The 55445-nt window shown below is 66.1% G+C and carries 56 protein-coding genes, 1 pseudogene and 1 riboswitch (1 of these 58 cut by a window edge); of the genes and pseudogenes, 22 read left to right on the forward strand and 35 right to left on the reverse strand.

The window, feature by feature from the left end; genetic code table 11:
- From R5H30_RS11700 to R5H30_RS11740, 9 genes are all read right to left on the reverse strand, one after another.
- Nucleotides 1-471, reverse strand: the start of a protein-coding gene (locus R5H30_RS11700) for an AAA family ATPase (protein ID WP_412105135.1). The gene continues 495 nt to the left of window position 1, outside the view; the window shows 471 of its 966 coding nt (coding positions 1-471); it begins with the start codon at nt 469-471; the stop codon falls past the left edge of the window.
- Between the two features lie 80 nt (nt 472-551).
- The gene (locus R5H30_RS11705; protein ID WP_318328558.1) at nt 552-1535 is read right to left on the reverse strand and encodes a hypothetical protein; all 984 of its coding nucleotides are present in this window, start codon (nt 1533-1535) and stop codon (nt 552-554) included.
- A gap of 86 nt (nt 1536-1621) precedes the next feature.
- A complete protein-coding gene (gene pqqE, locus R5H30_RS11710; protein ID WP_318328559.1) occupies nt 1622-2755 on the reverse strand; it encodes a pyrroloquinoline quinone biosynthesis protein PqqE in 1134 nt (377 codons plus the stop codon).
- Nucleotides 2755-3036 carry a pyrroloquinoline quinone biosynthesis peptide chaperone PqqD gene (gene pqqD, locus R5H30_RS11715; RefSeq protein WP_318328560.1) on the reverse strand — a complete coding sequence of 94 codons (282 nt, stop codon included), beginning with the start codon at nt 3034-3036 and terminating at the stop codon, nt 2755-2757. The genes pqqE and pqqD overlap by 1 nt, the downstream gene beginning before the upstream one ends.
- Nucleotides 3033-3791: a pyrroloquinoline-quinone synthase PqqC gene (pqqC, locus tag R5H30_RS11720; RefSeq protein WP_318328561.1), complete on the reverse strand. Its 759-nt coding sequence runs from the start codon at nt 3789-3791 to the stop codon at nt 3033-3035. The genes pqqD and pqqC overlap by 4 nt, the downstream gene beginning before the upstream one ends.
- A complete protein-coding gene (pqqB, locus tag R5H30_RS11725; RefSeq protein ID WP_318328562.1) occupies nt 3788-4681 on the reverse strand; it encodes a pyrroloquinoline quinone biosynthesis protein PqqB in 894 nt (297 codons plus the stop codon). The genes pqqC and pqqB overlap by 4 nt, the downstream gene beginning before the upstream one ends.
- Nucleotides 4682-4707: 26 nt before the next feature.
- On the reverse strand, nt 4708-4809 hold the full coding sequence (pqqA, locus tag R5H30_RS11730) for a pyrroloquinoline quinone precursor peptide PqqA (RefSeq protein WP_318328563.1): 102 nt from the start codon (nt 4807-4809) through the stop codon (nt 4708-4710).
- 126 nt (nt 4810-4935) lie between these two features.
- Complete coding sequence (ychF, locus tag R5H30_RS11735) at nt 4936-6033, reverse strand: redox-regulated ATPase YchF (RefSeq protein ID WP_318328564.1); 1098 nt, start codon at nt 6031-6033, stop codon at nt 4936-4938.
- Between the two features lie 282 nt (nt 6034-6315).
- Complete coding sequence (locus tag R5H30_RS11740) at nt 6316-6642, reverse strand: hypothetical protein (protein ID WP_318328565.1); 327 nt, start codon at nt 6640-6642, stop codon at nt 6316-6318.
- Between the two features lie 237 nt (nt 6643-6879).
- Between R5H30_RS11740 and trpA the strand changes: the two genes are divergently transcribed.
- From trpA to R5H30_RS11755, 3 genes are all read left to right on the forward strand, one after another.
- The gene (trpA, locus tag R5H30_RS11745; protein ID WP_318328566.1) at nt 6880-7671 is read left to right on the forward strand and encodes a tryptophan synthase subunit alpha; all 792 of its coding nucleotides are present in this window, start codon (nt 6880-6882) and stop codon (nt 7669-7671) included.
- Between the two features lie 94 nt (nt 7672-7765).
- A complete protein-coding gene (locus tag R5H30_RS11750; RefSeq protein ID WP_318328567.1) occupies nt 7766-8932 on the forward strand; it encodes an alpha-hydroxy acid oxidase in 1167 nt (388 codons plus the stop codon).
- 13 nt (nt 8933-8945) lie between these two features.
- Nucleotides 8946-9557, forward strand: coding sequence for a hypothetical protein (locus R5H30_RS11755; RefSeq protein WP_318328568.1), 612 nt, complete (start codon nt 8946-8948; stop codon nt 9555-9557).
- A 3-nt stretch (nt 9558-9560) separates the two neighbouring features.
- Here the strand turns inward: R5H30_RS11755 and R5H30_RS11760 are convergent, their stop codons facing one another.
- On the reverse strand, nt 9561-10730 hold the full coding sequence (locus tag R5H30_RS11760) for an MFS transporter (RefSeq protein WP_318328569.1): 1170 nt from the start codon (nt 10728-10730) through the stop codon (nt 9561-9563).
- Between the two features lie 147 nt (nt 10731-10877).
- Here R5H30_RS11760 and R5H30_RS11765 point away from each other — a divergent pair, with 147 nt between their 5' ends.
- The 5 genes from R5H30_RS11765 to R5H30_RS11785 all read left to right on the forward strand — a co-directional run bounded on the left by R5H30_RS11765 (nt 10878) and on the right by R5H30_RS11785 (nt 14925).
- On the forward strand, nt 10878-11528 hold the full coding sequence (locus R5H30_RS11765; RefSeq protein WP_318328570.1) for a 50S ribosomal protein L25/general stress protein Ctc: 651 nt from the start codon (nt 10878-10880) through the stop codon (nt 11526-11528).
- Nucleotides 11529-11630: 102 nt separating this feature from the next.
- Nucleotides 11631-12320, forward strand: a complete 690-nt coding sequence (pth, locus tag R5H30_RS11770) for an aminoacyl-tRNA hydrolase (RefSeq protein WP_318328572.1) — start codon at nt 11631-11633, stop codon at nt 12318-12320.
- Nucleotides 12317-13357 (forward strand): DUF2332 domain-containing protein, encoded by a 1041-nt coding sequence (locus R5H30_RS11775; RefSeq protein ID WP_318328573.1) that lies wholly within the window; start codon nt 12317-12319, stop codon nt 13355-13357. Before pth ends, R5H30_RS11775 begins: the two co-directional genes overlap by 4 nt.
- Before the next feature lie 28 nt (nt 13358-13385).
- Nucleotides 13386-14549 carry a serine hydrolase domain-containing protein gene (locus tag R5H30_RS11780; RefSeq protein WP_318328574.1) on the forward strand — a complete coding sequence of 388 codons (1164 nt, stop codon included), beginning with the start codon at nt 13386-13388 and terminating at the stop codon, nt 14547-14549.
- Between the two features lie 10 nt (nt 14550-14559).
- The gene (locus R5H30_RS11785) at nt 14560-14925 is read left to right on the forward strand and encodes a DUF2237 family protein (RefSeq protein ID WP_318328575.1); all 366 of its coding nucleotides are present in this window, start codon (nt 14560-14562) and stop codon (nt 14923-14925) included.
- Here the strand turns inward: R5H30_RS11785 and R5H30_RS11790 are convergent.
- The 10 genes from R5H30_RS11790 to trmB form a co-directional block, all read right to left on the reverse strand.
- A complete protein-coding gene (locus R5H30_RS11790; protein WP_318328576.1) occupies nt 14916-15416 on the reverse strand; it encodes a helix-turn-helix transcriptional regulator in 501 nt (166 codons plus the stop codon). The two genes, R5H30_RS11785 and R5H30_RS11790, sit on opposite strands and share 10 nt — an antisense overlap.
- 1222 nt (nt 15417-16638) lie before the next feature.
- Complete coding sequence (gene trpB, locus R5H30_RS11795; protein ID WP_318328577.1) at nt 16639-17871, reverse strand: tryptophan synthase subunit beta; 1233 nt, start codon at nt 17869-17871, stop codon at nt 16639-16641.
- Nucleotides 17872-17888: 17 nt separating this feature from the next.
- The gene (locus R5H30_RS11800) at nt 17889-18338 is read right to left on the reverse strand and encodes a GNAT family N-acetyltransferase (protein WP_318328578.1); all 450 of its coding nucleotides are present in this window, start codon (nt 18336-18338) and stop codon (nt 17889-17891) included.
- On the reverse strand, nt 18335-18973 hold the full coding sequence (locus R5H30_RS11805; protein WP_318328579.1) for a phosphoribosylanthranilate isomerase: 639 nt from the start codon (nt 18971-18973) through the stop codon (nt 18335-18337). The genes R5H30_RS11800 and R5H30_RS11805 overlap by 4 nt, the downstream gene beginning before the upstream one ends.
- Nucleotides 18974-19019: 46 nt before the next feature.
- Nucleotides 19020-19370 (reverse strand): LapA family protein, encoded by a 351-nt coding sequence (locus R5H30_RS11810; RefSeq protein WP_318328580.1) that lies wholly within the window; start codon nt 19368-19370, stop codon nt 19020-19022.
- Nucleotides 19370-19654 carry an integration host factor subunit beta gene (gene ihfB, locus R5H30_RS11815; RefSeq protein WP_318328581.1) on the reverse strand — a complete coding sequence of 95 codons (285 nt, stop codon included), beginning with the start codon at nt 19652-19654 and terminating at the stop codon, nt 19370-19372. Before ihfB ends, R5H30_RS11810 begins: the two co-directional genes overlap by 1 nt.
- A 281-nt stretch (nt 19655-19935) precedes the next feature.
- Nucleotides 19936-21627 (reverse strand): 30S ribosomal protein S1, encoded by a 1692-nt coding sequence (gene rpsA, locus R5H30_RS11820; protein WP_318328786.1) that lies wholly within the window; start codon nt 21625-21627, stop codon nt 19936-19938.
- A 247-nt stretch (nt 21628-21874) separates the two neighbouring features.
- Nucleotides 21875-22489: a (d)CMP kinase gene (locus R5H30_RS11825; protein WP_318328583.1), complete on the reverse strand. Its 615-nt coding sequence runs from the start codon at nt 22487-22489 to the stop codon at nt 21875-21877.
- Nucleotides 22486-23844: a 3-phosphoshikimate 1-carboxyvinyltransferase gene (gene aroA, locus R5H30_RS11830; protein ID WP_318328584.1), complete on the reverse strand. Its 1359-nt coding sequence runs from the start codon at nt 23842-23844 to the stop codon at nt 22486-22488. The genes R5H30_RS11825 and aroA overlap by 4 nt, the downstream gene beginning before the upstream one ends.
- A gap of 63 nt (nt 23845-23907) precedes the next feature.
- Nucleotides 23908-24609, reverse strand: a complete 702-nt coding sequence (trmB, locus tag R5H30_RS11835) for a tRNA (guanine(46)-N(7))-methyltransferase TrmB (protein WP_318328585.1) — start codon at nt 24607-24609, stop codon at nt 23908-23910.
- A 173-nt stretch (nt 24610-24782) separates the two neighbouring features.
- On the opposite strand from trmB, the gene R5H30_RS11840 reads away from it, so the two are divergent.
- Complete coding sequence (locus tag R5H30_RS11840) at nt 24783-25412, forward strand: glutathione S-transferase family protein (RefSeq protein WP_318328587.1); 630 nt, start codon at nt 24783-24785, stop codon at nt 25410-25412.
- Here R5H30_RS11840 and metK read toward each other — a convergent pair.
- From metK to miaB, 6 genes are all read right to left on the reverse strand, one after another.
- Nucleotides 25409-26590 (reverse strand): methionine adenosyltransferase, encoded by a 1182-nt coding sequence (metK, locus tag R5H30_RS11845; RefSeq protein ID WP_318328588.1) that lies wholly within the window; start codon nt 26588-26590, stop codon nt 25409-25411. The two genes, R5H30_RS11840 and metK, sit on opposite strands and share 4 nt — an antisense overlap.
- 6 nt (nt 26591-26596) lie before the next feature.
- Nucleotides 26597-26646, reverse strand: a riboswitch (SAM-SAH riboswitch).
- Between the two features lie 31 nt (nt 26647-26677).
- A complete protein-coding gene (gene lnt, locus R5H30_RS11850) occupies nt 26678-28207 on the reverse strand; it encodes an apolipoprotein N-acyltransferase (RefSeq protein ID WP_318328589.1) in 1530 nt (509 codons plus the stop codon).
- A gap of 23 nt (nt 28208-28230) precedes the next feature.
- Nucleotides 28231-29121 carry a hemolysin family protein gene (locus tag R5H30_RS11855; protein WP_318328590.1) on the reverse strand — a complete coding sequence of 297 codons (891 nt, stop codon included), beginning with the start codon at nt 29119-29121 and terminating at the stop codon, nt 28231-28233.
- Between the two features lie 36 nt (nt 29122-29157).
- A complete protein-coding gene (gene ybeY, locus R5H30_RS11860) occupies nt 29158-29661 on the reverse strand; it encodes an rRNA maturation RNase YbeY (protein WP_318328591.1) in 504 nt (167 codons plus the stop codon).
- A gap of 9 nt (nt 29662-29670) precedes the next feature.
- Nucleotides 29671-30678 (reverse strand): PhoH family protein, encoded by a 1008-nt coding sequence (locus tag R5H30_RS11865; protein ID WP_318328592.1) that lies wholly within the window; start codon nt 30676-30678, stop codon nt 29671-29673.
- Between the two features lie 212 nt (nt 30679-30890).
- Entirely contained in the window at nt 30891-32210 is a 1320-nt protein-coding gene (miaB, locus tag R5H30_RS11870) for a tRNA (N6-isopentenyl adenosine(37)-C2)-methylthiotransferase MiaB (RefSeq protein ID WP_318328593.1), read from the reverse strand.
- 112 nt (nt 32211-32322) lie between these two features.
- On the opposite strand from miaB, the gene R5H30_RS11875 reads away from it, so the two are divergent.
- A complete protein-coding gene (locus R5H30_RS11875) occupies nt 32323-33186 on the forward strand; it encodes a hypothetical protein (protein WP_318328594.1) in 864 nt (287 codons plus the stop codon).
- A gap of 4 nt (nt 33187-33190) precedes the next feature.
- Here the strand turns inward: R5H30_RS11875 and R5H30_RS11880 are convergent, their stop codons facing one another.
- Together R5H30_RS11880 and irrA are read right to left on the reverse strand one after the other, a co-directional pair.
- Nucleotides 33191-33988 carry a phytanoyl-CoA dioxygenase family protein gene (locus tag R5H30_RS11880; protein ID WP_318328595.1) on the reverse strand — a complete coding sequence of 266 codons (798 nt, stop codon included), beginning with the start codon at nt 33986-33988 and terminating at the stop codon, nt 33191-33193.
- Nucleotides 33989-34042: 54 nt separating this feature from the next.
- On the reverse strand, nt 34043-34465 hold the full coding sequence (irrA, locus tag R5H30_RS11885) for an iron response transcriptional regulator IrrA (protein WP_318328596.1): 423 nt from the start codon (nt 34463-34465) through the stop codon (nt 34043-34045).
- 231 nt (nt 34466-34696) lie between these two features.
- Between irrA and fabA the strand changes: the two genes are divergently transcribed.
- A complete protein-coding gene (gene fabA, locus R5H30_RS11890; protein WP_318328597.1) occupies nt 34697-35206 on the forward strand; it encodes a bifunctional 3-hydroxydecanoyl-ACP dehydratase/trans-2-decenoyl-ACP isomerase in 510 nt (169 codons plus the stop codon).
- A 14-nt stretch (nt 35207-35220) separates the two neighbouring features.
- On the opposite strand, the gene R5H30_RS11895 is transcribed toward fabA, so the two are convergent.
- Entirely contained in the window at nt 35221-35682 is a 462-nt protein-coding gene (locus tag R5H30_RS11895; RefSeq protein ID WP_318328598.1) for a hypothetical protein, read from the reverse strand.
- Between the two features lie 299 nt (nt 35683-35981).
- On the opposite strand from R5H30_RS11895, the gene fabB reads away from it, so the two are divergent.
- Nucleotides 35982-37226: a beta-ketoacyl-ACP synthase I gene (gene fabB / locus R5H30_RS11900; RefSeq protein WP_318328599.1), complete on the forward strand. Its 1245-nt coding sequence runs from the start codon at nt 35982-35984 to the stop codon at nt 37224-37226.
- A gap of 5 nt (nt 37227-37231) precedes the next feature.
- Nucleotides 37232-38023: an enoyl-ACP reductase FabI gene (locus R5H30_RS11905; RefSeq protein WP_318328600.1), complete on the forward strand. Its 792-nt coding sequence runs from the start codon at nt 37232-37234 to the stop codon at nt 38021-38023.
- 72 nt (nt 38024-38095) lie between these two features.
- Here R5H30_RS11905 and R5H30_RS11910 read toward each other — a convergent pair whose 3' ends face one another.
- A complete protein-coding gene (locus tag R5H30_RS11910) occupies nt 38096-38524 on the reverse strand; it encodes an FKBP-type peptidyl-prolyl cis-trans isomerase (protein WP_318328601.1) in 429 nt (142 codons plus the stop codon).
- 184 nt (nt 38525-38708) lie between these two features.
- Here R5H30_RS11910 and R5H30_RS11915 point away from each other — a divergent pair, with 184 nt between their 5' ends.
- From R5H30_RS11915 to R5H30_RS11925, 3 genes are read left to right on the forward strand one after another with little or no spacing between them, the layout of a single operon-like run.
- On the forward strand, nt 38709-39395 hold the full coding sequence (locus tag R5H30_RS11915) for a haloacid dehalogenase type II (protein WP_318328602.1): 687 nt from the start codon (nt 38709-38711) through the stop codon (nt 39393-39395).
- Nucleotides 39395-40219 carry an alpha/beta fold hydrolase gene (locus R5H30_RS11920; RefSeq protein WP_318328603.1) on the forward strand — a complete coding sequence of 275 codons (825 nt, stop codon included), beginning with the start codon at nt 39395-39397 and terminating at the stop codon, nt 40217-40219. Before R5H30_RS11915 ends, R5H30_RS11920 begins: the two co-directional genes overlap by 1 nt.
- The gene (locus R5H30_RS11925; protein ID WP_318328604.1) at nt 40216-41190 is read left to right on the forward strand and encodes a threonine ammonia-lyase; all 975 of its coding nucleotides are present in this window, start codon (nt 40216-40218) and stop codon (nt 41188-41190) included. Before R5H30_RS11920 ends, R5H30_RS11925 begins: the two co-directional genes overlap by 4 nt.
- Nucleotides 41191-41431: 241 nt before the next feature.
- Here the strand turns inward: R5H30_RS11925 and R5H30_RS11930 are convergent, their stop codons facing one another.
- Nucleotides 41432-43927: an ATP-binding protein gene (locus tag R5H30_RS11930; RefSeq protein ID WP_318328605.1), complete on the reverse strand. Its 2496-nt coding sequence runs from the start codon at nt 43925-43927 to the stop codon at nt 41432-41434.
- A gap of 867 nt (nt 43928-44794) precedes the next feature.
- Here R5H30_RS11930 and pcaD point away from each other — a divergent pair.
- The 4 genes from pcaD (at nt 44795) to R5H30_RS11950 (ending at nt 49562) form a co-directional block, all read left to right on the forward strand.
- The gene (gene pcaD, locus R5H30_RS11935; protein WP_318328606.1) at nt 44795-45583 is read left to right on the forward strand and encodes a 3-oxoadipate enol-lactonase; all 789 of its coding nucleotides are present in this window, start codon (nt 44795-44797) and stop codon (nt 45581-45583) included.
- Nucleotides 45584-45736: 153 nt separating this feature from the next.
- Nucleotides 45737-47083 (forward strand): lyase family protein, encoded by a 1347-nt coding sequence (locus R5H30_RS11940; protein ID WP_318328607.1) that lies wholly within the window; start codon nt 45737-45739, stop codon nt 47081-47083.
- Nucleotides 47084-47227: 144 nt separating this feature from the next.
- A complete protein-coding gene (locus R5H30_RS11945; protein WP_318328608.1) occupies nt 47228-48328 on the forward strand; it encodes a Zn-dependent alcohol dehydrogenase in 1101 nt (366 codons plus the stop codon).
- 1 nt (nt 48329) lies between these two features.
- Entirely contained in the window at nt 48330-49562 is a 1233-nt protein-coding gene (locus R5H30_RS11950; RefSeq protein WP_318328609.1) for a mandelate racemase/muconate lactonizing enzyme family protein, read from the forward strand.
- 18 nt (nt 49563-49580) lie between these two features.
- On the opposite strand, the gene R5H30_RS11955 is transcribed toward R5H30_RS11950, so the two are convergent.
- A complete protein-coding gene (locus tag R5H30_RS11955) occupies nt 49581-50804 on the reverse strand; it encodes an acyl-CoA dehydrogenase (protein WP_318328610.1) in 1224 nt (407 codons plus the stop codon).
- Between the two features lie 114 nt (nt 50805-50918).
- Between R5H30_RS11955 and R5H30_RS11960 the strand changes: the two genes are divergently transcribed.
- Both R5H30_RS11960 and R5H30_RS11965 read left to right on the forward strand, forming a co-directional pair.
- Nucleotides 50919-51809 (forward strand): LysR substrate-binding domain-containing protein, encoded by an 891-nt coding sequence (locus R5H30_RS11960; RefSeq protein WP_318328612.1) that lies wholly within the window; start codon nt 50919-50921, stop codon nt 51807-51809.
- Between the two features lie 122 nt (nt 51810-51931).
- Nucleotides 51932-52282 (forward strand): cupredoxin domain-containing protein, encoded by a 351-nt coding sequence (locus R5H30_RS11965; RefSeq protein ID WP_318328613.1) that lies wholly within the window; start codon nt 51932-51934, stop codon nt 52280-52282.
- Nucleotides 52283-52287: 5 nt separating this feature from the next.
- Here R5H30_RS11965 and R5H30_RS11970 read toward each other — a convergent pair whose 3' ends face one another.
- The 3 genes and pseudogenes from R5H30_RS11970 to R5H30_RS11980 all read right to left on the reverse strand — a co-directional run bounded on the left by R5H30_RS11970 (nt 52288) and on the right by R5H30_RS11980 (nt 55408).
- On the reverse strand, nt 52288-52962 hold the full coding sequence (locus tag R5H30_RS11970; protein ID WP_318328787.1) for an SOS response-associated peptidase: 675 nt from the start codon (nt 52960-52962) through the stop codon (nt 52288-52290).
- Nucleotides 52963-53184: 222 nt separating this feature from the next.
- A pseudogene (locus R5H30_RS11975) lies at nt 53185-54708 on the reverse strand (bifunctional metallophosphatase/5'-nucleotidase); the annotation flags it as partial.
- Nucleotides 54709-54874: 166 nt separating this feature from the next.
- Entirely contained in the window at nt 54875-55408 is a 534-nt protein-coding gene (locus tag R5H30_RS11980) for a VPLPA-CTERM sorting domain-containing protein (RefSeq protein WP_318328614.1), read from the reverse strand.
- Nucleotides 55409-55445 lie beyond the last annotated feature (37 nt).

Here is a 55445-nt window from a genome sequence, read left to right on the forward strand (position 1 = left end):
GATCGAGTTCTGCGTGGCGATCACCAGAAAGGGGCGTGGCAGGGCGTGGGTCACGCCGCCGCTCGTCACCTGCGTTTCGGCCATCGCCTCGAGCAGAGCCGACTGCACCTTGGGCGGCGCGCGGTTGATCTCGTCGACCAGAACGAAATTGCGGAACACCGGCCCCGGTGCGAAGGCGAAGCGCCCGGTTTCGGGATTGAAGACATCGGTTCCGGTCAGGTCGGTGGGCAGCAGATCCGGTGTGCATTGCACCCGCGCGAAACTGCCCCCAAGCGCGCTGGCCAACAGCTTGGCGGCGCGGGTCTTCGCCAGGCCCGGCGCGCCTTCCACGAGCAGGTGGCCGCCCGACAGCAGGCCGATCAGCATACGTTCGACCAGCCGTTCGCTGCCGATCAGCCCGGCCTCCAGCCAATCCCGAAGCGCAGCGATCTGCCCGTGCCGGTCGCGCCTGTCTGCGTCGAGCACTTTCAGTCTCCTCCCGTCCTGCCCGGCCAGAGTGTGCGCCGTGCCGCGCACGAATGCCATACCGCCCAAGGTCGGAAGCCGACGCGTCAGTCCGGCAGCGGCGCGCAGCTGCTGTCGATCATCGGCGCATAGGCGGCATGGCGGAGCGTCCGTTCGGTCCGGGCGCGCAGATCGTCGAAATGGGTCTCGATGAAGTCGAGCAGTTCCGCCGAATTGGCGCTTTCGAGATCGGCGGCGGCGAGCGCGTGCAGCATGAACACGTCGAAACCGCAGAGCCCCTTGGGGTTGCTGCGCAAAAGGCCCGTCATGTAGCGCTCGGAATTCCACGGCACGTAGCGCAGGTTCACCGGCGCCTCCTGCAGCTTGGACAGGAACGGGCTTTCACGGTCCGCCTTGAGGATATCAGCCCCGAAGCTCACGACCTGGAACAGCTCCTCGACCAGGATCGAGGTGTAGTAGTCGCGCTGGAGGTCACTCATCTCGTCTGTCGGCGGCTGGCTGATCAGAAGGTGCGCGGAGGCGCCCCTGCGCCCGAAAAAGCCGTTGGCTTGCGCCGGAGATCGTACCGGCTCGTTCCAGTTCGGCGGAAACCGGATGTCGAATTCGCGGTCGAGCAGCCGCAGGTCGGCGTTGAGCCGCGCATAGGGCGGCGCGCCCGAATAGAGCCGGATATAGACGCGCTGGTGCGGCGGGCAATTCTCGATCTCGCGGCCTGCGAAGGTCACGGCAAGCCGGCGCTCGTAGACCTCGCGCAGCAATTCTGTGAAGCTATGGATGATCTGGCGTGACAGCGCTTTCGGCGGGTCACCGAAGAGGCAGATCTCGCCCGTCGCCACCTCGGCGCTATCGAACCGGATCGGCGGCAGGTCGGCGGGCCGGCGCATGCGCCGGGTGTTGAACTCGAAAACCCAGCCGCTGCGGGCGAGGTTCAGATAGTCGCTGCGGTCCGGCCGAACCAGATCAGAGCGCGCACCGGCCGTTACGGGATTTGCCAGAAACACTGCCAGAAGGGCGCCGGCGAGCCATGCGGCGCACCCCCTGATGAAGCTGTTTGCGCTGAAACCCGTCACCCTTTTCGGCACATCCTTTCCGACCTGTGCCGGACCTTCGGCGCCGGCGCTTTCCGGGAAGGATACGGCGCGCGCCAAGCCGCGGATCAGGTGGCAGGCTGACCGCGATGGGTCAACTCGGCCTTGTCGTTTGCGGCAAAGGCCGCGGCGCGGGCCTGCAATTCGGCGTGCAGGGGCGACTTGACGCAGACCGGGTCCGTGGCCGCGGCGTCACCCGCCAGCGCCATCGCCTGGCAGCGGCAGCCGCCGAAGTCGATCTTCTTGCGTGGGCAGGACCGGCAGGGTTCCTGCATCCAATCCTCGCCGCGATAGGCGTTGAAGGCAGTGCCGAGATACCAGATCTCGGAGAGCGCGCGGTCGCGCACGTTGTCGAACTTCAGGTGCGGAATCGTCTGGGCGGCATGGCAGGGCAGCACCTCGCCATCGGGTGCGACGTTGAGGCCTGAGTTGCCCCAGCCGCCCATGCAGCGCTTGGGATAGTCCTCGTGGTAATCCGCGGGCACGAAATCGATGACCAGCCGGCCTTTCAGGGTTTCGCGGGCCTCGGCGACGATACGCGCCGCCTCCCCGGCCTGCGCCTTCGTCGGCATCATCGCGTCGCGGTTGACCATTGCCCAGCCATGGAACTGCACGATCGCGACCTCGATACGGCGGGCGTTCATTTCCAGCGCCATCTCGATGGCGCGCGGCAGCTGGTGCAGGTTCATGCGATGCACCACCGCGTTCAGGGTGAGTGGAAAGCCGATGTCGCGAATCCACTCGGCGACCATCATCTTGCGCTTGAAACCTCCGTCGTAGCCGCCGATCCGGTCGGCCATGGCCGCATCCGTTCCCTGCAGCGACAGCTGCACGTGATCGAGCCCGGCCGCGTCGAGATCCCGCAGTCGGCGCTCGGTCAGGCCGATCCCGGACGTGATGAGGTTGGTGTAGAGCCCGGCGTCGCGGCCGGCGGAGACCAACTCGACGAGGTCGCGGCGCGAGGCCGGCTCGCCGCCCGACAGGTGCAATTGCAATACCCCCAGGTCCGCGGCCTCGCGGAACACGCGCACCCAGTCCCCGGTCTCGAGCTCGCGGCTCTTGCGCGCGAGCTCCATCGGATTCGAACAGTAGGGGCAGGACAGCGGGCAGCGATGGGTCAGTTCCGCCAGCATCGCGATCGGGGCCGGAATGCCGCGACGGCGGCCTTCGCTGCGCAGGTCCTCGAGCGTTGCGCCGTCCATCACGCCACCTCCAGAATGCGCCGATCCATCAGGCTGCGCAGGAACCCGCCCGCATCGGCGGCGATCTGGTCAACCGGTGCGTCGTATTTCGCGGCGAGGCTTTCGGTGATCGCGCCGAAGCTGCGGGAGCCGTCGATTTCGGCCAGGATCGCATGCCCGACCGGGTCGAGCGCCACAGCGCGTTCCGGCGCCAGCAGAACCCACTGGTCGCGGACCCGGTCGTGATGCAGGCGCACGCCGCGCGGAATCACGGGGACCTCTTCCGGCGCGACTGCGCTCATGAGGCCTGGGCCTGTGGCGTTTCCGCAAGATAGGTGCCGGGCTGCCAGGCGCCGGGCGGAACCCGGCCCGGCTCGACATAGGCCGAATGCAGCGCGTCGAGCTGCGACCAGAGCACATCGGTCTTGAAGATCAGCGCCCGCGCCGCCGCGTCCTGCCTTTCCTGCGTGTCCGCGTGGTCGAGCACCCATTGCAGCCCGAAGGCCACGTCCTTCGGTGCCTCCTGCAGCCGGTTGCGGAAGTAGGACAGGCTGGAGTCGTCGGCGAATTCGTAGTTCGCCAGCAGCCCCTCGATCCGGGCGGCATGTATCTTGGGTGCGAAAAGCTCGGTCAGCGATGCGGCGACGGCTTCCAGCAGCGTCTCGTCCCGCACGAAGCGCACGTAGGCGTCGACGGCGAACCGCGTCGCCGGCAGCACACCCTCGGTGCTGGCCACGTAGTCGCGGTCAAGCCCGACCGCATCCGCCAGGCGCAGCCAGCGCCGGATGCCGCCCTCGTTCTCGGCGGTGCCGTCATGATCCTCGATCCGCGAGCGCCAGGCCCGGCGCAGGTCGGGATCGTGCACGCGGCTCATGAAGGCCGCGTCCTTCATCGGGATGCGCGCCTGGTAATAGAAACGGTTTATCACCCACGCCCGCACCTGGTCGGGCGTGCAACCGCCCGAATGCAGCAGGTGGTGGAACGGGTGCTTGTCGTGATACCGCTCCGCCCCGATCTGGCGCAGGCGGGCCTCGAAGCTCTGGGCGTCCGGCGTCATATCTCGATCTCCATGCCGTCGCGGGCAATCGTCCAGCCCTGCCGCTCGGCCTCGGCGCGTTCGTCCGAGCCGGGGCGCAGGACAGGATTGGTGTTGTTCATGTGTACGTAGACCTTACGCTTGATGTCGAGATCGCGAAAGGCCGCCATCGACCCGTCCGGCCCGGACATCGACATATGCCCCATGCGCTGGCCGGTCTTGTGGCTCAGCCCGGCCTCGACCATCTCGTCGTCGTGCCAGAGCGTGCCGTCGAACATCACCAGATCGGCGCCCGACAGACGCGCGCCAAGATCGGCGCGCATTGTGGCACAGCCGGGGATATAGAAGGCCGTCTTGTCTTCTGCACGCAGTCTCACGCCCACGGTCTGTTCGCCTTCGAGGTCGGTCACGACGGTCTCGCCCTCGAGATAAAGCGGCACCTTGCCGGGCACGGCGAACAGTTCCGCCTCGACGCCCTCAACCAGTTCAAAGCTTTCGCCGAGCCGGATCGTCCGCCGGTTCACGATCTCCGGCCTGAGGGCCGCGAAGATCGGGTTGTCGGCCAGAACGTCATGGATTTCGCGCGTGGCGAAAAGGCGGAACGGTTGCTGCTCGCGAAGCGTCAGCAGGCCAGCAACGTGGTCGATGTCGCCATTGGTCAGCAGGACCGACTTCAGCGGGCTGACCCGCAGGTCGGTCGGATGTAGCGCCGGCGTCCGGGCGAGTTGGTCACGGATGTCCGGCGAGGCATTGAGGATGGCCCAGTCCGATCCGTTTGCGGTTATCGCAATCGACGACTGGGATTGGGCGGGAATGTCACCGCTGCGCGCAAGATTGCAATTCTCGCAACCGCAATTCCATTGGGGCAGCCCGCCGCCGGCGGCCGCCCCCAAAACAAATGCGCGGAACACCTCTCAGCCTCCCGCGCACTCAGATATCAGAACAGGTCTTCTTGGGTGCGATCTTCGCCCTCGGGACCGTACATGTTGATTTCCATTCCGCATTCGATTTCGCGGAGAACGGGTTTCGTCCAGGCCATTGGTATCCTCCTTGTGACTGCACTGAATGTGGGTCCGAAAACCGATTCAGTCAAAGAATATGTTCTAAGAGCAAAATAAGAGGACAGAACCGGGACCTTGGTCGGGGTCTCGCGCGGCCTTTAGGATCAGGTATTGAACAGAAAATGCAAAACGTCGCCGTCCTTGACGACGTAGCTCTTTCCCTCGGCCCGCATCTTGCCCGCTTCCTTGGCGGCCTGCTCACCGCCCAGGGCCACGAAATCGTCGTAAGAGATCGTCTCGGCCCGGATGAAGCCCTTTTCGAAATCGCCGTGGATCACTCCGGCGGCGCGCGGCGCGGTGGTGCCCTGCCGGATCGTCCAGGCCCGGGCCTCCTTGGGGCCGACGGTGAAGTACGTCTCGAGATGCAGAAGGTCGTAGCCGGCGCGGATGAGCCGGTCGAGCCCCGGTTCGCTCAGACCCATCTCGTCGAGGAACATCGACTGCTCCTCGGGATCGAGCTGGCTGATCTCTTCCTCGATCCGCGCCGAGATGACGACATGGGCATTGCCCTGTTCGGCCGCCATGGCCGCAACCGCCTCGGAATGCGCATTGCCGGTAGCGGACTCTTCCTCGCTCACGTTGCAGACGTAGAGCACGGGCTTGCTGGTCAGAAGCTGCAGCATTTTCCACGCGCGCCGGTCCTCGTCGTCGACCGCGACGACGCGCGCCGGTTTGCCCGCCTCGAGCACCTCGAGCGCGGATTTCAGCAGCCGTTCCTGTTGAACCGCCTCCTTGTCGCCGCCGCGCACCTTGCGGACGATGTTCTGCATCCGCTTCTCGATGCTTTCGATGTCGGCGAGCATCAGCTCGGTCTCGATGGTTTCGGCATCGGCCACCGGGTCGACGCGGCCTTCGACATGGGTCACGTCGCCGCCTTCGAAGCAGCGCAACACATGGGCGATGGCGTCGACCTCGCGGATGTTGGCGAGAAACTGGTTGCCGAGCCCCTCGCCCTTCGAGGCACCTTTCACCAGACCGGCGATGTCCACGAAGGTCATACGGGTGGGAATGATCTGCTTCGACTTGCCGATTTCTGCCAGCCGGTCGAGACGGGCATCCGGCACCGCGACCTCGCCGACGTTGGGCTCGATGGTGCAGAACGGGAAGTTTGCGGCCTGCGCCGCCGCAGTGCGCGTGAGCGCGTTGAAGAGCGTGGACTTGCCGACGTTCGGCAGCCCGACGATACCCATCCTGAAACCCATCTCGCGCACTCCTATCTCGAAAATCGCGCCCGTATCTATGCCGCGCGCGGGTTTGCCGCAAGCCGATAGCTGCGAAGCTCGGGCCCGCGAGAATTTGCGCGCATGACGGCTCCATCCCGCGTTGGTGGCGGAAGGCGCTGAGGGAAGGCGGCGAGATCCGGATGCCGCTGAAACCGAAGGTCTTCGGCGCGCTGACCGACCGTTTCGGCGTGCTTTGGATGATCCTGTAGAAGGCCGCGAAAGCCTACCTGCGTCGGCTTTTGGGTACCGCTCGATGCGAGCTCAGGACGGTGCGCCCAGCGCGGGCGGAAGCGGGTAATCGGTCCAGTGCTCGCCCGCTGCCAGAATGCAGGTCCGGCCATCCGGCGTGGTCAGCAGGATCGTCCAAGTGGCACCGCCTTTCGAGGACCAGAGTTCGATCAGCCGGGTGTCGGTCTGCAGTCCCGCACCCTTCGCGTGTTCCTCGTAACGGCTTTCCAGCCGCTCGACGATCAGGTCACGCGGAGCGCATCTGATGGCGGCGAATTGCGCGGGATCGAGAGTTTCGGCCGGCGGCGCGGTAGCAGCCGCTCCGAAGACAAGTGCAAGGGCGAATAGACGCTTGAACATGGATGCTCTCCTTTCCGTCCGTAGCGTGACGTCGACGGGCGAAGAGCCGGGTTGGGCACTGAGCCCGCAGCGTTGATATGGGGTCGCGCCGCCCCTTCGCCAATGCTCGATACTCGCAAAGTGATGGGGTTTGTGCGCGTCACCGCACAACCAAGTGCCCGGCACCCGCCGGGACAACCCGACTTGATTTTCCATGCCGCAATCTCCAAGAGGGACCGGACCAACTGCGAGGATGCGATGACCCGGATCGACGACACGTTTGCGCGCCTGAAGGCCGAGGAGAAGAAGGCCTTCGTCGCCTATGTCATGGCAGGCGATCCGGATTACGACACCTCGCTCGAGATCGTGCGCGGATTGCCGGACGCCGGCGTCGACATCATCGAGCTGGGCCTGCCTTTCACCGACCCGATGGCCGACGGGCCGACGATCCAGCTGGCCGGTCAGCGCGCGCTGGAAGCCGGGCAGACGCTGGCGAAGACGCTCGACCTCGCCCGGGCCTTCCGCGCGCAGGACAGCACCACGCCGATCGTGCTGATGGGTTATTACAACCCGATCTACAGCCGCGGCGTCGAACGCTTCCTGAAAGACGCGGTGGAGGCTGGCATCGACGGGCTGATCGTCGTCGACCTGCCGCCCGAGGAAGATGCCGAGCTTTGCATCCCGGCACAGGCCGCCGGGCTGAACTTCATCCGTCTCGCAACCCCCACAACCGACGACAAGCGCCTGCCGCGCGTGCTGCAGAACACTTCCGGTTTCGTTTACTACGTCTCGATCACCGGTATTACCGGGGCCGCCGAGGCCGAGGCCGGCGATGTGGCCCCGGACGTGGCGCGGATCCGCGAGGCTGCCGGACTGCCTGTCGTCGTGGGCTTTGGCATCACCACGCCGGAAAAGTCGCAGGCGATCGCAAGTGTCGCCGACGGCGTCGTCGTGGGCTCGGCCATCGTCAAGAAGATCGGCGCCGGAGAACCCGCGGCGGACGTGCTGGCCTTCGTGAAGGGGCTGGCCGACGGGGCGCATTCCGCCTGACCCGGCCCTGCCCCGGGACCGGCTGATCCCCGGGGCAATTGCGCTTGCGGCGAGGCCTCGCTAATCAGGTGCGACCACACCAGCGAGACCTGCCATGCCTGCCATCACGAACATCCTCGATCTGAAGAAGCTGCACGAGCGCCGGGTGCCGCGGATGTTCTACGACTATGCCGAATCCGGCAGCTGGACCGAGCAGACATTCCGCGACAACACCACCGATTTCGAGAAGATCCGGCTGCGCCAGCGCGTCGCCGTGGACATGAGCGGACGCAGCACCGCCGCGACGATGATCGGCGAGGAGGTATCGATGCCGGTCGGTCTTGCACCTGTCGGGCTGACCGGGATGCAATGCGCCGACGGCGAGATCAAATCGGCGCGGGCGGCCGAGGCTTTCGGTGTCCCGTTCACGCTCTCGACCATGTCGATCAATTCGATCGAGGACGTGGCCGAGGCGACCACCCGACCGTTCTGGTTCCAGCTTTATACCATGCGCGATGAGGACTACGTCGGACGTCTGATCGAACGGGCGCGCGCGGCGAAATGCTCGGCATTGGTGATCACGCTCGATCTGCAGATCCTCGGGCAGCGTCACAAGGACATCCGCAACGGCCTTTCCGCGCCGCCGAAGCTGACTGCGAAGACCATTGCGAACCTCGCGACGAAATGGGGCTGGGGCATCGAGATGCTCGGCGCCAAGCGGCGCGAGTTCGGCAATATCGTCGGCCATGTGCAGGGCGTGTCCGACACCTCCGAACTCAGCGCCTGGACGGCCGAACAGTTCGATCCCTCGCTCGACTGGGACAAAGTCGCCAAGATCAAGGAGCGATGGGGCGGCAAGGTGATCCTCAAGGGCATCCTCGACGCCGAAGATGCCCGGATGGCCGCGAAGGTCGGCGCGGATGCGATCATCGTGTCGAACCACGGCGGGCGCCAGCTTGACGGGGCGCTGTCCTCGATCCGGATGCTGCGTCCGATCGTCGACGCGGTCGGCGAAACGGTCGAGGTGCATCTCGACAGCGGCATCCGATCGGGCCAGGACGTGCTCAAGGCGCTGGCAATGGGGGCAAAAGGCACCTACGTCGGGCGCGCCTATATCTACGGGCTGGGCGCGATGGGCCAGAAGGGCGTCGCTACAGCGCTCGAGGTGATCCACAAGGAGCTCGACACCACGATGGCGCTGTGCGGCGAGACCCGCGTCGAAAATCTCGGGCGGCACAACCTGCTGATCCCGGAAGACTTCGAAGGCCGCTGGCAGGACTGACCGGGGCGGCGCGATGCTGATCTTTCTCGAGCAGCGCCTCGCCTACCTCGCGACACCCAAGACCGGCACGACCGCCGTCGAGAGCGCGCTGTCGGGTCGTGCCGACATCGTGTTCGCGCGGGATCGCAAGCACATGCCGGCGCGCCGTTTCCAGCGCCGGGTCGCGCCATTCGTGGCCGAAACCTTTCGCACCCGGCTGGAAACCGTTGCGGTGATGCGCGATCCCGTCGCGCAATTGGCCAGTTGGTACCGCTACCGCACGGCCCCGCGCCTGCACGGCACCGACCGGTCGACCGCGGGGATGAGCTTCGATGACTTCGTCTCGGACGCCATCTCGGACACTCCGCCACCCCGTGCCGACGTCGGGAGCCAGTTCCGCTTTCTCACCTCGGACACCGGCGACGTGCTGGTCGATCACCTCTTTGCCTACGAAACGCCGCAGGCCTTCCTCGACTTCCTCGAAGCCCGCTTCGGCGCGCCGGTGTCGGTCGATCAGCGCAACGTGTCGCCGCAGGCCGAGGCACGGCTTTCGGACCCGGTGGTCGCCAGGCTGCGCGAGGTCCGCGCCGCGGATTTCGACCTCCATGACCGCCTGATCGCGGCGGGCGGATACCTGAAACGCTGACGGTCAGGCGCGCTCGGGCATCGTCCCGACGGTGATGCGCCTGGCGAGCAGAGGCACGAGCGCGACCGCGGCGAGGGCGAGCAGCGCCGCGACGAGGCAGAAGGCCATGCGCAAACCAAAAAGCTCGGAGGTGAAGCCCATCAGCGGCGGCCCGGCGAAGAACGCGCCGTATCCGATCACCGATACACGGCTGATCGCCGCCAGCCGCACCGAGGGCGGAACGATCCTGCCGACCAGCGCCAGGGCCACCGGGGCCACGACCGAGATCCCCAGACCGCCCAGCGCGAAACCAAGGTAGGCCACGGCGATCGTCGGGGCGAGCCCGGCCACCGCCAGTCCCGCGCCCGAGATCAGGAACGCCAAAGCGATCAGCGTCGTGTCCGCGAACCGGCGCGAGACCGCGTGCCCCAGAAGCCGACCGATCCCCATCGTCAGGCCGAGGATCGCGGGGCCCATCGCCCCTTCCGCGGCGCGGCCGCCCAGCGTGCGCTCGAGATGCAGTGCCGACCAGGCCTCGGCGGCCGACTCGGACAGGAACGCGACCAGCACGACCGCGCCGGCAAGATAGACCAGCGGCCCCGGCAACAGGCCCGGCGCGGCCTGCTCGACGTCGCGGGTGTCTTCGGGGGCCGCGTCACGCATGAAGATGCCGAGCCCGAGAACCAGCACGGCGAGCAGCGAAAAGATCTCGACCGGGCTCCAGTGCAACTCGCGCAGCAGGCCGGCCGTGACGGCGCCGCCGAAATAGGTGAACGAGTAGAGCGCGTGGTTGAGGTTCATCAACGAGCGCCCGCTGCGTGCCTCGAGTTCCGAGAAGCGGGCGTTTGCCAGCACGTCGAGCACGCCGGAACCGACGGCCACCATCGTCATAGACGCGCCGAACAACGCGAGGCCGGTCGAAAGCCCCGCGCCGATCGTGCCGAGCGCGACGCAGAGCGCCGCCAGCGGCATTGCCATCGCGCCCGCGACGCGATGCGCCAGCGGCGCCACCCACATCGCGGACAGCGCCCCCAGCGAGGCGACCAGAACGACGCTGCCGTAGACCGCGTCAGAGGCACCGATCGCGGCCTTGATCACCGGCATCTGGGCAAAGAAGACCGACCAGGCGAGGCCGATCACGACAAAGCCCGCGAGCGGCTTACGCGTCAGCCGGATATCCCCCATCAGTCCCATGGCGCAGCCGTGCCAGATGCGCGCGACGGCCACAAGCAGGGACCGCAGAAAAACCCCTTTCCAAGCGTGGGAAACCGTTCTATACGCGCGGCTTCACGCGGGCATACAGCCTTGGAGGATGCCCGCCTCAACTTATTGGAGTTCAAAATGGCTGGAGAGATTCCGGATCTTGAAGCCCGGGAACGGACGGGGACAGGCAAGGGCGCCGCTCGTCAGGCACGCCGCGATGGCATGGTTCCCGGTATTGTGTTCGGTGGCGACGTGGATCCGCTGCCGATCAACATCCCGTTCAACGTGCTGATCAAAAAGCTGCGCGCGGGCCGATTCAAGTCGACCCTGTTCAACATGAAGGTCGACGGCCACGACGACGTGCGCGTGATCTGCCGTGACGTGCAACGCGACGTGGTCAAGGACCTGCCGACGCATGTCGACTTCATGCGCCTGCGCCGCACCACCCAGATCAACCTCTTCATCCCGGTCGAGGTCGTGGGCGAGGAAAACTGCCCCGGCCTGCGCAAGGGTGGCGTGCTGAACCTGGTCCGCCCCGAGGTGGAGCTGGTCGTGACCGCGGGAGACATCCCGGATCACGTGACCATCGACGTCTCCGGCATCCAGATCGGCGAAAGCGTGACGATCTCTTCGGTCGACCTGCCGCAGGGCGCCAAGCCGACCATCGCCCGTGACTTCGTGATCGCCACGATCTCGGCGCCGTCCGGCCTCAAGGCCGCCTCGGAAGACGAGGAAGACGCCGATGTCGCCGAGGAAGAAGCCCCGGAAGAGGCGGAAGCCGAAGAATAATTTCGGAGCTAGCGGACTGAACGATACGGGGCCTTCGTGGCCCCGTATTTCGTTTCGGCCGGTGCTTTGCTATCTTGATCCGGACCACCAAGGAGCTTGCGGATGAAACTGATCGTGGGTCTCGGCAACCCGGGAACGAAATATGCCCGAACCCGCCACAACATCGGCTTCATGGCGCTCGACCGCATCGCCGAAGACCATGGGTTTCCGGCCTGGCGCGGGAAGTTCCAGGGCGCGGTCTCCGAAGGCAGGCTTGGCTCCGAACGCGTCGTGCTGCTCAAACCCGAGACCTACATGAACAACTCCGGGCAGTCCGTGCAGGCGGCGATGCGTTTCTACAAGCTGGAACCCGAGGACGTGATCGTCCTGCACGACGAGATCGACCTCGGACCGGGCAAGCTGCGGTGCAAGACCGGCGGCGGCCATGCCGGTCACAACGGGCTGCGCTCGTTGCACGCGCATATCGGACCCGAATACCACCGCGTGCGGCTTGGCGTCGGGCATCCCGGTCACAAGGATGCGGTGCCGGGTTACGTGCTGAACGACTTCCCGAAGGCGGACGCCGAATGGCTCGACGACCTGCTGCGCGGTATCTCTGATGGCGCGCCCGACCTCGCCGGGGCCGACTGGGCGCGCTTCATGAACGCGGTCTCCCAGCGCACCGCGCCGTCGCGCTCCGGCACCGGCACGAGATCCGGTGCGGCCACCGCCGCCAAAAAGGCCAATCCGGAGCCGGAAGAGGCCCCCGACACGCGCTCGCCCCTGCAACGGCTGATGGAGCGCTTCCGGTGAGCCTGCGCGAGGCGTTCGTGCAGCAATCTGACAGCTGCGGACGCCTCGGCTCGCCCTTCATGGCGCAGATGTTCCGGCTGCTGGCCGATCACTGGCCACAGGACACAGCGCTCGACGCCCGCATCGCACGGTTCTCGGGAGATCTGGGACCGTCCGGCGCTTCGGTGCCGTTGCGCATCGGCGGCGGGCTGCACGCGCTCGTGCTGTCCCGGAGGGCCCCGGCCCTGGCAGAGGTCTTTCCACCGCGCCACGTGCCGGACGCGCGGCTGCTGCCAGCACTTCTCGACGCGATGCGTTCGCACGAAGGCTTTCTTCTCGACTGGATCGAGAGCCCGCCGCAGACCAACGAGGTGCGCCGCTCGGCCGCGCTGATCGGCGGGGCGCATGTCGCTGCAGCCCGCTTTCGCCGGCCCGTGGTGCTCTCCGAACTCGGCGCCAGCGGCGGGCTGAACCTGATGTGGGACCGCTTTGCCCTGAAGGTCGGGTTCGCGACCCTGGGGTCGCGCGATCCGGCCCTGACGCTGGCCCCGGACTGGAATGGCCCGGTGCCGCCACGCACCGCGCCGGATGTGGTCGACCGGGCGGGCGTCGATCTCAACCCTCTCGATCCCCGCGATCCGCAGAACCTCATGCGGCTCTGCGCCTACCTCTGGGCCGACCAGCCGGAGCGCCTTGCGCTGACCCGCGCCGCGGCCGAGGTGATGGACGCACGCCTCGTGCGGGCTGATGCGATCGACTGGCTGGCAGCACGGCTCGACGCACCGCGCGAAGGGCATCTGCACCTGATCCAGCACACGGTCGCCTGGCAGTATTTTCCCGCCGAGCAGCAGGCCCACGGGAAAAAAGTGATCGAGGCCGCAGGCGGGCGCGCGACCGACTCTACACCGCTCGCCTGGCTCGCCATGGAAAGCGACGGCGACACGACCGGCAAACAGGGCGCCGCACTGACCTTGAAACTCTGGCCCGGCGATGAAACCTTGCACCTCGGGCGCGCCGATTTCCACGGTCGTTGGATTGACTGGGCCGGCGCCAGCTGAGCCCGCGCAGCGCGAAAAGGGGTCAGACGTGCGCATCATCGGAACCTGGCTGCTACGCGCGTTTTTTGCCCTTCTGCTCGCCGCCATCGTCCTGGGCCTCTGGAACCGAGACCAGATCCGCCGCCTCTGGGCGGTCAATTCGCTGTTCGACGCCGAGCACATCGTCGAGAACTTCAGCCACATGGACCTGGCCTTCCTGCACGTCCCGCTGCCGCGCGGCGAGGGTCCGATCTCGCCCCTGCCCGAGGGGCCACGGGCTGTCCTGCCGGACAGCGTGGTGTCCTGGCAGGACGAACGCTCCGTCACCTCGCTGCTGGTGCTCAAGGACGCCACCATCCGGCACGAGGATTACCAACTTGGAACGGGACCCGATGACCTGCGCATCGGCTGGTCGCTCTCCAAGAGCTTCCTGTCGGCGCTGGCGGGCACCGTTGTCGCCGAGGGTGCCATCGCCTCCTTGGACGACCCGGTGACCGACTATGCGCCCGCCCTGCGCGGCACCGCCTATGACGGCGCGACGGTGCGCAACGTGCTCAACATGGCGACCGGGGTGACCTTCGACGAGGATTACCTGGACTACGATTCGGATATCAACCGGATGGGCCGCGTGCTGGCCCTTGGCGGCACCATGGACGGGTTCGCCGCCGGTCTCAGCGAAACCTTTGCGGAGCCCGGCAGCGCTTGGCAATACGTGTCGATCGACACCCACGTGCTGGGCATGGTGATCCGCGGAGCCGCCGGGCGCTCCGTCGTCGATCTCATGCGCGAGCGCATCGTCGAACCGCTCGGGCTCGAGGGCGAGCCTTTTTACCTGACCGATGGCACCGGCACCGCTTTCGTGCTCGGCGGGCTCAACCTGACCACCCGCGATTATGCCCGCTTCGGCCAGATGGTGCTTCAGGGCGGCGCATGGCAGGGCCGGCAGATCGTGCCCGCCGACTGGCTGGAAGAGGCGACGACAGCGAGCGCGCCCACGGAACCGGGCCGTTACGGCTACGGCTACCAGTGGTGGATACCGCCCGGGGCGCAGCCGGGCGAGTATCTGGCCCGTGGAATTTACGGTCAGTACATCTATTTCAATGAAATTGATAACGTTGTCATCGTGGTGACGGCCGCCGACCGGTCGTTCCGCGAACCCGGCGTCGATGCCGGCAATATCGAGATGTTTCGCCTGATCTCAGGCAGTCTCTGAAGGGGTCGCGATGGATCCGGACGAAGGCATCAACGTACTCGGCGAGGTGCTCGAGCCCTGCAGCAGAGATCCCGTTACCGGGTTCTTCCGCGACGGCCACTGCAACACGTGCGCCACCGATGTCGGCAGCCACACGGTCTGTGCGGTGATGACGGCCGAGTTCCTGGCCTATTCCAAGTACGTCGGCAACGACCTCAGCACGCCGCGCCCGGAATACCGCTTTGCGGGGCTCAGACCTGGTGACAGATGGTGCCTGTGCGCCAGCCGTTTCATGCAGGCGCACGAGGAAGGCTGCGCGCCGCGCGTCAACCTTGCCGCGACCCACATCCGCGCCAGCGATATCGTCCCGCTCGACGTCCTCAAGCTTTACGGCTGAGCGCGATCTACGAGGTCCTCCGCGATCAGGTCCTCGATGAAGAGGCTCAGCAGTTGCGGCCGGCCCGAGACCCCCGCCTTTCGATAGATCCCGTTGGTCTGCGCCTTGACCGTGCCTTCGGAGGTGTTGCGCACCTCGGCGATCTCTTGCGTCGACAGCCCCTTGATCGAGAAGAACGCGACCTCGCGCTCGGCCGGGGTCAGGCCCCATTCCTCGAACCGTTCCTCAAGCAGTTCCATGAAGGCGCCGGAGGCGACGCGCAGCTGTGCCTCGACCCGCGCCGACCGCGCCCGCATCTGGCGCATGGCGATGGCGCCCATGAGCACCCCAATGATCAGCGCGGTGGCGGCGGCCAGTTCGATGCCTTCGTGCAGCGACCAGTCGAGGATCAGGGGCACGCCGAGTATCGGGATCGCAAGATCGAACAGAAACAGCAGCGCAGACACGACCTGCACCGTGAAGACGATCGTCAGCAGAACCCGGAGCTTCAAGCTCGCAGGGTCCGAATGTCCCTTCGATCAGTCGTCTTTGCCTCCTCGTCCGCGGCCTTTTCCCGCACCGTCGCTACCGTTTCCACGGCCGCGATTCCCGGCGCTTTCGCTCCGAGAATTCTCCGATCTGCCGCGATTGTCAGCCCCCTGCGCGTCACCTGACCTGCCGGGAGCACTTCCGGACCTGCCGGGTGCGTCACCCGACCTGCCCGGTGCCTCCGCCGATCTGCCCGGTGCGTCGCCGGATCGGCCCGGTGCCTCCCCGGACCGCCCCGGCGGGTCGCCCGAGTTGACACCACCTCCGCCGTCACCTGTCGTTCCGAATCCGCCACCGGATGCGCCCCTGTCAGTGTTTGATTGGCCGGTGCCGCTGCCCGAACGGTCCGGACGTGATCCACCGGACCCCGAGGCACCGGATCCGCCGCGCGTCTCGCCGCGACGGCCCTGCCCGCGCGCCTTGGCGGCACCGTCGTCGGGATCGAGGATCTGCGGCGCGGCGGGCCTGCGCGCGCGGTCGCTGCGCTCTTCCCAATAGTCACGAAGGATCTCGCCGGTTGCCGGGTTGACGACGATCTCGCGGTCGAAATCGCGGCTGGTCGCGGTGACCCTGTGCCGGCCAAGCCACGTGCGGGTCACGGTGAATTCGCCGTAACCTTGTTGTTGGAGTTCCCGGATGATGCGTTTCGTTGCGTCCTGCGCCTCTGCAGTACCCACACATGCCAGCACCAGAATTGCGGCGTATAGGAACACAACGCATTGCTTCATTGGCCCACCGAGAACTCCGAATAGTCGATTGTAACTACTCGCAACCATGATCACGTTAACCTACTCATACACGGGCCGACGAGGCGCGCATAGCGCGCCCGGTCATTCGGTCTTGCCCGCCCATAGCACCCCGAACCGCGCGTCGCCGCCGTCCAGACGGTCAAGGCGCGTGGAGTTGCGCGTGCGGACGTCGTTACCCAGACCGCGTGCCCCGGGACGACCTCTGCGGTCACCCCCTGCGGTATCGTTCTCATGTTGCCCCTTTCACAGGCCCGTGCGGTCCCCGGAGCACGTCTCCGCACACGGGCTGTTTCGCGCCAAACGCGATACGGCCAGTCTGAGCCGCGGCGCGTCTGCGCCTCCAGCCAACGCCAAAAAGCGAGCGGACGCCATCGGCCGAAGGTTTAACGGGCCTCCGGTTTAGGCGGACAAACCTGAGTTTATGCGCTGCCGGGGGTCAGCCAGGCTGATCCATCTCGAAGCCGAGGTGCTTGGCCACGGCGAAGATGTCCTTGTCGCCGCGGCCACACATGTTCATGCAGATCACGTGATCCTGCGGCAGATCCGGGGCGATCTGCATGACATGGGCCAACGCGTGGCTGGGTTCGAGGGCGGGAATGATGCCCTCTTTCTCGCAGCAGAGCTGGAACGCCTCGAGCGCCTCGGCGTCGGTGATCGACACGTATTTGGCCCGTCCGGTCTCGTGCAGCCAGGAATGCTCGGGCCCGATCCCGGGGTAGTCGAGCCCGGCTGAGATCGAAAAGCCTTCGAGGATCTGCCCGTCGTCATCCTGAAGCAGGTACGTCCGGTTGCCGTGCAGCACCCCGGGTCGCCCGCCGGTCAGCGAGGCGCAGTGTTCCATCTTGTCGTTCACGCCCTTGCCGCCGGCCTCGACTCCGATGATGTTCACCTCCTGGTCGTCGAGGAACGGGTAGAACAGCCCCATCGCGTTCGATCCGCCGCCGATCGCCGCGATCACCGTATCCGGCAGCCGTCCCTCGGCCTCGGCCATCTGTTCGCGGACCTCCTTGCCGATGATCGACTGGAAATCGCGGACCATCGCCGGATAAGGATGCGGACCGGCCACGGTGCCGATGCAGTAGAAAGTGTCGCGCACGTTGGTCACCCAATCGCGCAGCGCATCGTTCATCGCGTCCTTCAGCGTGCCCCGACCGGACGTCACCGGCACAACCTCAGCGCCCAGAAGCTTCATCCGGAACACATTGGGCGCCTGGCGCTCGACGTCATGCGCGCCCATGTAGACCACGCATTTCAACCCGAACTTGGCGCAGACGGTCGCGGTCGCGACCCCGTGCTGGCCTGCACCGGTCTCGGCGATGATCCGCGACTTGCCCATGCGGCGCGCGAGGATGATCTGGCCCAGCACGTTGTTGATCTTGTGCGCGCCGGTGTGGTTGAGCTCGTCACGCTTCATGTAGACCTTGGCGCCGCCAAGGTGCTCGGTCAGGCGCTCGGCGAGATAGAGCGGGCTCGGACGGCCGACGTAGTGCTTCCAGAGGAAATCCATCTCGGCCCAGAAGCTGTCATCGGTCTTGGCGCGCTCGTATTGCGCTTCGAGTTCGAGGATCAGCGGCATCAGGGTTTCGGACACGAAGCGCCCGCCGAAATCGCCGAAACGCCCGTTCTCGTCGGGCCCGTTCATGAAGCTGTTGAAGAGGTCGTCTGCCATAGGGTGTCCCTTCGCGCTCAGTCCAGCATCCGTTTAAAGCCTTCGTGTGAGGCGGTAAAGCCGAGCCGCCGGTAAAACCGGAGCGCGTCGGTACGGGTCTTGTTGCTGGTCAGCTGGATCAGGCCGCAGCCGGCGGCGCGGGCGCGCCGCTCGATATCGGCGAACATCGCATCGCCGACACCCTGACCGCGCATGTCCGGCGACACCCGGACCGCCTCGACCTGCGCGCGGCGCATGGCCGAGAGCGACAGGCCCGAAATGAACGTGATCTGGTAGGTCGCAACTATGTGCTCTTCGGCCGCGCCCACGATCAGCAGATTGGCCGCCTCCGCCTGCATGGCGTCGAAGGCGGCGAGATAGCTCTCCAACTCCTGCAACTCGCGCCCCGCGCCCAGCACGTCCTCGCGCAACAGCGCCACCACCTCGGCGACCTCTGTGCGGCGCGCTTCGCGAAAGGTGACGGTCATGCCGATGCCGCCGCGACGAAGGCGGCAATCCGGTCCGCGTCCTTGACGCCCGGAGCACTTTCGACGCCCGAGGACACGTCGACCTGCCGCGCACCGGTCATGCGCACGGCCTCGGCGACGTTCTCGGAAGTGAGCCCCCCCGCCAGCATCCACGGCACCGGCCAGCGCCGCCCGGCAATAAGCCGCCAGTCGAAGGCCAGTCCGTTGCCGCCCGGCAGGTCGGCCCCCTTCGGTGGCTTGGCATCGACGAGGATCTGGTCGGCGACCGCGCCGTAACGCTCCAGCGCGGCGAGGTCGGCCTCTTCGGCCACGCCGACGGCTTTCATCACCGGCAAGCCGTAGCGTACCTTGACCGCGCGCACCCGTTCGGGCGCCTCGTTTCCGTGCAGCTGCAGCATATCGAGCGGCACGGCAGCGGTCAGCGCGTCGAGAAAGGCGTCGTCGGCATCGACGGTCAACGCCACCTTCGCCATGCCCGCCGGTGCCTCGAGCGCAAGCGAACGGGCCGCGTCGACTTCAAGGTTCCGGGGTGACTTGGCAAAGAAAACGAAGCCGCAATAGCGCGCGCCGGCCTCGGCCGCGGCGCGCAGGTGCCGCGGGTCCTTCAGGCCACAGATCTTGACGGATACGGACATGCGCGTGTTTGACCATGCGCGCGATGCAGGTTCAAGGGCGGGTGGCTCAGGCGCTCTCGTCCAGAAGCGCCAGCACCTCGTCCTTGTCCTTGTGCTTCTCGGCCTTGAGCCGCGCCACCTCGCGCTGCAGACGCCGCATCTCGCGCGCCTGCCGGGCGGCTTCGGCGCGTTCGGCATGTTCGCGGATCCATTCCCAGACGAAGCCCACCAGCAGACCGACCAGGATGCCGCCAAGGATCACCAGGAAAAGCGGCAGTTCGATCGAGGGGTTGACCGCGAAATAGCCCGCGATTTCGGTTGGCAGCACCTGCAGTGTGACCAACCCGCGGTTGGCCAGCGCGATGGCGATCAGCGCCACCGCGAAAATGGCGATACAGGCATAACGGATGTAGCGCATCAGGATTTCCCGTTAAGGCGGTCCCGCAAGAGCTTGCCGGTCTTGAAGAAGGGGACGTATTTCTGTTCGACATGCACCGTCTCGCCGGTGCGTGGATTCCGGCCGATGCGCGAGTCGCGGCGTTTCACCGAAAAGGCTCCGAAGCCGCGCAACTCGACCCGGTCGCCGCGCGCCATGGCACCGGTCACCTCCTCGAAGATGGTATTCACGATCCGCTCGACATCCCGCTGGTAGAGGTGCGGATTCTCGTCCGCGATCTTCTGAATCAGTTCCGACCGGATCATTGCAACTCCCCCGAGGTTCGCGCGCGACCGTCGCGTCTTATGGGGTCAAACTATAGAAAGATAAAATCGTTCCGGAAAGGCGCAGACTGGCTTGCCAAGGCGTTTATTCGCCAGAAGGATTTGTTTTTTGGGGATATTTTGGCCGGGCGGCCCGAATTGTGCACAACCGGCACTCGAACCGGGCAACGCCGCGCCGCAGCGCGCAATCATGATTCGGCATGAAAAAGGCCCCGCGCCGAAGCGCGGGGCCGATGCCTTGTTACCGTCGGATCAGGTCCCGATCAGTTGTCGCCCTTGAGAGCGGCGCCGAGGATATCGCCCAGCGACGCGCCGCTGTCGGACGAGCCGTACTGTTCCACGGCTTCCTTCTCTTCGGCGATCTCGCGCGCCTTGATCGAGACGCCCAGACGACGCGACTTGTTGTCGACGTTGGTGATGCGCACGTCGACCTTGTCGCCCACGCTAAAGCGCTCGGGGCGCTGCTCGGAGCGGTCGCGGGAGAGGTCGGAGCGGCGGATGAAGGACTTCATGCCCTCGTATTCCACCTCAATGCCACCGTCCTCGATCGCGGTCACGGTCACGGTCACGATCGAGCCGCGCTTCACGCCGCCGACCGCTTCTGCGAACTTGTCGCCGCCCACGGCCTTGATCGAGAGGCTGATGCGCTCCTTCTCGACGTCAACCTCGGACACGACCGCCTTGACGACATCGCCCTTGCGGTAGTTCTGGATCGCATCCTCGCCACGCTCGTCCCAGCTGAGATCGCTGAGGTGAACCATGCCGTCGATGTCGCCCGGCAGGCCGACGAACAGACCGAATTCGGTGATGTTCTTGACCTCGCCCTCGACCTCGGTGCCCTCGGGGTGGGTTTCCGAGAAGACTTCCCACGGGTTGCGCATGGTCTGCTTGAGACCCAGCGAAACGCGACGCTTGGCGCTGTCGATCTCGAGCACCATGACCTCGACCTCCTGGGAGGTGGAGACGATCTTGCCCGGGTGGACGTTCTTCTTGGTCCAAGACATTTCCGAGACGTGCACGAGACCCTCGACGCCCGGCTCCAGCTCCACGAAGGCGCCGTAGTCGGTGATGTTGGTCACGCGGCCGGTGTGGACCGAGCTCAGCGGGTACTTGGCGCCCACGAGGTCCCACGGATCTTCCTGCAGCTGCTTCATGCCGAGGCTGATGCGGTGGGTTTCCTTGTTGATCTTGATGACCTGGACCTTGATGGTCTCGCCGATCTGCAGGATCTCGGACGGGTGGTTGACCCGGCGCCATGCCATGTCGGTCACGTGCAGCAGGCCGTCGACGCCGCCGAGATCGACGAAGGCGCCGTACTCGGTGATATTCTTGACCACGCCGTCGACCGTCTGGCCTTCGGTCAGGTTGCTGATGACCTCGGCACGCTGCTCGGCACGCGATTCCTCGAGGATCGCGCGGCGCGAGACCACGATGTTGCCGCGGCGGCGGTCCATCTTGAGGATCTGGAACGGCTGCTTGAGACCCATGAGCGGGCCGGCGTCACGCACGGGGCGCACATCGACCTGGCTGCCCGGCAGGAAGGCCACGGCGCCGCCGAGATCGACGGTGAAGCCGCCCTTGACGCGACCGAAGATCGCGCCTTCGACGCGCTGCTCGTCTGCATAGGCTTTTTCGAGACGGTCCCAGGCTTCCTCGCGGCGGGCCATCTCGCGCGAAATGACCGCTTCGCCACGGGCGTTCTCGACCTGGCGCAGGAAGACCTCGACCTCGTCACCGATGTCGATCTTCGGCGCTTCGCCGGGATCCGCGAATTCCTTGAGTTCGACGCGGCCTTCCATCTTGTAGCCGACGTCGATGATGGCCTGGCCCGCTTCGATCGCGATGACCTTGCCCTTGACGACAGAGCCCTCCTGGGGCGTGTCGATCTCGAAGCTTTCTTCCAGAAGTGCTTCGAAGTCTTCCATAGTTGCGTTTTGAGCCATGAAGCTTTCGATTTCCTTTTTCACAGTCTTGTTCAGGCCAGGCGGTTGTCTCCGCCGGTCTTTGGGTTTTGGGTTCTGCCGACGCGCCGTGCAGCCCTGCAAAACGAATGAAGGGCCGGATGGTCCCGACCCTGCTCTTCGAGCTGCCGCGTTGCTTTTGCCGCCCCGTCAACACCGGCGCATATAGAGAGGTTTCGCCCGGGGATCAAGCGCTGTTGCACGCATACCGCCGCGGCCTGCGGCGGCGTTCCGGCGCGCATCAGCCGCGCAGATCCTCGATCACCGCGATGGCCCGCGCCACTGCAGTCTCGATGTCCATCTCTGAGGTGTCGATCTCGACCGCATCCGCCGCCGGCCTCAATGGGGCCTCGGCGCGCTCGCGGTCGCGCCGGTCGCGCGCCTCGACATCGGCCAGCACTTCGTCGAAAGACCTTTTGTCGCCCTTGCCGGCCAGTTCAAGGTGGCGCCGCGCGGCACGGACGCGCACGCTTGCAGTCACGAAAAGCTTGGCCTCAGCATCCGGGCAGATCACGGTGCCGATGTCGCGTCCGTCGAGCACAGCACCGCCTGCGCGCCGCGCAAAGCCGCGCTGGAAATCGAGCAGCGCCGCCCGCACCTCCGGAATCACGGCCACCCGGCTTGCCGCCTGCGCGACCTCGTGGGAGCGAAGGTTTTCACCCGCCAGATCCTCGACCGTGAGCGCGCGCGCCGCCGCCTCCGGATCGGTCCCGGCCAGCATTTTCGCGCCCACGGCACGGTAAAGCAGCCCGGTGTCGAGATGCGCAAAACCGAAATGCGCCGCCACCGCGCGCGAGATCGTGCCCTTGCCCGCCGCCGCCGGACCGTCGATCGCGATGGTGAAGGCGGCGGTCACGCGGCGCGTTCCGTGCGGTCCAGCTGTGCCCCGAGGCCGCCCATCAGCGGCTCGAAGATCGGGAAGGAGGTGGCGATCGGGCCACCGTCGTCGATGCTCACCGGTTTCTGCGCCGCCATCCCGAGGATCAGGAACGACATGGCGATCCGGTGGTCGAGATGGCTCTTGCAGGTTTCGCCCCCCGGCACGTTGCCATGACCGCGACCCTTGACCGTCCACCAGTCCTCGCCCTCGTCGACCTCGATGCCGTTGGCGCGCAGGCCCGTCGCCATCGCGTCGATCCGGTCGCTTTCCTTTACCCGAAGCTCGCGCACTCCGCGCATCACCGTCTCGCCTTCGGCGAAGGCCGCAACGACGGACAAAACGGGGTATTCGTCGATCATGCTCGCGGCCCGTTCAGGCGGCACTTCGATGCCCTTGAGGTCAGGCGAGAACCGTGCTCGCAGGTCGGCGACCGGCTCGCCGCCTTCCTCGCGTTCGTTCTCGTAGGTGAGATCCGCGCCCATCTCGCGCAGCGTCGTGAACAGGCCGGCCCGTGTCGGGTTCAGCCCGATCCCCGGCACCAGCACATCCGACCCTGGAACGATCAGCGCTGCGCAGACCGGAAAGGCCGCCGAGCTTGGGTCGCGCGGCACGGCAATGGTCTGCGGCTTGAGTTCGGGCTGCCCGGTCAGGGTGATCACCCGGCCCGCGTCGGTGTCCTCGACCGAGACTTCCGCGCCGAAACCGGCCAGCATGCGCTCGGTGTGGTCCCGCGTCGCCTCGCGCTCGATCACGACCGTCTGTCCCGGCGCGTTGAGGCTTGCCAGCAGAACCGCCGATTTCACCTGCGCCGAAGGCACCGGCACCGTGTAGCGCACCGGCACCGGGTCCTCCGCCCCGATCAACGTCATCGGAAGCCGCCCGCCGCTGCGGCCCACGGCCTGCGTGCCGAATAGCGCAAGCGGGTCGGTCACGCGCGCCATCGGGCGCTTGTTGAGCGACGCATCGCCGGTGAAGGTCGCCGTGATCGGAGAGGTCGCCATCGCGCCCATGATCAGGCGGACGCCGGTGCCGGAATTGCCGCAGTCGATCACGTTGGCCGGTTCCGCGAACCCGCCGACGCCGACCCCGTGTACCGTCCAGTTGCCGCCGCCGAGGTTTGTCACCTCGGCTCCAAAGGCCCGCATCGCCTTCGCCGTATCCAGAACGTCCTGACCTTCGAGCAGCCCCGAAATCCGGGTCTCGCCGACGCTGAGCGCGCCGAGGATCAGCGCGCGGTGCGAAATGGACTTGTCGCCCGGCACTTCCGCCGTACCCCTGAGCGGCCCGCAGGGGGTGGAGATCATCGGAATCGCGGCGCCGTGGCTGGACATGAAACTTCCCGGTCTGTTGGTCTGCGGCAGGCTTAGCGGCTGGACCGGAAAGGGTCCAGAGGCTCAGCGCCGGCGGAAGGTCAGGTAGTGCGGCCTGCGGCCGTCGCGCAGCGCCTTCTGTTCGTAGCGTGTCGAGATCCAGTCGTCCCAGGGTTCGCGCCAGTCATCGGGCCGCTCGGCGAGCCAGTCGAACCCGGCCTTCGGCACCTCTTCCAGCGTCTGGCGCACGTAGTCCTCGATGTCGGTTGCCACGCGGAAGATCGCGCCCGGCTTCAGCACCCGCGCCAGAGGGTCGAGATGTTCCGGCGTCACGAAGCGCCGACGGTGATGCCGCGTCTTGGGCCAGGGATCGGGATAGAGCAGGAAGGCGCGGTCCAACGAGGCGGCGGGCAACACGTCGAACAGATCCCGCACGTCGCCCGGATACACCCTCAGGTTCTCCACCCCGGCGCGCCGGATCTTGCCCAGCAGCATCGCCACGCCGTTGATGTAGGGCTCGGCCCCGATAATGCCGACGCCGGGGTTGCCGGCGGCCTGGTGCACCATGTGCTCGCCACCGCCGAAGCCGACTTCGAGCCAGACCGGTCGGTCGCCGAAGACCGCCGCGAGGTCGAGCGGCACTCGGTCCGGATTTTCCTCCCAGGACACCCCGCCCGGCGATAGCGCGCCGAGATCCTCCTCGAGATAGGTCTTCTGCGAGGATTTCAGGCTCTTGCCCTTGATGCGGCCGTAGAAGTTGCGCCGGGGACGGTCGGGATGTGTCATGGCGCGCCCTTTAGCCCCCCTTGCGCCCCTCTGCAACGGTGCGGCCGCCGCCGTGGTCCCGGCAGCGCCGGGGGCGCGGCAGATGTCGCGCGGCGCAGCCGCGCCTTCGGATCAGGCGTTGCCAGCAGCCCCGCAACCGGCCAGTTTGGCGCCAGGCAACGAAAGGTCACGGCATGATCTTCTACGACTGCGCCACCGCGCCGAGCCCGCGAAGGGCGCGCATGTTCATCGCCGAAAAGGGGCTCGAGCCCGAGCGGCGCGACATCAGCATCGCCCAGAACCAACAGCTTGCGCCTGAATTCCTCGCCGTCAATCCGCAGGGCACCCTGCCGGTGCTGGTGACCCAGAAGGGCCTGGTCCTGACCGAGAACCTCGCCATCGCCGCCTACCTCGAGGCGATCCACCCCGACCCGCCGCTGATGGGCGAAAGCGCCACCGAAAAGGCCGAGATCCTGCAGTGGAGCGCGATCTGCGAAACCCGCGGCGGCGCCCCCATCGCAGAGGTGCTGCGCAATTCCCACCCGGCGATGAAGGGCCGCGCCCTGCCCGGCCCGCAGGACGTCGAGCAAATCCCGCAGCTGGCCGAGCGCGGGCGCACCCGGGTGACTGCGTTCTTCGACCTGCTCGAGCAACGGCTGGCAGACCGGCGCTATCTCGGCGGCGCGCGCTTTTCGCTCGCCGATATCACCGGGTTCGTCTTCGTCGATTTCGCCCGCGTGATCCGCACGCGCATCCCGGAAAAGAACACCGCGACGAGCGACTGGTACGATCGCATCGCCGCCCGGCCCAGCGCCGCGCTCTAGACTTCTTTCAGCAAGGCCTCCGCGAGGTCCGTGCGTTCCCACGAGAACCCGCCGTCAGCCTCGGGCGCGCGTCCGAAATGCCCGTAGGCGGCGGTGCGCTGGTAGATCGGGCGGTTGAGCTGCAGATGCTCGCGGATGCCGCGCGGCGTCAGGTCGATGACCTTGCCGATGGCTTTTTCGATCGCCGAATCATGCGCGTCGCCGGTGCCGTGCGTGTCGCAGTAGATCGACAGCGGCTTGGCGACCCCGATCGCGTAGCTGAGCTGTATGGTGCACTTCTCCGCCAGTCCCGAGGCCACGACGTTCTTGGCGAGATAACGCGCCACGTAGGCCGCCGACCGGTCGACCTTGGTCGGATCCTTGCCCGAGAAGGCCCCGCCGCCATGCGGTGCCGCGCCGCCGTAGGTGTCGACGATGATCTTGCGCCCCGTCAGGCCCGCGTCCCCGTCCGGACCACCGATCACGAACTTGCCCGTCGGGTTGACCCACCATTCGGTATCCGCGCCGATCCAGCCCTCGGGCAGCACTTCGCGCACGTAGGGTTCCACGATCGCGCGGATGTCCTCGGAACTCTGGGTCTCGTCGGCATGCTGGGTCGACAGCACGATCGAGGTAACGCCCACCGGCTTTCCATCGCGGTAGCGCACCGAGATCTGGCTTTTTGCGTCGGGCCGCAGGGTCGGCTCGGTGCCGTCCTTGCGCACTTCGGCCAGCCGCCGCAGGATGGTGTGCGCGTAGTGGATCGGCGCAGGCATCAGTTCCGGCGTCTCGCGCGTGGCGAAGCCGAACATGATGCCCTGGTCGCCGGCGCCCTCGTCCCGGTTGCCCGAGGCAACGACGCCCTGCGCGATATGCGCCGACTGCTCGTGCAGCAGGTTGGTGACTTCGCAGGTGGCGTGATGGAACTTGTCCTGTTCGTAGCCGATGTCGCGGATGCACTCTCGCGCGATCCCGTCGATACGGCCCATGTAATCCCTGAGCTTGTCCTGGTCGGTCAGGCCCACCTCGCCACCGATCACGACCCGGTCGGTCGTGGCAAAGGTCTCGCAGGCGACCCGGGCCAGCGGATCCTCGTTCAGGAAGGCGTCGAGAACGGCATCGGAAATCCGGTCGCAGACCTTGTCCGGGTGCCCCTCGGAAACCGATTCCGAGGTGAAAACGTAGTTTTGACGGGCCATGAAATGTGCTCCATTGGAAAGTCAGACATCACGCCAGGAAGCCGTTGTGATGCGGTCACCCGGGAGTACGCGCGGGAACGATGCCGGTCAATCGCTATCTCGCGGCTCAGCCGATACGCGGATCGAGACGACGCGCGCCGCCGCCACCGCGAGCCCTATCAGGATCAGGAGTGCGGCGGGCCAGTCCCCGGTCCGGCTGTAGAGCGTTCGGGCAAGCGGGTGCGGCAAGAGCGCATCGACGTAGCCCGCCTGCCCAAGCGGCAGGCTGTCGAGCACGCGCCCGTGCGGGTCGATCATCGCGGAGATACCGGTGTTGGCCGACCGCAGGACCGGCAGTCCCTGCTCGATGGCGCGCATCCGCGCCTGCGCGAGATGCTGCTGCGGCCCGACATCGGTGCCGAACCAGGCATCGTTGGTGATCTGCACGATGAAATCGGGGCGCTCCGGCGCAGCATTGACGTCCTGCGGGAAGACGGCCTCGTAACAGATCAGCGGAAGCGCTTTGCCGATAGCGCCGAGGTCGAGAACCTGCGCGCCCGGGCCGCTGGAGAAACCGTTGCCGTCGCGCTGCGCCATTCCGCGGATCCCGAAACGGCCCAAGATGTTGCCGAAAGGCAAGTATTCGCCGAAGGGAACGATGTGGTGCTTGTCGTATGTCTGCGCCGGTGATCCGGTTTCGTCCAGCACCACGAGCGAGTTGTAAAGCAGATACCCATCGCGTCGGTTGAGCCCGAGCACGACCGGGCTGCCCGCCGCGGCCAGGGCGATATGATCGAAGGCGGGACCGGCGTCCTCGAGCGTCCAGGGGATCGCGGTCTCGGGCCAGACCACGAGGTCCGGCCGCCCGCCACCCTCGACCTGCGCCTCGGTGAAACCGAGTTGGCGTTCGAAGAACGCCACGACCCGGTCAGAGCGCCACTTCTCGTTCTGCGGTGCATTGGGCTGCACCAGCCGGACCACGTGATCCGTTAGGCGATCCGGGTCGGCGAGCGGGCCGGCAATCAGAACCACGGCGGCCCCCAGTGCCAGCGGCAGCCTGACAACCAACGCCTCCGGCAATCGCGCGATTGGCCGGGTCAGGGCCCAGGCGGTGCCGCACAGCACAAGCATCAGCCCGTGCGGCCCGACCCAGGCCAGCCCCTGCCCCGCGAGCGTGTCCACCAGAGCCTGCGGCGGACTGGCCCACGGGAAGCCGGTGAACACGTAGGCACGCAAGAGCTCGACGCCCGTCCAAGCCGGCACCAGCACCCAGCTGCCGCTTGCGAACCTGCGCGCCAGCCAGAACGCCAGTCCCCAGAAAAGGGCAAGCCCGAGCGACAGCAGCACGAGCGCGAAAGGCGCCATCCAGCCATGCGCTTCGGGATCGATCTGGAAGGGCTGCAGGATCCAGACCAGCGAAAGGGCGAAATAGGCCCACCCGAAAACGAGGCCGAGCAGTCCGGCCGAAAGCGCGGTGCGTTGCAATCGGAACAACATGAAGATGCCGACAAGTGCCGCAAACATGACCACCGGCAGCGCGTAGGGTTCCTGACCCGTCGCCGCGGCCAGTCCGAGGATCGCCGCCGCAGGCAGAGACAGCGCGCGCGGCACGTGCCGAAAACTGCGTCTTGCGGTCATGTTCCCCGCGGCACCGGGTTCTTTCACCCCGAGGAGCTGCCGGTGCGCACGCGCAGACGCTTGATGCGGCGCGGGTCGGCATCGACCACCTCGAACTCGGGCCCGTCGGGATGCACGACGACCTCGCCGCGTGCCGGGACCCGCCCGGTGAGCATGAAGACCAGGCCGCCGAGCGTGTCGATCTCTTCCTCGTCGACCTCGTCGTGATCGGTCAGCGACATGCCGATCTCCTGCTCGAAATCTTCAAGCGGGGTCTTCGCCAGCGCCATGTAGACGCCGGGCTTTTCCTGCGTCCAGTAATGGCCCTCGTCGACGTCATGTTCGTCCTCGATCTCGCCGATGACCTGTTCGATCAGGTCCTCGATCGTGACCAGCCCGTCGACACCGCCGTATTCGTCGATCACCAGCGCCATGTGGCGCCGCTCACCCTGCATCTTGGTCAGCAGCACGCCGATGGTCATCGAGGGCGGCACGAACAGAAGCGGGCGCAGCATCGCGCGCAGGTCGAAATCGGGCGAGTCGCCGTTGAACCCGTGGGTGAGCGCGAAATCCTTTAGATGCGCCATGCCCACCGGCGTGTCGAGCGTTCCGTCGTAGACCGGCAGGCGCGTCAGCCCGCTTTCCTTGAACACCTCGACCAGTTCGTCGCGGCTTATGGTAATGGGAACCGCTGTGATGTCGGCGGTCGGAATCGCCACGTCCTCGACCCGCATTCGGCGCAGGTTGAGCATGCCGTGCGCGAGCGGGCGCGCGGCCGTCTCGCCACCGTCCTCGCCATCTTCCTCGGAGGGGTTCAGCGCGTCGAACATGCGGCTGAAAAAGCCGCCCTGTTTCTGGGATTCGCTGTCGGTCTCATCATTCTCCTGATCCTGCGCGCCGCGCGCTGCGTCAGAAGATCCGTCGATGTCGGTCATCTTGTCCTGTCTGAAATGGAGGCAGCACGCTGCCTTTCATGCCCTATATGGGTCATCAAGCCCCATCTTGCCAAGTATTTCGGTTTCCGTCGCTTCCATCAGTTCGGCATCCGCGTCGTGCACGTGGTCGTAGCCGAGCAGGTGCAACACGCCGTGCACCACCAGATGCGTTACGTGATCGGCGACGGCTTTGCCCTGCTCGCGGGCCTCGCGATTGCAGGTCTCCCAGGCCAGCGCGATGTCACCCAGCTCCACCGTGCCGTCGGGATCGGCTTCGGGTCGTGTCGGGCGCGCACCCGGCTTTTCCGCGGCGAGGTCCTGTGCGGGCCAGCTCAGCACGTTGGTCGGTGACGGCTTGTCGCGGAACTCCGCGTTCAGGTCGGCGATCCGCGCATCGTCACAGGCCAGCAGCGCGATCTCGGTGGTCCCGCCGTCTTGCCCGAGGTGCGTCAACGTCGCCTGCACGGCGCGTTCCGCCAGAGCCACAAGCGCCGCGTCGCGCCAGCGCGCATCCTCGAAAACGACCTCGACAAGGCTCATCGCCCGTCCTCAGACGGTCGTGCCGGTATCGGCCTCGTAGGCCTCGATGATCGCCGCGACCAGCGGGTGGCGCACGACGTCCTTCGAGGTGAAATAGGAAAAGCTGATGCGCGGGATCGTGCGCAGCAGGCGCTCGGCGTCCGCCAGCCCGGATGGCACGCCCTTGGGAAGGTCAACCTGGGTGCGATCTCCGGTGATAACCATGCGCGACCCTTCGCCGAGCCGGGTCAGGAACATCTTCATCTGCATCGAGGTGGCGTTCTGCGCCTCGTCGAGCACGACGAAGGCATTCGACAGGGTGCGTCCGCGCATGAAGGCGAGAGGCGCGATCTCGATCTGCTTTTCCTCGATCAGCTTCGCCAGCTGCTTGCCGGGCAGAAAATCGTTCAGCGCGTCATAGAGCGGCTGCATGTAGGGATCGACCTTGTCCTTCATGTCGCCGGGAAGGAAGCCGAGGCGTTCGCCGGCCTCGACCGCGGGACGCGACAACACGATCTTGTCCACCTGCCCGGTAATGAACATCGACACACCCACCGCCACGGCAAGATATGTCTTGCCGGTGCCCGCCGGCCCGATGCCGAACGAAAGATCGTTTTCGAAGAGCGCACGGACATAGGCCTTCTGCGCCTCGGTGCGCGGTTCGACCCGCTTCTTGCGGGTCTGGATCTCGACGCGGTTGCCGATGGGCATCTCGAGCTGGTCGGCATCGAGCGGCTCGTCGGTCTCGGCGGCGGCCCCCATGCGCAGCTCGCGGTCCACATCGGCGGGCTCGACGATGCGTCCGCCCTCGAGCCGGGCGTAAAGCGCATGCAGCACGCGCATCGCCTCGGCCTGCGACTCGTCCTCGCCCATGACGTTGAGCTGGTTGCCGCGTCGCACGATCTGCACGCCAAGCGCGGTCTCTATTGCGGCAAGGTTGGTATCGTAAGGCCCGCACAGGTCGATCAGGAGGCGATTGTCGGGAAATTCGACTGCCCCTTCGGCCGGGGCAGTGACGGTCGTATCGCTGGGGGCCAACAGATGCTCCTCGAGGATGGCGTGCTGCCGTGATCGTGCCGATTTCGCGACCCCTTCGCAAGCGGGGCTGCGGGGTTTCGGCGCGATCCCGACAAAAAAGCCGTGTCCGCACCAATTCCTGCGCGGGTGACGCTGCGACACCCACAAGTTTCGCGCGACTAGGTTAACGATTCGACCCCGAGGCAACCGCGCGGGATGCGGACCGGTTCGGGTCAGACCGGTGCGCCGGCCAGCGAGTTGGCCTTGGCCGCCGTGATTCTCGCCGACACGATGTCACCGACGGCTGCGTTCGAGCCATCGAGATGCACGGCGTGCAGGTATTCGGACTTGCCGACCATCTGGCCTTCGTGACGCCCCGGCTTTTCGACCAGCACCGACACCTCGCGTCCGACCATGCCGTCTTGCACGCTGCGCTGCTGGCGCGTGATCAGCGCCTGGATCCGCTGCAGGCGCTCGTCCGCCTCGGCGGCGTCGACCTGCGGGCGTTCCGCCGCCGGGGTGCCGGGCCGGGTCGAGTACTTGAACGAATAGGCATAGCCGTATCCAACGGCCTCGATCAGATCGAGCGTGGCCTGAAAATCCGCCTCGGTCTCCTCGGGGAAACCGACGATGAAATCCCCCGACAGCACGAGATCGGGCCGCGCCGCGCGGATACACTCGACGAGTCGCAGGTAGCTTTCGGCAGTGTGGCTGCGGTTCATCCGCTTGAGGATCCTGTCGGACCCCGATTGCACCGGCAGGTGCAGGTAAGGCATCAACTTGGGGCAGTCTCGATGCGCCGCGATCAGGTCATCATCCATGTCGTTGGGATGCGAGGTGGTAAAGCGGATGCGCTCCAGCCCGTCGATCTCGTTCAGCGCCCAGATCAGCCTGGCAAGGCTGTAATCGCCGCCGGGACCCGCGCCGTGGTAGGCATTCACGTTCTGGCCCAAGAGCGTGATCTCGCGCACGCCACGCTCGACCAGATCCCGCGCTTCACCCAGAACCCGCTCAACCGGGCGGCTGACTTCCGCGCCGCGCGTATAGGGCACGACGCAGAAGGCGCAGAACTTGTCGCAGCCTTCCTGGACCGTCAGGAACGCCGCTGGCGCGCGCCGGGCCTTCGGGCGGCCCTGCAGGTGCTCGAACTTGTCCTCTTCGGGAAAGTCGGTATCGAGCGCCTTCTGCCCGTCCCGGACTCGCGCCTCCATCTGCGGCAGGCGGTGGTAAGACTGCGGGCCGACGACAAGGTCGACCGCCGGCTGGCGGCGCATGATCTCCGCGCCCTCGGCCTGCGCGACGCAGCCCGCGACGCCGATCTTGAGGTCCGGCTTGGCAGTCTTCAGGGGCTTCAGGCGACCAAGCTCGGAATAGACCTTCTCGGCGGCCTTCTCGCGGATGTGGCAGGTGTTGAGCAGGATCATGTCCGCATCTTCGGCCGTATCGGTCGCGACATATCCTTGCCCGGTCAGGCTTTCGGCCATGCGCTCGCTGTCATAGACGTTCATCTGGCAGCCGTAGGTCTTGATGAAAAGCTTCTTGGGCGCGGTCATGGGGGGGGTCCGGGTCTGTGCGGTGAGGCGCGCTGACTAGCAGTCGCGCCGCCAGCTTGCAATGCAGCGGGGATTACCCGATTCTGCCGCGAATTTCCAACGCGGAGCCGCGATGCGCCACGCCAGCCTCGCCCAATTCCTGAAGCGGGACCGCTCCGCCCTTCGCGCGGGACCGGTCGCGCTCGTGCTCGTCGAGGACGATGTCGAGGTCGCAAGCACGCTGCACCACCATCTCGACCGCGGCTTCGCGCAGGTGATCGCCCTGATGCCGCCGGGCTTCCCCCTGCCCGAGGGTTTGCAGGACCGCGTGCATCGCATCGACCATACCCTCGGCCCCGATGCGCCCTTCGAGGCGGCGGTCAATGCGGTGATCCGGGCCGCGCCTGGCTGCTGGCTCTACTACTGCTTCAACGCCGAATACCTGTTTTACCCGTTCTGCGAGACCCGCAGCGTCGGCGAAATGCTCGCCTTTCACGCCGAGGAACGCCGCGATGCGATGCTGGCCTATGTCGTCGACCTTTATGCCGACGATCTCGCGCGCGATCCGGGCGCCGTCAGCCGCGAGCGCGCACATCTTGACCGCGCGGGCTACTACGCGCTTGCGCGGACGGACGCCGCAGGACAGCCCTGCGAGCGGCAACTCGACGTTTTCGGCGGGGTGCGCTGGCGCTTCGAGGAGCATATACCGCCCGAGCGCCGCAGGATCGACCGGATCGCGCTGTTCCGTGCCAAGCCCGGCCTGACGCTGCGCAGCGACCACACCTTTTCGGACCCCGAATACAACACCTACGCCTGCCCGTGGCATCACAACCTGACGGCGGCGGTCTGTTCGTTCCGCACGGCCAAGGCGCTGAAGGCCAATCCGGGCAGCAGTGAGCGTATCGCGACGTTCCGCTGGCACAACTCCGAACCCTTCGAATGGAACTCGCGTCAGTTGCTGGACCTCGGCCTGATCGAGTCCGGCCAGTGGTTCTGAGCGGTCAGGCGCGGAAGAGTACCGGGAACCAGTCCTCGCGCAGCCGGTCGCCGTCCGTCATGCCGTGCTCCGGGAACGGCGGCGAGGTACGGCCCGGCCGGGTCACGTAGCGCGCGTCATCGCCCACGAAACGGACCGAGAAGGCGCGCCGGCGCCGGGTGGTCGTGTTGCCGCGTGCGCCGTGCAAGGTCGCGAAGTGGAAGGCCACGGCGTCGCCGGGCTCCATCTCGTATTCGACCACGGTCATCCCTTCGGCATCCGGATCGGGCACAGGCATGTAATCCTTGCCGTCGGGATAGAAATCCTCTTCCGACAGCCAGCGCGTCGGCAACACCTGCCGGGGCCAGCGGTGCGACCCCGCAACGCAACGAAGGGTCGCCTCGCGCACCGGATCCAGCGGCGCCCAGAAGCTGACCGACTGCCGGCCGCCGGTGAAGTAGTAAGGCGCATCCTGATGCCAAGGCGTCGCCTTCGACGTGCCGGGCTCCTTGACCAGCACGTGATCGTGGAAGAGCTGCGCGGTTTCGCTCTGCATCAGCTCCGCGGCCACCTCGGCCGCCGCCGAGTGTCGCAGCACGCTTTCGAATTCCGGAATGCGCTGCCAGTTGCAGTAGTCGTCGAAGAACCGCCCGCCCTCACCCGCCTTGAGGTTCTCGGCGGCATATGGTCCTGGGTCGGCCATGTTGCGCTCGACCCCGGCGCGCAGATCCTCGATGTGATCGCGAAAGAGCCCCCGCACGACTGTAACGCCGTCACGTTCGAAGTCTGCGACATGCGCGGGCGAAATCAGCGGGTGTGTCATGCAGGGTTCCCGGCGCAGTCGTTCACGGGCGTTCCGGCGCGGCGATCGGTCTGTTCACGCCTTGCGGCGCAGACGGATCACCACGTCAACCGAGGCGATCTCGGCCCCATCCGGGGCATTCGGCAGCCTTGCGATCACCAACTCTTCCGAAGGCGCGTCGGTCAGCCTGCCGTCGTCTTCCCAGTAGTAATGTGGGTGGTCCGTGGTGTTGGTGTCGAAGTAGCTCTTGGAGCCGTCCACCGTGACCTCCTGCAACAGGCCCGCGTCGCAAAAGGCACGCAAGGTGTTGTAAACCGTGGCAAGCGAAACCGCCGCCCCGTGTTTCTGGGCCGCGTCGTAGAGGCTTTCTGCCGTGACGTGGCGATGGCGACCGTCTCCGACGAGAAGCTCCGCCAGGGCCAGACGCTGGCGTGTCGGGCGCAGGCCCGCTTCGGCCAGCCATTGCGTTCCGATGTCGTTCTGGGTCGTCGCCGTCACAGCAAACCTCCTCGATACCCAAGATATAGTGCGCCCCGGCAGGTTTTTTCAATCCGATTTCCGAATTCAGCCTTCCAGCCCCGTGAATAGCTCCGCATCGGCGTGACGCCAGCACCACGCGGGCCGTACCGGCTTGCGGTCCGCCGTCGGCATCGCGGCCTTGCGGGACCGCCAAGCGCGGTGCTAGAGGAGCGGGAAGTTTGAACCGACGCCTGCAGGAGACGCGACGAAATGGCCAGCTACCCGACCAGTTTCGACAAGGAAGACCTGCTCAAATGCGCCCGCGGCGAGCTTTTCGGGCCAGGCAACGCCCAGCTTCCCGAACCGCCGATGCTGATGATGGACCGGATCACCGACATCTCGAGCGATGGCGGCGAACATGGCAAGGGCCACGTGGTCGCCGAGTTCGACATCACGCCGGACCTCTGGTTCTTCGACTGCCACTTCCCCGGCAACCCGATCATGCCGGGTTGCCTGGGCCTCGACGGGCTGTGGCAACTGACCGGGTTCAACCTCGGCTGGCGCGGCTGGCAGGGACGCGGCTACGCGCTTGGCGTCGGCGAGGTCAAATTGACCGGCATGGTGCGCCCGGACCGCAAGATGCTGACCTACTATGTCGACTTCACCAAGGCCGTGCAGACGCGGCGCCTGACGATGGGGGTCGCCAATGGCCGGGTGGAGGCGGATGGCGACACCATCTACCAGGTTACCGACATGAAGGTCGCACTGTCGGAAAGCTGACACCGGACGCAGGGTCAGGTTCCGAATGAGTTCTGAATAGTCTCACGCACGTCCACCTGACGGTCGCTCGGCCCGAGCTGCGGCAGTTCGCCCGGTATATCACCGAGCGCCTTCTTGGCTGACGGCCCGTCGAGCTTGCGCAGCCGTTTGTCGAGTTTCGAAATGGCCGGCTCGGGGGACGCGCATTGGGCCACGACCCAGCGCCCGAAGACCTGCGCCTCATTTGCTTCCTCTTCGTCGAGCCGCAGCTTCGAGCGTAGCAACACGTATAGTCGATCGAGGTCATCCTGCGTCGGCACGTCCTCGAGTTCCAGATAGGCCATTGCAATCACGGCAACGGCAAGGCGCGCGTCATCAATACCGTCAACAGGGTGCTGTCCGGTCTGCCGGCGAAACGCAAAGCGCCGAGGTGCATTGACCGCCGTCGTGACCGCGTCCTGCGCGACGCCAATCGCCTCGCGCGGGTTGTGGCGCACCCACCACCAGATCGCGGCGCCAACCGCGGAAAGAATGAGGATCAGGACTTACACGATCTGCTTCATTCGATAGGTTTCGATCTGACAATGTCGAGCGTGTAAAGACTGTTCGATCCGACGGAAGGCGTGGCCGCATCGGCGCTTTCCCTCAACAGTGCCCGTTGGAAACCGATGCTCAGGGCGCTCGCGTCAATGACGTGCGGCATGGAGCCTACTCATGCGGTGCGACTGCATTCCGGTTGCGCCCACGGGCAGCCCTGTCCTAAACGGGAGACAGAGAAAGCGAAGGGGAGCGCAGGATGCGCCGTGTCGTCGTAACCGGACTGGGCGTCGTTTCGTCCATCGGAAACAATGCCGAGGAAGTGCTGGCCGCGTTGAAGAACGGGACCAGCGGAATCGAATTCAGCCCGGAAATGGCCGAACACGGCTTTCGCAGCCAGGTCGCCGGCACGCTCGACATCGACGTGAGCGAGTATGTCGACAAGCGCACACTGCGCTTCATGGGACCGGGTGCGGCCTATTCCCATATCGCGATGACCCAGGCGATCGCCGACGCAGGGCTGGACGAGGATGACATCGTCAACCCGCGGACCGGGCTTGTCGCGGGCTCGGGCGGTCCGTCTACCTCGGCGATGCTGGCCGCGCACCAGACGGTGCTGGAAAAGGGCTCGCCCAAGCGCATCGGGCCCTTCGCGGTCCCCAAGTGCATGTCCTCGACGGTCAGCGCGAACCTGTCGACCGCCTTCAAGATCAAAGGCATCAACTATTCGATCACCTCGGCCTGCTCGACTTCGCTGCACTGCATCGGCAACGCCGCCGAGCAGATCATGATGGGCAAGCAGGACGTGATGTTCGCCGGCGGCGGCGAGGAACTCGACTGGACCCTGTCGTGCCTTTTCGACGCGATGGGGGCCATGTCCTCGAAATACAACGATGCGCCGGAGACCGCCTCGCGCGCCTTCGACGCCGATCGCGACGGGTTCGTGATCTCCGGCGGCGGCGGCATCGTCGTGCTGGAAGAGCTGGAACGGGCCAAGGCGCGCGGGGCGCGCATCTATGCCGAGGTCACAGGCTTTGCCGCGACAAGCGACGGGCACGACATGGTGGCCCCCTCGGGCGAAGGCGGCGAGCGGGCGATGAGCCTGGCGCTCGAACAGCTCTCGCCGGACCGCAAGGTCGGTTACATCAATGCGCACGGCACCTCGACACCCGTCGGCGACGTGGGCGAGATCGAAGCGGTGCGGCGCGCCTTCGGTAAGCTCGACCAGTACGGCGGCAAGACGCCCCCGGTCAGCTCGACCAAGTCGATGACCGGGCATACCCAAGGTGCTGCCGGGGCACTCGAGGCGATCTTCAGCCTGCTGATGCTCGACAACGATTTCATCGCCAAGTCCATCAACGTCCAGACCCTCGACCCCAAGCTCGATCCCGCCGAGATCGCGCTGGAGCGGGTCGACAATGCCGGTCTGGACAGTGTCATGACCAACTCATTTGGGTTCGGCGGCACGAACGGGTCGATGATCCTGTCGAAATATCTTGGGTAAGAGTGATGTCGAAATTGCTTGAGGGAAAACGCGGTCTCGTCATGGGAGTCGCGAACGATCGATCGATCGCCTGGGGGATCGCCAAGGCGATGCACGAGGCCGGCGCCGAACTGGCCTTTACCCACCAGGGCGAGGCATTCGGGAAACGGCTCGAACCGCTGGCGCAAAGCGTCGGGTCGGATTTCATGGTCGATGTCGACGTCACCGACGACGCCTCGCTCGACGCCGCCTTCGAACAGCTTGCCGCGCGCTGGCCGACGATCGACTTTCTCGTTCACGCCATCGCCTATTCGGACAAGGCCGAATTGACCGGACGTTTCCTCAACACCAGCCGCGCCAACTTCAAGCATTCGCTCGACATCTCGGCCTATTCCTTCATCGACGTCGCCCGGCGCGCGCATCCGCTGATGGTCGAGAACGGCGGCTGCCTGATGACCCTGACCTACCAGGGATCGAACCGGGTCGTACCGAACTACAATGTCATGGGCGTGGCCAAGGCGGCGCTGGAATCGGCGACGCGCTATCTTGCCAACGACCTCGGGCCCGAGGGCATCCGCGTGAACGCGATCTCGCCCGGCCCGATGAAGACGCTGGCCGGCGCGGCCATCGGCGGGGCGCGCCGCACCTACAAGCACACCGACCAGAATGCGCCGCTGCGCTCGAACGCAACGCTCGAGGCGGTGGGTGGCACCGCGGTCTTCCTGGCCTCCGACGCGGGCGCCTGCACGACCGGAGAGATCATCCGCGTCGACGGCGGTTTCCATGTCCTCGGCATGCCGCAGCAGGAATATCTCTGACCCCTTTCCCGAAGACGGATCGGGCGCACCGTCACCGGCGCGCCCGAACAGGGTGATGAAAGCCTCGCCGGCTCAGGCGATCTTCATCAGCTCGATGTCGAAGGACAGGTCCTTGCCCGCAAGCGGGTGGTTCGCGTCGAGCGTCACGGTGGCTTCATCGACCTCAACGACCATGACCGGCATCGCCTGCCCGTCCGGCGTCTGCATCTGAAGCTGGGTGCCGACCTCGAGCGGGATGTTGTCGGGGATGCCCTCGCGCGGAACCGACTGTCGCATCTCCGGGTTCACCGGCCCGTAGGCCTCGGCGCAAGGCACGTCGACGGACTTCTTGTCGCCGACCTCCATGCCCGGCAGCGCTTCGTCGAGCCCCGGGATGATCTGTCCCGAGCCGACCACGAACTCCAGCGCATCGCGGCCCTCGGACGAGTCGAAGGTCGTCCCGTCCTGCAAGGTTCCGGTATAGTGAATGGCTACGGTGTCACCCGCCTTGACCTGGGTCATTTCAATCTCCGATCGATGTGATGTGGGAATTGGGAAGGCCGCGTATCTGCGCGGGTTCTTCCATCTGGCCGCCGAGTGTAAGGACCGCAAGCCTGGAGTAAACCCCGAAGCCTGAGGTTTTTCGGCCTTTCCGATGTCGCTGGGCCGTGACAGTCTGCGCCCGACACGTAACGACGGGGCGCGCATGACCATCACGACCTGCATCTTCGATGCTTACGGCACGCTTTTCGACGTCGCAGCCGCCGCGCGGCAGGCCGCCGCCGAACCCGGCCGCGAAAACCTTGCCGAGAGCTGGCCGGCCCTTGCCGAACACTGGCGCCTGAAGCAGTTACAGTACAGCTGGCTTCGCGCGGTCACCGGTGCCCATGACAGTTTCTGGACCGTCACGCAGGACGGCCTCGACTGGGCGCTCGAAAAGACCGATCTCGATGGCGACCCGGAGCTGCGCGAACGCCTGTTGGCGCTCTACTGGGAGCTGCAATGCTACCCCGAGGTGCCGAAGATGCTGCACGCGCTGAAAGAGGCCGGCAAGGCCACCGCCATCCTGTCGAACGGGTCGCCCGACATGCTTGACGGCGCAGTGCGCTCGGCCGGCATCGCCGATGTGCTCGACGACGTGCTCTCAGTCGAAAGCGTCGGCGTCTTCAAGCCGCACGCGACGGTCTACGACCTCGTCGAAAAGCGCTTCGGCTGCGACCGGTCGCACGTGCTCTTCGTCTCCTCCAACGGCTGGGACGCCGCCGCCGCGACAGGCTACGGGTTCACCACCGCATGGGTGAACCGCGCCGGCGATCCTGTCGACCGCCTGCCCTGGACACCCGACCACGTGCTGGCCGATCTCGCCGGCATTACCGACCTGGCGGCAGGCTGATGGCGCATTTCACCACTTCGGACGGCTTGCGCCTGCATTATACCGACGAAGGCGCCGGTCTGCCGATCCTGTGCCTTTCCGGCCTGACCCGGACCACCCGCGATTTCGACTATGTGACCCCGCATCTTGCCGGTTGCCGGCTGATCAAGCTCGACTACCGCGGACGCGGGCAATCGGACTGGGCCGAGGAGGCGTCGAGCTACGTGCTCCCGGTCGAATGCCGCGACGTGCTGGAACTGCTCGACCACCTCGGTCTCGACGCTGTCGCGGTGCTCGGCACGTCGCGCGGAGGGCTCAACGCCATGGGACTCGCCATGGGCGCGAAAGATCGCCTGCGCGGCGTCTGCCTTAACGACGTCGGCCCGGTCATCGATCGGAAAGGCCTCGAGTTCATCAAGGGCTATCTCGGGCGAAACCCGGCCGCCCGCACACACGAAGAAGCCGCAGCGGCGCTGGCGTGCACCATGACGGGATTTGTCGATGTGCCGATGGCACGCTGGATCGAAGAGGTCGAGAAGCTCTACACCGCCGGACCGGACGGCCTGCAGATCACCTACGACCCCAAGCTGCGCGAGGCGGTGCTGGACCAGGACGCACAAGCCGTGCCTGACCTCTGGCCCTATTTCGACGCTCTGGACGGCCTGCCGCTGGCCTGCATCCGGGGTGCGAATTCGGACCTTCTGAGCCCCGAGACCTTCGCCGAGATGCAACGCCGGCGCCCCGACATGATCGCCGCCGAGGTTCCCGGGCGCGGCCATATCCCCTTCCTCGACGAGCCCGAGGCCGTCGCGGCCCTGCACCAATGGATCGGAAAGATGCAATGAACATCGAGATGATCCGCGCCGCGCAGGAACGCCTTTCTGGTCACGTGCGCGAAACGCCCCTGGTGAGTTCCCCCTTTCTCGACGAGATCGCCGGGCGGCGGGTCTGGATCAAGCCGGAATGCCTGCAGCACACCGGCAGCTTCAAGTTCCGCGGCGGCTGGTCCGCGATCAGCGCGCTGCACCCGGAGGTCCGCGCCCGCGGCGTGATCGCCTATTCCAGCGGCAACCACGCCCAGGGCGTGGCCCGCGCGGCCGCATTGCATGGCATTCCGGCCACCATCGTCATGCCCGCCGACGCGCCACGCCTCAAGATCGAAAACACCCGCGCGCTCGGCGCCGAAGTCGTGCTCTACGACCGCGCCACCGAGGACCGCGACGAAATCGGCGCGCGCCTTGCGAAAGAGCACGGCCTGACCCTGATCAAACCCTTCGACGAACCGCAGGTGATCGCTGGGCAAGGCACCTGCGGGCTCGAGATCGCGGCCCAGGCCCGTGCCGCGGGCATCGAAACCGCCGACGTCATCGTCTGCTGCGGCGGCGGCGGCTTCGCCTCGGGTATCGCCCTGGCACTCGAGGCCGAGGCGCCGGGCCTGCGTCTGCGCACCGCCGAACCCGAAGGCTTCGAGGACGTCGCCCGCAGCCTCGAAGCGGGGCGCATCTGCCGCAACGCAACCGCCTCGGGCAACCTCTGTGACGCGATTCTCACCCCGCAGCCCGGCGATCTCACCTTCCCGATCCTGCAGCGCCTGGCCGGGCCTGGCCTGGTTGTCCGCGAGGACGAGGCGCTTCGGGCGATGGCACATGCCTTTCTGCGCCTCAAGCTCGTCGCCGAACCCGGCGGTGCCGTCGCCCTCGCCGCCGCGCTCTTCCGGAGTGACGAGATCGACGGGCCGGACGTGATCGTGACGATCTCGGGCGGCAACGTCGACCCGGACGTGTTCCGCCGCGCGCTGGACGACCTCGACGCCTGACCCGCCGCACATCTCTGGTTCGGAAATATCCCGGGGGAGTCGCGGCAGCGCCGCGACGGGGGCAGCGCCCCCTGTTCCCTGGTTGCTCGCGAAAACTTCCCCGCCGGTGATCTCCTCGAGACCGGGCAAACGACCCGCGCATCTTTTCACATCGATCTGGGTTCCGCACCGGCAGCCGAAGTTCAGTGGCCATGTGCGCGACCGGTGACAGCCCGCACCATCGCGGGCGGCAGCGAGCAAGCTACCGGGCCGAGGTTGCTGCGCCCCCCGACGATCCGAGGGCATCCCGGATGGTTCTGGCCAGGTCCATCGGCGTTCCCGGCTTCTGCAGGATTGGCGCAACCACCGATCCCATGTCCGCCGAGGAATAACCCGTGTAGCCGGACATGTAGACGACCGGCAACTCGGGGAGAACCGCGCGTGTTCTCTCGGCAAGCTCGAACCCATTGATCGCCCCTGGCATCACGACATCGGTCAGCAAAAGGTCGATTTTTGTTCCGGACATTACGGTTTCGAGCGCAGCCGTGCCGTCGGGCGCTTTCAGGACTTCGTAGCCAAGCTGCCCAATGACGTCGCCCATCATGTCGAGAAGCTCCCGCCGGTCCTCGACGATCAGGACCACCTCACCCTGCCCTTTCGACACCGGCAACTGATCGACCGGTTCTTCGCGCGGACCGGCTTCCGATCCGCGCGGCAGCGTGATCCTGACCGTGGTTCCCAGTCCCGGCTCCGAATAGATCCGCATGTCGCCATCCGATTGCTGGACAAACCCGTAGACCATCGACAGGCCCAGCCCGGTGCCCGCACCGGATGCCTTTGTCGAGAAGAATGGGTCCGTGGCGCGTGCCTTCACCCTGTCCGACATGCCCGTGCCATTGTCCGTCACGACCAGTTCCACAAACCGGTGCGTCCGGTTCACGGTCCCGCGTTCGCCGCAATTCGCGGCGCTGAGGCCTTGGGCGATGTATGCGCTCAGGTTTTCGCGGCGGCGACCGAGGTCCGCGTCCACGTCCGAGACGCCCCTCGCACTGACCGTGATCCGTCCGCCCACACCCTGCGTCACCAAGGCATCCCGCGCATTGATGACGAGGTTCAAAAGCGCGCTCTCAAGTTGCCCGATGTCGCAATAAACCAGCAGCTCGGGATCCGAACACGAAACCATCAGGTCGATACTTTCCTCGATCGTTGGTTTGGCAAGCTGTTCGAGGTCGTCGAGGACCTGTGAAACAAGAACCGACGCGGCACGCCCGGGCTGACGTTTCGCGAAAGCCAAAAGGCGCGATGTGAGGACGGCCCCCTTGCGCACGGCCGAGAGCACGGTGTCATGATACGTTTGCCGCTGCTCAGAATTCTCCGTCGTCTTGGACAACTCGGTCCCGTACTCGATCGTGGACAATAGGTTGTTGAAATCATGGGCAATTCCGCCGGTCAACTGACCCAATGCATCGAGACGATTTGCCCGTTCGATCTGCTGACGGCCCTCTTCGATCTCCGTCACGTCGTTCAGCGCCAGAACGCTCCAGATCGCGGATGACTCGTCGTTCGACCTTGCGCTGTTGATGCGTACGTAGCGATGCTCACGCTCACCTCGACGGGTCAGCACGTTCACTCCGGAATGCTGCGCTGCACCCTCCAGGAGACGCTTTATCGGGTTCGCCCCCGCGGTATCGGTCTCGTTGACGTCGAGTGCCGAGAACCGAACATCTTCGGGCCAGTCGAATGGTTCCTTGTCCTCGACACCGCCCAGCATCCGCCGGGCTGCCTTGTTGGCCAGTCTGACACGGCCCGAACTGTCGAATGCCAGGATACCTTCGGTCGTGGTGTCGAAGACGTCGACCAGCAGCTTTCGGGTTGTCCGCAACTCCGAAACCGCTGCCGCAAGGCAAAGCGCACCGATGGCGAGACCCGACATGAGCAGTTGCTCCGCAACGAGGTAGTCCAGACCGTTGTTCGTTTTCAGGGCGGCCGCCATAGCGATGCTGGCGGCGGCGACCGCAGTGGCGGTCGCGGCGACCGAACCCGTCATCGCGATGCCCAGAACGGGAAAGACCAGAAGGAAGGACAGGGAAAACGAAACCGCGTCGAACGGATCGAGTACGGCAACGATCAGCAAGGCCAGCGCTATGAAAAGCACCTTTGTCAGTCGCGATGCGCTGCCGAACAGCCTGGGCGCCGTGTCGCGTTGCCAATTGTCCGCGATCTGCCGGATTTTTGGGAAAACCGTCGTCATGAGGGCGGGGGCGATGCAGATGACCCCGAGCGTGTCCCCGGCCCAGAACGAGAGAATCGAGGATGGGACGGCGTCCCAACTCAGAAGACCGAAGACCGCAAGATCGAGAATGGCCATGGTTGCGACCGCCAGGGAACCGACGATCATCGCGGCGAAGAACTGCGCGACATCGGACAGTTTGCCGAGGCCGGGGTCGACGTCGCGTCGGCGCAACCAGAGGGCCGAGCATCCGTAGCCGAGCGTCACTCCAAGGGCCAGAAGCAACAGCGCGACGGGTTCGCCCTTCATCCAGACGAGCGATCCCATGATGAGCGGCCCAACCATCAACAAGGGAAGAAACTGCAACCCGAGGATGAGCAAAAGTGCAATGCTCAGACCATGCGGGGGATACCACGGGCTGACCCCGGGCGAGACCTCGAACACCCATCCGACGAGGTCGAACGCACACCAGAACACGAGGTAGAAAAGACCGATGACAAAGTAGTTCGACGTCGTATTCTGGGTCATCGCCTTTCCCGGGTTCCGCTGCCATGGGACGCCAATTCACCTTACATTTCCGTGAATGCGCCATGTGGCGCTAACGTCGCTTGACGCAACCCGGGGGGTCAAGAACTTCCTTCCGCGAGTCCTGCATCCGGCCGTCCGATCGCGGACGCGACACCTGCCGTGCCCTGTCTCGGATACTTGTGTCGAGGCACGGACATATGAGGGTCTGGCGCGACAGGAAAACACCTGACCCGCCAGGCGCCGCTCTGCCATTGGTTGTGGCACGGAGTGATCCACGATCATCTGCCAGGCACCGGTGGAACCAGGGCCGCCCTGCATCGGCGAATGATCGTCCGCAAGCCGCAGTGCTGGACATGCGCACTTGAAAGTTCGCCCCGCACTTTCCGGAAGTTTGCCGTCTTGCTACGGCAGGCGCCTGCCGGGCCCGTTGGACCAGTATGAGAGCGATGGACCGAAGGAGATCTGCGAGAGACACGCAGGCCTCCTCGACGAAGTCGCGGTCACCGAGGAACCGATTGATCTTCACCACGACCACGGCGCGCCTGGGCGTCGAGCATCAGTTTTTCGAGTGCGGACTTCTGCCTTTCGATCCGTGCCCTGCATGTCTCGAAGGCGCTGCTGGGCACGCCGTCCTCGATGGCCGGGAAGATGTGCGCGCGACCTTGCGCGTTTGCACCGCATGTTTCTGTGCCTCGGACGCGGCGTCCGCACCGAGTTCGAGTGACCGCTTGCCGCGTTTCTGCGGTCGACCTCGGCAGATCAAAACTCAAACAGCGGCTGGGCAACGCTTCGTGCGCGGCGCCGGGACGTTTCATCGACGCGGCGGATAGGTATATGGTCCGGTTAAGGACCATCGGAGGACAGACCATGCAGATCGCGGAGCTCGGCGACATTCGCGTCCATTATCGCAGCGATGGGCCGGAGGACGGCGCGCCGGTCGTCTTCGCCAATTCGCTCGGCACCGACCTTCGGCTCTGGGATCCGATCCTGCCGCAGCTGCCCGACGGTTTCCGCTACATCCGCTACGACAAGCGCGGGCACGGGCTGACCACCTGTCCTGCCAGCCCCTATCACATGGGCACGCTGATCAGCGACGCCGAGAAGCTGGTCGACCACCTCGGGCTCAAGGATTGCGTCTTCGTCGGCCTCAGCATCGGTGGCATGATCGCCCAGGGGCTGGCGGTCAAGCGGCTCGATCTGGTGCGCGCGGTGGTGCTGTCGAACACCGCCGCCAAGATCGGCACCCGCGCGATGTGGGACGAACGGATTTCTACCGTGCGCGAGAATGGGATCGCGGCACTGGCCGACGCGGTGATGGAGCGCTGGTTCTCCGCCGACTTCCGCGCACGGCCAGATCTGGAACTCTGGCGCAACATGCTGGTCCGGCAGGATCCCGAAGGTTACATGGGCTGCTCGGCGGCGATCTCTCACACCGATTTCTTCACCACCACGGCCAGCCTGCGCCTGCCCGCCCTCGGGATCGCCGGCTCCGAGGACGGCTCGACACCGCCCGACCTGGTGCGCGAGACCACCGAGTTGATCCCGGGCAGCCGGTTCGAGCTGATCCGCAAGGCCGGCCACTTGCCTTGCGTCGAACAGCCCGAGGAATATGCGCGGATTCTGTCGCGGTTCCTGCTCGACACCGGCCACGGCTGACAGGACCTCCTACTGGCCCGCGGCGGCAATGCCGCCAAACCATCGGACATCTGGTCCGCACAGGCGGTTCGCGGTATCAACAACCCGTTCCCGCACCTCCCGATCCCGCCGCGATCCTGCGCCGGGGCGACACCGCAAGCCGGAGCCGACCCGATGCCCGCCAGTCTCTTCGACAGCCCGCTGTTTGCGCAGCTTTTCCCGACCGGCGAAGCCGGGCGGTTGTTCTCGGACAGCGCCGCCATCCGCGCCATGCTGCTGGTCGAGGGAGCGCTCGCCCGCGCACAGGGTGCTGCCGGCGTGATCCCCGAGATCAGCGCCGCGGCCATTCAACGCGCCGCGCTCGAGGTCCAGATCGACCCGGCCGCCCTGGCCGAGTCCACCGGCACCAACGGAGTCTGCGTTCCGGGGCTTGTCGCCGCCTTCCAAACGGCGATGAACGCGCCGGAGCATGCGCAGTACGTGCATTGGGGCGCGACCTCGCAGGACATCATGGACACCGCCCTGATGCTGCGTCTCAGGCAATGCCTGAAGCTTATGGAGGCAGACCTGCGCGCGGTGCTCGCCACACTAGCCACGCAAGCCGGGCAGCATGCGACGACGGCCATGCCGGCCCGGACCTACGGTCAGGCCGCCGTACCGACGACCTGGGGCGCGGTGGTCGCGCAATGGGGCGATCCGCTGGCGGACGCGCTCGACGATTTGCCCGACCTGCGCCGCAAGGCGCTGCTGGTGTCCCTGTCGGGCGCGGCTGGAACCGCCTCTGCCCTCGGTACGGACCCTACTGCGCTGCGCGCCACGATGGCCGAGACGCTCGGCCTCGCCGATTCGGGACGCGGCTGGCACACGGACCGAACCCCGATCCTACGCATCGCCGACTGGATCCTGCGGCTCACCATGGCACTTGGCGCGATGGCGAACACGCTGATCGCCTTAAGCGCCTCGGGCATTGGCGAGATCGGCTTCGGCGGGGCCGGCGCATCCTCGACGATGCCGCAGAAGCAGAACCCGGTGGCCGCCTCGGCCCTGTCGTCGCTGGCAATGCAGACAGGGCCGCTGCGCGCCGGACTGCAGGCTGCCGCGACGCACGAACACCAGCGCGACGGCGCGGCCTGGTTCGCCGAATGGGCGCTGCTGCCCCAGCTTTGCCTCGCCGGCGCATCCGCTCTGACGATCGCACGGTCGCTGGCCGCCGGGCTGGCCCCGGATGCAGATCGCATGCGCACGGCCCTCGATGCCGACGGCGGCCTGATCCTGGCAGAAGCGCTCAGCTTCGCCCTCGCTGCGCGTCTGCCGCGTCCTGAGGCTCAGGCGGAAACCAAGCGCCTGTGCCGCGCGGCGACCGAAACCGGGCATCCGCTGCGGGACGTGGCGCTCGAAGCCCACCCAGACCTCGATCAAGCGCTGTTCGACCCGGCCGCCCAGACCGGATGCGCACCTGACGCGGCGCGCGCTTTCGCCGCGCGGGTGCGCGCCTTACAGGAGGCGCAGAGCGAAAACTGATACCGACAGTGCGTGACATCTGATCGCGCCTGACGACGGGAGGGCGGCGCGCGCGACCGCACACGTTTCCGCTCTTGCGGCGCAACACCGTTCCGGGCAACCGTCCGACTCAGCGGACGACGCCCAGAGGGAGACTGGACACTCATGCAGACTATCAAGGCCGCCGTGTGCCACGAATTCGGCGCACCGCTTGTCGTCGAGAACATCCGGATCAGACCACCCGGGATCGGTGAGGTCGAGGTGACATTGGGCGCGGTGGCGATCTGCCATTCCGACATTTCCTTTGCCGACGGGGCCTGGGGCGGATCGCTGCCGGCAGTCTACGGCCACGAGGCCGCAGGCCGGGTCACCGCGGTTGGCGACGGGGTGCGCGGGCTTGCGGAGGGTGACACGGTTGTCGTGACCCTGATCCGCGCCTGTGGCACCTGCGCCGGCTGCGCTTCGGGCAAGCCGACGCTCTGCGAAACCCCCTATGACGGCGACGCCGGTCCGATCAGCACGGCAGAGGGCGGCAAGCTTCACCAGGCCATGGCAACCGGCGCCTTCGCCGAGAAGGTCGTTGTCGATCAGGGCCAGGTGGTGAAGATCCCCGCCGGCATCCCCCAGGACGTCGCCAGCCTGATCGCCTGCGGCGTTATCACCGGAGTCGGCGCAGTGGTCAATGCCGCGGCACTGCGCGCGGGACAGGACGTCGTGGTAATCGGTGCGGGAGGCGTCGGCCTCAACGCCATCCAGGGCGCGCGGATCGCAGGTGCCCGCCGGATCGTCGCCGTCGACATGAGCGAGGCCAAGCTTGCCACCGCGCGCGAGTTCGGGGCCACCGATGGCGTGTTGGCGACCTCCAAGTCGCCCTGGCGCGCCGCCTACAAGGCGCTCGGCGGCCGTGGCGCGGACGCGGTCATCGTGACCGTGGGCGCGATTCCCGCCTACGACACCGCGCCGCGCTACCTCGGCCGCGGCGGACGCGTGGTCATGGTCGGAATGCCGCACAGCGGCGCGGTGTCGAGCTACGAGCCCGTGATCCTCGCCGCCATCGGTCAGGGCATGATCGGCTCGAAGATGGGCGATGCCGTGATCCAGCGCGACATTCCCTGGATGGTCGACCTCTATCAGCAGGGCCGCCTGAAACTCGACGAACTGATCTCGGGCCGCTGGACGCTGGAGCAGATCAACGAGGCCATCGCCGACACGCGCGGCGGCGGCGCGCGGCGCAATGTGATCCTCTTCGACCGCCCAGGAGGCTGACGTGAAACTTACCGAACTCGACGTCATCGTCACCGCCCCGCCGGCGCCCGGCTGGGGCGGGCGCTACTGGATATTCGTCAAGCTGACCACCGATGATGGGATCACCGGCTGGGGCGAGTGCTACGCCGCCTCGGTCGGCCCCGACGCCATGGCGGCCGTCATTCGCGACGTCTTTGCGCGTCACATGCACGGCGAGACTCCCGAGAACATCGAACTGATGTTCCGCCGCGCCTATTCGAGCGGCTTCACCCAGCGCCCCGACCTCACGGTCATGGGGGCGTTTTCGGGGCTCGAGATCGCCTGCTGGGACATCCTCGGCAAGGCCCGCGACCGGCCCGTTTATGCCCTGCTCGGCGGGCGCATGAACGACCGCGTGCGCGCCTACACCTATCTCTACCCGCTTCCGCACCAGGACATTTCAGCCTTCTGGACCGCACCGGAGCTTGCGGCGGAAGCTGCGGCAGACTGCCTCGCGCGCGGCTACACGGCGGTCAAGTTCGATCCCGCTGGCCCCTACACGCTGCGCGGCGGTCACATGCCGGCGATGAGCGACATCACGCGATCCGTGGCCTTCTGCCGCGCGATCCGCGAGGCCGTCGGAGACCGCGCCGACCTGCTTTTCGGCACCCACGGCCAGTTCACCACCGCCGGCGCAATTCGCCTGGGGCAGGCGCTGGAACCCTACGGGCCGCTCTGGTTCGAGGAACCGATCCCGCCCGATGCCGTCGAGGAAATGGCCAAGGTCGCCCGCGCGGTGCGGATTCCCGTCGCTACCGGAGAGCGACTGACAACGAAGGCGGAATTCGCACCGCTTCTGCGCGCGGGCGCGGCGAGTATCCTGCAGCCGGCGCTGGGGCGCGCTGGCGGCATCTGGGAGGCCAAGAAGATCGCCGCGATGGCCGATGTCTACAACGCCCAGATGGCGCCGCACCTCTACGCCGGGCCGGTGGAATGGGCAGCGAACCTGCATTTCGCCACTTCGATCCCGAACCTGCTGATGGCCGAAACAATCGAGACACCGTTCCACGACGCGCTGATCAAGGGATCGATCCGCGTCGACGAGGGGTTCGTGCGCCTCTCCGAAACGCCGGGACTGGGGATCGAGGTCGACGAGGACCTCGCGCGCGCACATCCCTACACCGGTGACGGGCTGCACCTCGAGATGCAGGAAGCGCCCTGCAACTACGTTGAGGGCAACGCCTTCGAAGGCGGCGCGCCAGCCCCGAAGGACTGACCCCGCAGCCCCGTCGGGTCAGAAGAATGCCTGAATGCCGGTCTGCGCGCGCCCGAGGATCAGGGCGTGCACGTCGTGCGTGCCCTCGTAGGTGTTGACTGTCTCGAGGTTCAGCATGTGGCGGATGACCTGGAATTCGCCGCTGATACCGTTGCCACCGTGCATGTCGCGCGCCATCCGCGCGATATCCAGCGCCTTGCCGCAGTTGTTGCGCTTGACGATCGAGATCATCTCGGGCGCGGCCTGTGCCGCGTCGAGCAGGCGACCGACCCGCAGGCTCGACTGCAGTCCCAGCGAGATCTCGGTCATCATGTCGGCGAGCTTTTTCTGGAAGAGTTGCGTTGCAGCCAGCGGCTTGCCGAACTGGTGCCGGTCGAGCCCGTACTGCCGGGCCGCGTGCCAGCAGAATTCGGCCGCACCCATCGCCCCCCAGCTGATCCCGTAGCGCGCCCGGTTCAGACAGCCGAACGGGCCCTTGAGCCCCTGCACGTTCGGCAGCAGCGCATCCTCGCCGACCTCGACGCCGTCCATCACGATCTCGCCGGTGATCGAGGCCCGCAGCGACAGCTTGTTGCCGATCTTGGGCGCCGAGAGGCCCTTCATGCCCTTTTCCAGCACGAAGCCGCGGATCTTGCCGCCATGCGCCTCGGACTTGGCCCAGACCACGAAGACATCGGCGATCGGCGCGTTCGAGATCCACATCTTCGAGCCCGAAATCCGGTAGCCGCCGTCGGTTTTGACCGCCTTGGTCTTCATACCCGCCGGATCGGACCCCGCGTCGGGTTCGGTCAGGCCGAAACAGCCGATCCACTCGCCCGAACAAAGCTTGGGCAGGTATTTCTTGCGCTGCGCTTCCGAGCCGTAGGCGTAGATCGGGTAGATCACGAGGCTCGACTGCACCGACATCATCGAACGATAGCCGGAATCCACCCGCTCGACCTCGCGCGCGACCAGCCCATAGCTCACATAAGAGCCGCCGAGCCCGCCGTACTCCTCGGGGCAGGTCACGCCTAGAAGGCCCATCTCGCCCATCTCGCCGAAGATCTCGGGATCGGTGCTTTCCTCGGCAAAGGCTTCCACGGCGCGCGGCTGCAGCTTTTCCTGCGCGTATGCATGGGCCGAGTCGCGGATCATGCGCTCGTCTTCCTCGAGTTGGTCGTCAAGGCGGAAGGGGTCGGCCCAGTCGAAGGCACCGAGGTCCGGCGCGTCCTTGGCTTTCAGTACGGGGGCTTCGGCGTTCATGAGATTTCCTTTCCACGGCATCTGAAGGGGGTCGGGATCGCGTCACAGTATTGCAGAAGTTGGCGTCGAGTTCTAACGATGCTTTGTCACGCCATGCATGAGAAAAACTCATAGATGATCGCGCCGCGCCGCTACCTGCCCTCGATCTCGGCCCTTGTCGCCTTCGAGGCCGCCGCCCGTCACGGCAGCGCCACGCAAGCCGCCGCCGAACTGTCGCTGACCCAGAGTGCCGTCAGCCGGCAGCTGCGCACGCTGGAGGAGCAGCTCGAGGTCAGCCTGCTTGCCCGCGAAGGGCGTGGTCTCGCGCTGACGCCGGCGGGCGCGGCCTATGTCGAGAAGGTGCGCGACATCCTGCAGCGTCTCGCACAGGCCTCGGTCTCGGCCCGCACCGACCCGGCCGCCGGGGCGCTGAACCTCGCCATCCTGCCCGGGTTCGGCATGCACTGGCTGGCCCCGCGCCTGAGCGATTTCGCCACGCGACACCCGGAGGTGACGGTCAACCTCTCCACGCGCTTGAAGCCGTTCGACTTCCGTACCTCGGCCTTCGACGCGGCGATCCACTTCGGGCGCGAGGACTGGCCGGGCGTAAGCTATCTTCCGCTGCTGCCCGAGATCGTCGTGCCGGTGTGCCGGCCCGGACTGGTCGAGGGGGAGGCGACAGATCCCAAGGCGCTGCTGGCGCGTGACCTGCTGCATCTCGAAACCCGTCCGCGCGCCTGGCTGCGCTGGTTCCGGGCGCTCGGGGCGGATGTCGACCTGCCGCCCGGCATGGTCTTCGACCAGTTCTCGACGATGGCGCAGGCGGCGATCCACGGTCTCGGCGTGGCGCTGCTGCCGACCTTCGCCGCCGACCCCTACCTTGCGCGCGGCGAGTTGGTGCTGGCCTCGGACCGCACCTCCGAAAGCATCGGCACGTACTACCTCGTCTGGCCTTCGGACCGCCCCGAGTCGGTCCCCTGCAGATCGTTCATAACCTGGCTCGCAGCGCAGGCCGAAAGCGACTGACGTCGCGGAAAGGGTCGCAGGTCCGACCCGAAGCCGTCATAATCGCATACCGTTCAAGATGTATCACGTCAAAATAACTCGCGTTAAGAGGTAGAGCGAAGGGTAGTGAAATGGTGCGCATGTTGAGCGCTTTGGTCATTGCGACGGCGGCAATGGCGGCGGTGTGCGTCACGCCGGCTGGCGGGCAGAGTCCGAACCGGGACCGCAAGGAGCACACGGTCATCATCCTTGCCGACACCTATTTCCCGGACACCGTCTACGCCGCAATCGGCGACAACCTGCGGTTCGTCAACGAAAGCGCCGAGGCCCATGTCGTGTCGGCCGTCGCGCCCGCATGGACGACCGGCATCATCGCTCCCGGGACCGAGATCGTGATCGGAATTGCGTCCTGGATGGAAGGGGCATTCTACGGCAACGGCGACAGGGCGTTCCGCGGCGAGATCAGCTTTGAGCGGTCTCCGCTCGCGGATTGAGGACGTCAATCTTCGTCGAACGGCGCGACAAGCTCCGGCCCAGTGGCCCGGTTGGAATTCACCGCGCGCCCGACGCGGTGCATCTGCAGCACGTCTTCGGATGCGGGTCGCATAAGTTCGGCAGCGCCGTGGCCCGCCTCGCCCAGCCAGAGCGGCCAGTCGCCCGGCTCGAGGAGCACCGGCATCCGGTGATGGATCCGGCCCATCGTCTCGTTCGCCGCGGTGGTAACCAGCGCCGCGGTCGCACGGGTCTCCCCGTCCTTCGGCCCCCAGTTTTGCCAGATCGCCGCGATCACGAGCGGCGCACCGTCGCGACGCGTGATGAACCAGGGATCCTTGCCGCCGTCCTCGGCCTTGGTCCATTCGTAGAAGCCGCTGGTCACGGCCAGCGCGCGACGGGATCGGACGGCGCTGCGAAACGCCGGCTTTTCGGCCACGGTCTCGGAACGGGCGTTGATCAGCAGCGGGCCGTCGTTCTCTTTCTTGTACCAGTGCGGGATCAGCCCCCAGCGCATCGCCACGAGGCGCCGGTCCGCGTCGTCGCCGCCGGTCACGATATGGATGCGGTTCGTCGGACACACGTTGTAGTTGGGCACGTGAGGCAGGTCGTTCGCCGGCGCGGCTTCGAAAAGCTGCGCCATCGCATCTGGCGGAAGGGTGATGGCGAAACGGCCGCACATGTCCGAAACGTTAGGCGCGCGGGCGACCCGCGTAAAGACGAGGGCGCGCCGGATGGTCTCCGGCGCGCCCTCCAGATCGCAGAACGTACTTATTTCTTGGTGATACGTCCGTCCGTGTAGGGTTCGAACGGACCCGCTTCGGCAAGGAACTCGGCCGTCACGTCGGCGAGGTCCGGCCCGAAGTCGTAGGCGTTCTCGGCTTCGACGAACATGTCGTAGCCNGGGTTCGAACGGACCCGCTTCGGCAAGGAACTCGGCCGTCACGTCGGCGAGGTCCGGCCCGAAGTCGTAGGCGTTCTCGGCTTCGACGAACATGTCGTAGCCGTCGCCGCCGTTGCGCACGTAGTTGTTGGACACCACGCCATAGGTCTTTTCGGGATCGACCGGCGCACCGCCGATCATCACGTCAGACACCCGGCTGCCCGCCGGCTGACTGGCATCGAAGCTGTAGCTCATGCCCGCGACCTGCGCAAAGCGCCCGGCCCCCTCCTCGATCTGGCTCACGCCGTTTTCCAGCGCCGCGACCAGCGTGGCACCCTTGACCTGGAAGGTCGAGAGCGTGTTCTGGAACGGCAGAACGGTCAGCACCTCACCCATCGTCACCTCGCCGCCGTCGATGCTGGCGCGGATGCCGCCGCCGTTCTGGATCGCCACGTCGATGCCCTGGTCCTTGACCCGCGCAAGCATGGCGTCGGCGATCAGGTTGCCCATGGCGCATTCGCCGCTGCGGCAGTTGTCGCGTTCCCCGTCGATGGGCGACGCGGTTTCGGCAACGACCTTGTTGCGGATCTCGTCGAGCGGCTTGGCGGCTTCGGCGATGCGCGCGACCGTGCTGTCGTCCTCGGTCACGCTGGCGTCCATGATGATCGGCGCGCCGGTGGCCGAAACGATCTTGCCATCATCGTCGAAGGTCACGTTGAGCTCGCCCAAGAACTTGCCGTATGCATAGGCCTGCACAATCGCCACGTCGCCGACCATCGTCGGATAAGGCCCTTCCGCCCCCTCCATGTCGCCGAGCAGCGTGTTGGAATGCCCGCCCACGATCACGTCGACGCCCGTGGTCTCGGCGGCGACGCGCTGGTCGACGTGATAGCTCGAATGGCTCAGCACGATGATCTTGTTGACGCCCTCGCCGGTCAGCTTGTCGACCTCGCCCTGCACGGCCGCGACCGGATCGGAGAAGGTGATGTTCGGCCCCGGCGCGGCAAGCTCGTCGGTGTCCTCGGGCGTTAGGCCGATCAGGCCGATCTTCTCGCCGTTCTTCTCGATCACCGTCGACTTGGCCAGCGTATCGGCCAGCAGCGGTTCGGCGGAAACGTCGGCATTCGACATCAGCACCGGAAACTCGACCGCGTCCATGAAACCGCGCAGCACTTCCGGGCCGTCGTCGAATTCGTGGTTGCCCACGGTCATCGCGTCGTAGCCGAGCTTGTTCATCATCTCGGCGGCCAGCGCGCCCTTGTAGTAGGTATAAAACAGCGTGCCCTGGAACTGGTCGCCGCCGTCGACGAGGATCGAGTTGCCGGCCCGCGCGCGGGCCTCCTCGATCGCCGTGACAAGGCGTGCCGTGCCGCCGAAACACTCGCCCGCGGCATTGTCCTCGGCCGAACAGCCGCTGTCATATTTGCTGATCGGCTCGAAGCGAGCGTGGAAATCGTTGGTGTGCAGGATCGTCAGATCGTACTCGGCCGCGGCCATGCCGGACGTAAGGGCAAGTGCGGCGGAGGCGCAGAGGAATCGGTTCATTGCAATCTTCCCTTGAACTGTGACCGGACCATCGTGGCCACGGGCGCGGCGCGTGTCAAAGTCTCAGTGGCGCACGGCCGCTGCGATCGGATAAAGTGGCAGGCACCGACGAAAAAAGCCCCCGGTCCGAGCCGGGGGCTTTTGTTGTCTGAAGACCGTAATCAGGTCAGGACTTCTTCTTGGCGCGGCGCTTAAAACCGGCGAAACCGGCAAGACCACCGAGAAGAAGCACACCCGCGGCCGGAACCGGCACCGGCGCCGGCTGGCTGGTCAGCAGGCCGAAATCGGCGTCGCCACCGCGCGAGGCGCTGTCGAACGAGATCATCACGTCGAAACGCTCACCCATCATCAACGCCAGTTCGGGGAACTGGACATTCGACGTGCCTGGGTTGCTGACACTCGGAACCACGGCGATGTTGTTACCGTTATACATGTAGGACAAGTTGACGAACTGGAAGTCGAAGTTGACCGTTCCGAAACCGGAAACGATCAGGTTTTCGGTCGCTTCGAACGACCAGGTGAAAGACTCCATGCCGTCGCCGTCGGACGTCGCCACGTTGGCGTTGCCCTGGGGACCATTTGCGTCGAGGAAGTTGGTCGCGCCACCTTCAACGAACGAACCGCCTACCACTGCCGCCGAAGCGGCGAAAGGAACAACAACGGCGAACGATGCCGCTGCGATAACTTTACCCAAACTCATGAAAATACCTCCGTTACCGTTTATCAACGCTTACAAA

Source organism: Roseobacter sp. FCG-D35 (assembly GCF_033436665.1).
Taxonomy (GTDB): Bacteria; Pseudomonadota; Alphaproteobacteria; order Rhodobacterales; family Rhodobacteraceae; genus JAWQFO01.

What these genes read in the sequence shown, in the direction of transcription:
- pqqE (WP_318328559.1), bottom strand. Translation starts at nt 2,755, where the DNA reads ATGGACGGCGCAACGCTCGAGGACCTGCGCAGCGAAGGCCGCCGTCGC.
- pqqD (WP_318328560.1), bottom strand. Translation starts at nt 3,036, where the DNA reads ATGAGCGCAGTCGCGCCGGAAGAGGTCCCCGTGATTCCGCGCGGCGTG.
- pqqC (WP_318328561.1), bottom strand. Translation starts at nt 3,791, where the DNA reads ATGACGCCGGACGCCCAGAGCTTCGAGGCCCGCCTGCGCCAGATCGGG.
- pqqA (WP_318328563.1), bottom strand. Translation starts at nt 4,809, where the DNA reads ATGGCCTGGACGAAACCCGTTCTCCGCGAAATCGAATGCGGAATGGAA.
- ychF (WP_318328564.1), bottom strand. Translation starts at nt 6,033, where the DNA reads ATGGGTTTCAGGATGGGTATCGTCGGGCTGCCGAACGTCGGCAAGTCC.
- R5H30_RS11740 (WP_318328565.1), bottom strand. Translation starts at nt 6,642, where the DNA reads ATGTTCAAGCGTCTATTCGCCCTTGCACTTGTCTTCGGAGCGGCTGCT.
- trpA (WP_318328566.1), top strand. Translation starts at nt 6,880, where the DNA reads ATGACCCGGATCGACGACACGTTTGCGCGCCTGAAGGCCGAGGAGAAG.
- R5H30_RS11750 (WP_318328567.1), top strand. Translation starts at nt 7,766, where the DNA reads ATGCCTGCCATCACGAACATCCTCGATCTGAAGAAGCTGCACGAGCGC.
- R5H30_RS11755 (WP_318328568.1), top strand. Translation starts at nt 8,946, where the DNA reads ATGCTGATCTTTCTCGAGCAGCGCCTCGCCTACCTCGCGACACCCAAG.
- R5H30_RS11760 (WP_318328569.1), bottom strand. Translation starts at nt 10,730, where the DNA reads ATGGGACTGATGGGGGATATCCGGCTGACGCGTAAGCCGCTCGCGGGC.
- R5H30_RS11765 (WP_318328570.1), top strand. Translation starts at nt 10,878, where the DNA reads ATGGCTGGAGAGATTCCGGATCTTGAAGCCCGGGAACGGACGGGGACA.
- pth (WP_318328572.1), top strand. Translation starts at nt 11,631, where the DNA reads ATGAAACTGATCGTGGGTCTCGGCAACCCGGGAACGAAATATGCCCGA.
- R5H30_RS11785 (WP_318328575.1), top strand. Translation starts at nt 14,560, where the DNA reads ATGGATCCGGACGAAGGCATCAACGTACTCGGCGAGGTGCTCGAGCCC.
- trpB (WP_318328577.1), bottom strand. Translation starts at nt 17,871, where the DNA reads ATGGCAGACGACCTCTTCAACAGCTTCATGAACGGGCCCGACGAGAAC.
- R5H30_RS11800 (WP_318328578.1), bottom strand. Translation starts at nt 18,338, where the DNA reads ATGACCGTCACCTTTCGCGAAGCGCGCCGCACAGAGGTCGCCGAGGTG.
- R5H30_RS11805 (WP_318328579.1), bottom strand. Translation starts at nt 18,973, where the DNA reads ATGTCCGTATCCGTCAAGATCTGTGGCCTGAAGGACCCGCGGCACCTG.
- R5H30_RS11810 (WP_318328580.1), bottom strand. Translation starts at nt 19,370, where the DNA reads ATGCGCTACATCCGTTATGCCTGTATCGCCATTTTCGCGGTGGCGCTG.
- ihfB (WP_318328581.1), bottom strand. Translation starts at nt 19,654, where the DNA reads ATGATCCGGTCGGAACTGATTCAGAAGATCGCGGACGAGAATCCGCAC.
- aroA (WP_318328584.1), bottom strand. Translation starts at nt 23,844, where the DNA reads ATGTCCAGCCACGGCGCCGCGATTCCGATGATCTCCACCCCCTGCGGG.
- trmB (WP_318328585.1), bottom strand. Translation starts at nt 24,609, where the DNA reads ATGACACATCCCGACCGTCCCCGGCGCAACTTCTACGGCCGCATCAAG.
- R5H30_RS11840 (WP_318328587.1), top strand. Translation starts at nt 24,783, where the DNA reads ATGATCTTCTACGACTGCGCCACCGCGCCGAGCCCGCGAAGGGCGCGC.
- metK (WP_318328588.1), bottom strand. Translation starts at nt 26,590, where the DNA reads ATGGCCCGTCAAAACTACGTTTTCACCTCGGAATCGGTTTCCGAGGGG.
- lnt (WP_318328589.1), bottom strand. Translation starts at nt 28,207, where the DNA reads ATGACCGCAAGACGCAGTTTTCGGCACGTGCCGCGCGCGCTGTCTCTG.
- R5H30_RS11855 (WP_318328590.1), bottom strand. Translation starts at nt 29,121, where the DNA reads ATGACCGACATCGACGGATCTTCTGACGCAGCGCGCGGCGCGCAGGAT.
- ybeY (WP_318328591.1), bottom strand. Translation starts at nt 29,661, where the DNA reads ATGAGCCTTGTCGAGGTCGTTTTCGAGGATGCGCGCTGGCGCGACGCG.
- miaB (WP_318328593.1), bottom strand. Translation starts at nt 32,210, where the DNA reads ATGACCGCGCCCAAGAAGCTTTTCATCAAGACCTACGGCTGCCAGATG.
- R5H30_RS11875 (WP_318328594.1), top strand. Translation starts at nt 32,323, where the DNA reads ATGCGCCACGCCAGCCTCGCCCAATTCCTGAAGCGGGACCGCTCCGCC.
- R5H30_RS11880 (WP_318328595.1), bottom strand. Translation starts at nt 33,988, where the DNA reads ATGACACACCCGCTGATTTCGCCCGCGCATGTCGCAGACTTCGAACGT.
- fabA (WP_318328597.1), top strand. Translation starts at nt 34,697, where the DNA reads ATGGCCAGCTACCCGACCAGTTTCGACAAGGAAGACCTGCTCAAATGC.
- fabB (WP_318328599.1), top strand. Translation starts at nt 35,982, where the DNA reads ATGCGCCGTGTCGTCGTAACCGGACTGGGCGTCGTTTCGTCCATCGGA.
- R5H30_RS11905 (WP_318328600.1), top strand. Translation starts at nt 37,232, where the DNA reads ATGTCGAAATTGCTTGAGGGAAAACGCGGTCTCGTCATGGGAGTCGCG.
- R5H30_RS11910 (WP_318328601.1), bottom strand. Translation starts at nt 38,524, where the DNA reads ATGACCCAGGTCAAGGCGGGTGACACCGTAGCCATTCACTATACCGGA.
- R5H30_RS11915 (WP_318328602.1), top strand. Translation starts at nt 38,709, where the DNA reads ATGACCATCACGACCTGCATCTTCGATGCTTACGGCACGCTTTTCGAC.
- R5H30_RS11920 (WP_318328603.1), top strand. Translation starts at nt 39,395, where the DNA reads ATGGCGCATTTCACCACTTCGGACGGCTTGCGCCTGCATTATACCGAC.
- R5H30_RS11925 (WP_318328604.1), top strand. Translation starts at nt 40,216, where the DNA reads ATGAACATCGAGATGATCCGCGCCGCGCAGGAACGCCTTTCTGGTCAC.
- R5H30_RS11930 (WP_318328605.1), bottom strand. Translation starts at nt 43,927, where the DNA reads ATGACCCAGAATACGACGTCGAACTACTTTGTCATCGGTCTTTTCTAC.
- pcaD (WP_318328606.1), top strand. Translation starts at nt 44,795, where the DNA reads ATGCAGATCGCGGAGCTCGGCGACATTCGCGTCCATTATCGCAGCGAT.
- R5H30_RS11940 (WP_318328607.1), top strand. Translation starts at nt 45,737, where the DNA reads ATGCCCGCCAGTCTCTTCGACAGCCCGCTGTTTGCGCAGCTTTTCCCG.
- R5H30_RS11945 (WP_318328608.1), top strand. Translation starts at nt 47,228, where the DNA reads ATGCAGACTATCAAGGCCGCCGTGTGCCACGAATTCGGCGCACCGCTT.
- R5H30_RS11955 (WP_318328610.1), bottom strand. Translation starts at nt 50,804, where the DNA reads ATGAACGCCGAAGCCCCCGTACTGAAAGCCAAGGACGCGCCGGACCTC.
- R5H30_RS11960 (WP_318328612.1), top strand. Translation starts at nt 50,919, where the DNA reads ATGATCGCGCCGCGCCGCTACCTGCCCTCGATCTCGGCCCTTGTCGCC.
- R5H30_RS11970 (WP_318328787.1), bottom strand. Translation starts at nt 52,962, where the DNA reads ATGTGCGGCCGTTTCGCCATCACCCTTCCGCCAGATGCGATGGCGCAG.
- R5H30_RS11980 (WP_318328614.1), bottom strand. Translation starts at nt 55,408, where the DNA reads ATGAGTTTGGGTAAAGTTATCGCAGCGGCATCGTTCGCCGTTGTTGTT.